Raw genomic sequence first — 55,585 nt, forward strand, 5'->3', positions numbered from 1 at the left:
CATCTGCGGGAGGTGGTGGATTCGAAAACACGCTCTATGATTCGCGAAACCTCTCTACCGAACTTGAGTCAAACGAGGAGATTTCCAATGCCATTCCATTGGCCTTTGATACCGTGTATGTTAGATCCAATCAAAGTGGCAGTTTTAATACATTCATTGCAACGGGAACCCCACAGGGCGGCCCAGCGGTTCACGTGACGGATGGCGACCAGATACAAGGAGATCCCCACTATGCTAACGGAACATATGATGGGGAGATGACGAATGAAGTTCTAATCGATGAAGAAACGGCACGAGAACTAAACGTTAGTGTTGGTGACTCGATTAATATCGGTGGCTCACTGGCTGCCGCGCGGGAACATGAATTTACAATTGTCGGAATGACTCCAACGTTCGAACAGATGCTCGGTACACCAACAGTGACGATGCCACTGAGCGAACTACATGAGGTTACAGGAACGACACAAACTGAGCCGGCAACGTTCATTACAATAACTGTCGAAGACGGCACAACTGTTGAGGCGGTACAGCGAGACTTGCAGGAGACGTATCCCGAATATAAAATCCGAACAAACCAGGAGCAACTTTCGGCTATATTACAAGAACAGGTACTGTTACTTGCAGCTGCAGGAGTACTCGTCTTTCTAGCACTCAGCGCTGGTATTGCACTCACCCTCTCACTTCTATCACTGGTCATTCACCAACAGCGACAAACATTTGGAGCACTTACCGCGCAGGGGATCTCGTCATCGTTTCTTATTGCAACAGTGATCGGACAAGGTCTGATCATCGGAACTTTGGGTGGTGGTATCGGAGTCCTACTCACTCCGCTTGCTGTTACTGTACTCAACCATCTCGCAGCAGTCATCGTTGGATTTGATGGCCTCGTTCAAACTGCACCGTGGATTTATGTGGGATCTCTTGGCATTGCTATCGTCATTGGAACGGTTGCTGCAGCCATTGCTGGGTGGAAGATTAGTCGTACACCTCCCCTCGAGTTGCTCCAGTGATACTTCTCGTGGGTACGACAGTGTTAGTTAGGCCGATTTGAGAAGCGGATCGATATCGAAGCACTCGAGCAACTCGTGAACTGGACCGAGCCACACGCTGGGCTCGAGATCCGATTCGCAGTTGGCGAGTTCCGGCTCTGCGTGACGCAGTCCGATGTGTGGATTCTCGCTTCGGGGTGAGAACAGTTACTGAGATAGAGCGGGGATTGGAGTGAACTGTGGCTACCAATGCGGCTATCGCTCAGTGAGTCATTGCTTCCCCGAGAGGTTGATAATGCGGAAGCATCGGATGGGGCAGATGGATACCGATCGCCATCAATCCATGTGCCAACAGGACATATCCGAGTATAATGAAGACGATTCCGAGAAGACGGTGGAGTCGTTGGCGATGGATAGCGTCAACGGACTCAATGAGTGTGCCATAAGCGAAGACGGCTGGAATCGTTCCGATTCCAAGCGTCCCTAACGCGAGAAATCCGGAAACGGCAGAGCCGGTCGCGAACGCGAAGAGGTATGCTGGATATAGAATGGGGCAGGGCAACAATCCGTGCAGCGCACCGAGGCCGATGATTCCGGGACTGTTCACGTATCGGTCGACGCGAACACCAATCCAGTTCGTCACCCGCTGCACACCCGGAATTCTACTTCCGGACACATCACCGAGAAGGTATTTTACACCTGCTGTGATGATAAACACGCCGATCAGAACGCCAACGCTCCCGCGAACGAGGTCCACGATCGTTGTCAACTGATCCGTCGTGACGAACACGAAACCACCAAACGCGCCGAACGCCCCGCCAATAAGCGCGTAACTGAGCGTCCGCCCCAGGTTGAACAGGGCATGTTGGCGAACCTCATACGGCGTCAGATGCCCACGCTGACTTAGAGAATCTGCCGTCGCTGCCCCACCATCCGGACGTGGAGTCATCCGCTCGGCATACATCGTCACTAACGGTCCACACATTCCAATACAGTGTGCTCCACCAAGCACTCCGATGGCAAGAAAAAGGATCATGTCCACACGTAGGAGTGACTCGAGCATAACAGGGTGTTTGTCCGTTCAGGACGCTTCCTCTTGCTAATTCTGGTCCAGTTACCGAAAGCAAACCGAGCAGGTGGCTATATCATTGTTTTTGATGGACTGGACTCACTAACACATGTGTCTCATGTGATGGGACGCAGAGAATAGATGGAATCGGAGACCACACTCGTAAAAAGCCGACTCGATCACTTCTGTTCGGACAGCAGGGATCGGGTTGAATTCGTGACGACTAGCAGACTGCTTCCGGCCATCGCGAGTGCTGCAAAAAGTGGATTCAGGAGATTCATAATGGCCAGTGGGATCGCGATTGCGTTGTAGCAAAACGCCCACGCGATATTGCCCTTCACCCGTCGGTTCGTCGCTTGAGCGAGTTCGAAGACCGTATCGACGGATGCGAGGTCGTCATCGACAAGGGCGACGTCCGCGGCATCAGCGGCCATCGCAGTACCACCACCCAGAGCGATTCCAAGATCAGCAGCAGCCAACGCCGGTGCATCGTTGGTTCCATCCCCGACCATCACTGTTCGTCCCGTTTTATTGAACCGCTTGACAGTCTCCGCTTTTCCCTCTGGAGGAACACCCGCAAACACGTCATCGACAGCGGCGTGTTCTCGAAACTGCTGTGCCGCTCGAGCGTCGTCCCCAGTCAGCACGACGACATCCTTTCCGTCGTCCGAAATCGATGCTACTGTCTCATCCCAGGCCGTTCGCAACTCATCACCGACGACGATAACGCCTTCTGCGGTCCCGTTGCGACCGACAGCGACCGGAATTCGTCCTGTTTCACGGCTATCAGTAATTCGATTGGTGATGTCCGCAGGGACTTCCCAGCCCTGATCGCGAAACAGGTCCGGATGGCCGACAATGATCTCATCCCCGTCGACGATACCCATTACTCCGTTCCGGTGACTGTCAAAAGAGTCAATGCGACTGTCCTTGGCATTGGTGTCCGATACTGACTCGGTCGCGCCATCGTCGGAGACCGATCGTTCAGCGGCGATGGCTTTACCGACCGGATGCGACGAGCGCTCCTCGAGGAGTGACGCTTTCTCGAACAACTCCGTCTCAAGGTCACTCTCAGTAACAGTCATTTCACCCGTCGTCAGCGTGCCCGTCTTGTCAAAGATAACCGTATCCGCATCACGGAGTCGCTCGAAGATGCTATCATCGAAGATGACGATCGAACGCTCTAATGCGTCGCGGATCCCTGCAGCGACTGCAAGCGGCGTCGCCAACCCGAGTGCACAAGGACAAGAGACAATCAACACCGTGAGTCCGATGAGAAGGGAAGAAACACCATTCCCGAGTAAGAGATTCACACCTGTAACAACGACTGCGAGAGCAAGAACAACCGGCACGAAGATCGTCGCCAGTTTGTCCGCGAGTTTCTGAATGCCGTGGGAGTCGCTTTGGAGATCCCAGACGAGTTCGGAAATTCGATCAAGGCTACTCATCGCGTCGTCTCCAACGCGGACAGTCACAGCACCGTCCGTCACCATCGAACAGCCGACGACGGCATCGCCCGCTGTCTTCCGGACGGGAAGCGACTCACCGGTGACAACTGCTTCGTCAACGGCTGCGTCACCGTCCACGATCTGTCCGTCGACAGGAATCCGTTCTCCAGACCGGACTAACACATGATCCCCGGCTTCGAGATCGTCGACTGTGATGTCTTCGTACTCCCCATCCTCACGGACCCGACGGGCCTCGTTGACTTGGATCGACGTCAGGTCGGAGAGGCGCTCGGTCGCCTCTTGTTTGATCGATGATTCATAATAGTTCCCAACCGTGACGATAACGATGATCGCGACGGTCACGTCGTAGTAGATGTGCTTGTCACCGAATACGATCGAGAGCGTACTGTAAAGATATGCGCTCACGGCCGCAATTGCGACGAGCAGATCCATATTCGGAGACCGTGTCCGAATGCTGACGTACGCACCCTGTAAGATCGGCTTTCCAGTCACGGCTAGGATAATCGTCGTAAGCGCCGCAATAACGACGTAGAACGGAGTGGCGACAGAACTCGCAAGTGCGCTTTCGAAAAACTCTGTGACCCGCTCACCGTAAAACAGGCCGCCAAAATACGTCGGGTAGATAATAACGAGGTACTGTAGCATTACAGACATACCCATGAGGACGCCAACCGCAACTCGTCCCATCTCCCAATTGTTCGCCCTCCGGCGGCTAAACGTATCGTCACGGGAATAGGCACTATAGCCGAGTCGGCTGATCTCGTCCTGGAGAGTCGCCGTCGAGACACGATCCGGATCGTGATCGATTCGAACCGTGTCGGTCACATAACTCGAGTTGGCAGCACTGACGCCGTTGATCGCCGTCGCGGCCGATTCAATAAACGCTTCACAGGTCGCACAGTGCATCCCGTCGACTTCGAGAAACGTTGTTTCATGCTCCTGCGGGACCGCTTGATCAGTCCGTGACTTATCCTGTGCTCGGCGAACGTCTTCGGTGTCGATATCGTCGATATCACCAAGGGAATTATAGACATCCCGACAGCCGGGACAGCAAAACTGATTTCCGTTCTCTACGATCGTGCTCCCGCTAACGGGGAGATCACAGAGCGTGCAGCCGGGTTCTGATGTAGTACGATCAGACATTCACTGACTATTGATGGGAGTCGCTGTGATTTACTGTGTGTCGATGTCACCACGACTTTTAGCCATGATCGCTTGCCGAAGGCTAAGTGGTCTATATTATCGGCAGCCATTTAACACGTTTGTGATATTCCAAAGGCCAGCCGTTCTCCGTTGATGAGCAGAATCAAAAAGCAGTGAGTTAGCCCAGCAGTTCCAAACAGTGGTTGAAATCCAATACTGTCAACAAACACTCGAGGAGGTCATACAAAATCCGCGTAAACGTTCAACTCTGGAATGGCTGCTTCTAATTCGATTATATGGGCTCTGGTGAATCACCGGTCCGCATCGGCTTCCGGTGTGAAATTGCGACTCAAACCGTTGTGGTGAAACGCTTCTCAGTATACACTCGAGCGATCCGTGGAACCGGAGCGAATGAGGGCTGTTTGTCCGCTCCCAGGAAGGATGAACCGATGTAGCAACAGCGACAGATGCGGAGACGCCACAGTCTCGGAAGCGAGGGATTGTCGGACGACCGAGCGCAGCGTGTCCCGAACGCCGAACTGTCCAGCACTCGTGAGCAGGCAGGAGACGTTCGCCGGCACTGTCTAGTTGAATCAGTTTGAGAAGTAAGCAGGTCGTTGAGTAACTTGCCGAGAGATGCTCGCAGACCTGGTCAGTGAGAGCTATGACGCGGATTTAGAAGAATCGTGGGAGAACGAGCGGACGGCGACGCCCGTCAGGGCGTTCGCCGTCCGCCTCCATCAGACCGGTTGCTCGCTTCGAGAGACAACAACGATTCTCGCTGAATTAGGCGTTGAACGATCTCATGGGGCCGTCTGGAATTGGGTGCATCGGCTGGTTGACAGCGGCTGCGACCCGCCTGAGGCGCAGCTGAAGCGGGTCGCGGTTGACGAGACCGCTGTCAAGATAAACGGCGAGTGGTCTTGGTTGTACGCTGCAATAGACACCGAGACAAAACTGATTCTTGACATCGCGTTATTTGGTCAGCATGGCACTGATCCGGCGGCTGCATTTCTGCATCGACTCGACGAGAGACACGATCTCTCCGAGGCTGAGTTTCTTGTCGATCAATTCGGCTATCGGATTGTCCTCTCTCGAGTAGGATTGAGTGGTCGGGTCAACTATACCGACCGAACCCTCATCGAAAAGTGGTTTCAGACACTTAAAATGCGGATCGACCGCTTCCATACTTCGTGGGTGGGCAGTCGGTCGAGCGTCCGCGAGTAGCTCGAATAGTTCATGCATTACTACAACCGTCAAAGACCGCATCAAGCTCTCGACGGAAAGATGCCGGTCGAGGAGGTGCTGAACTAGACAGTGCCGGAGGCGGCTATTGTACTCTTCTAGAAGCAGTCTCTTCATCGAACAACCGATTGGCTCGTAATACGGTGTGCTTCCCTCAGAAACACATCGATAGAGGTGTCTAGTTTCTCATCTCGGAACACATCGATAGAGGGGTCTGGCTCAGTTTTGCCTCCCTCTCACATTGAACTCCTCTCTGAATTTACTGGCTCGTTGTCCTTCGGGTTTTGTGGACGGACGCCAAGCCGTCCAATCGACGTTAGTGACAGAATCTCATTCGAAGTTCCGATCGGGTCCGTGTGCTCACTCCGTGGGCATAGCTGCTGATTCTCTGAAGACGGCTAACATGCCGTTTAGGCACGCTCGGTATTCGAGTTCCGGACGGCTCGCCCGATCACTCCGATTCCGAAAACAACTCGCCGACGTACTGGTCTTCCCACTCCCGACGCGCCTCGAGTTCGCGCCGGCCTCGAGCGGTGATCGTGTAGTAGTTCGTCCGCTGGTCGAGTTCGCCTTTCTCGACGAGGCCCTTGTCGACGATTTCGTCGAGGTTCGGGTAGAGTCGTCCGTGGTGGATTTCCTTCTCGTAGTAGTCCTCGAGTTCTTCCTTGATCGCGAGTCCGTGCGGATCGTCCTGTCCCGCGATCGTGTACAGCAGGTCGCGCTGGAAGCCGGTGAGATCGTACATATCGAACTTTCTGGTTACCGGCAGATAAGGATTCCGAGACCAGACGACAGAAAGAATATAGCGGATGGCACTCGCGTTCGGTCACGCATCGGCGTGCGAAGATCAGTCGAAATAGGCCTCGAGCGGGTCTGTAAGCGCTCTCGGGCACGAAGCAGCGATCTGCACACTACCCGAACCGGTAGAGCGGACCGTCTGACGGATTGCTGGCGGTTATGACGGATTCGTGACTGTATTACGGCTCGTGGGCTGCAGTACGGCTCATCGACCACGTCCTGTTGTGATCGCTCGATAGATCAGCCCAGCAACAAATTTGTGATAGCGGTCACAACAGTGAGTCGAAAGGGACGAGAGACGGTTACGGCGAGCCCTCGACGGTGGCCGCGTCCGTGTGGTCGAGGGTTTCGAGATACGCTTCGGCGTCCAACGCCGCCATGCTACCGGTGCCGGCGGCGGTAATCGCCTGTCGATACCGGGGATCGGCTCCGTCTCCGGCGGCGAAGACGCCCGCGACCTGCGTTTCGGTCGTCGCCCGGCCAGCGGCGTCCGATCGAGGACGGAGATATCCGCGCTCATCCCGTTCCACGTCGGTTCCCGCGAGGAACTCGGTGTTCGGCGTGTGGCCGATCGCATAGAACACGCCGCCGACATCGACGGTTTCCCGCACGATATCGTCGTCGGGGTCGGCTTTGTCGCTGGGATGGCCGTCGGGGTGTGAGATGAGGGTCGCGCCGGTGATGCCCTCCTTCCGTGAGCCGTGAAGGGCCTCGAGTTCCGTGTTCCAGCGGAATCCGATGGCGTCGTGGTCGCGGGCTCGAGCGGCCATGATTTCGGACGCACGCAGCGCTTCGCGGCGGTGAACGACCGTTACGTTGTCGGCGAACTTCGCGAGGAAGAGCGCTTCTTCCATCGCGCTGTCGCCGCCGCCGATGACGAGAACGTCGTCGCCGCGGTGGAACGCGCCGTCACAGGTCGCACACGTCGAGAGGCCGTAGCCCATCAGTTCGTCTTCGCCGTCGGCACCGACCCAGCGAGCGCTCGCACCGCTCGCGACGAGCAGCGTCCGCGTTCGCAGGGTCTTCCCGCCGGAGAGTTCGAGCTCGAACGGGCGCTCCGCGAGGGTCGCGTTCTCGACCGTCCCGTGCGTGAATTCGGCTCCGAACCGCTCGGCCTGCTCCTTGCCGTTCCCGATCAACTCCATCCCACTGATACCCTCGGGAAAGCCCAGGTAGTTCTCGATGTCGGTCGTCAGCGTTAGCTGGCCGCCCGGTTCGGGCCCTTCGAGCACCAGCGGCTCGAGGTCGGCCCGTGCGGCGTAGACGGCCGCCGAGAGGCCGGCGATGCCGGAGCCGACGATCACGATATCGTGAACGGTCGCGTCAGGTGGCCCGTTCATTCAGTGTATCCCTCGATCAGGCCGCGGAGTCGGTCCGCCGGCAGCACGCCGGTGTGCTGTTCGACCTGTTCGCCGTCCGCGAAGAGAGCGAGCGTCGGGACGCCGCGAACGCCGAAGGCTCCCGCAAGCTGCTGGTGTTCGTCGACGTCGACTTTCGCGATCACGGCAGCCGTCTCGCCGGCCAGTCCCTCGAGAACCGGCTCGAGCATCTGACAGGGGCCACACCAGTCCGCGTAGAAGTCCACGAGGACGACGTCGTGTGCCGCCGTGATGTCCTCGAGATGGGTCTCGCTCTCGATGGAGACCGGTTCGTCGATCGACTGTCCGGGAGTACCGCTGTGTGCATCGGTTGCCATCACGTCACCGTAGGAGCCATTGCCGTTTAAATGTTTGCGTATGTTGCACAATACAATCATGCGGATCGTAACTGGGTTATCGGCGGATAACGACCGATTTGCGAGATCAGGCGACTCTTATCCGGTATTTCGACTCGACTCGAGTCCCCATCGGCGCAATCTATGGTACCAAATTCGCCATCGGATGTGCACAGTACGCCAACTACTGCTTGCGAGGTCCAGTCGACTATATCGAGCCGTGGACGGCACAGTCACCCGCGCGAAATACCCAGCCCGTTTCAGTACCCGCTCGTGTTCGGCAAGTACCCGCTCTGGTTCCGGCATTTCGCCGTTCCAGTGGCCCTGTCGTCGCGTCCGCAGCCGGCGGTGCTCGCCCATCGGCTGCTGGATATCGATCATGTGTCCCGTCCCCTTTGGCTCGCCAGCCCACTCGATCGCCCCAGTGTCGTACCGGTTCTCGGGCCGAGTCCAGGCAGTGAGGCGGCCATTCGGACGGTGCAAGGAGAGACCATGGTGACCGTCTTTCCTGTGGCGGAGCGACGGTCTGTCCCCGACTCGATCGAACTGGTACGCGGCGCGAACTTGCCGGTGCTGCCCCAACTATCACCCTCCTTCGGAGTGATCGGACGGTATGTCCTATACGCACCAGACGCGTGTCCACGGCGAGTTCGACGACGTCGTTTCGACGACGATCGACGCCCTCGAGGACGAGGGGTTCGGCGTTCTCTGTGACATCGATGTTCGGGAGACGCTACAGCAGAAACTCGACGAGGACTTCCGACAGTACCGGATTCTGGGCGCGTGCAATCCACGGTTGGCCTACCAAGGACTCGAGACCGACCTCGACCTTGGGACCGTACTCCCCTGCAACGTCGTCGTCTACGACGATGCCGACCATGTCGTCGTCAGTGCTGTCGACCCGCAGCGGCTGCTCGAAATCGCTGCCGACGACGCGCTGGATCCGATCGGCGAGGATGCCCTCGAGCGCTTCGAGCGCGTTCTCGAGTCCCTGTAGCACCGCGTTCCGACCAGCGCACAGCAGACCGATCGCCGCTCGTGTCCTTCCGCTTCCCGGTCGTCACTTCCGGATCACGAGGACGGGGATCAGTGATCGGCGAACGACGCTGTTCCGGCGATGACCCTGTGTCCCACTCTCGGCGGCGAGTCAGGCCGCGCAGTTGTTCGGGCCGAGCTCGAGGTCCGTCGCTTCGGACTCGTCTTCGGGCGGCTCCGTTCCCGTGTTGATTTCGATCACGCGCTCGTAGTTCGGCGGTTTGTCGGGGGCGGTCTCGACTAACCGCGCGACGAACTCGTCTTCGTCCAGTCCGAGCAGAGCAAGGTCGTCGCGGAGATCGCCCAGTCGAGCGCCGATCGGATCGCCCGGAGAGCCGACCTCGTATCGGTTGTCCGCCGTGACCGACACGTGTCCCGGGAGGATGTGCGTCTCGTCCGGTAATTCGAGGATCGTCTCGTGGATCGCGTCGTAGAGCAGTTCGGCGCCATTCGCCGCCTCGTCATCGCCGAATTGAAGCTCCGTTCGGCCGACGGATTCGACGAACAGCGTGTCGCCGGTCAGCAGCGCCTCGCCGTCGACGAGGTAGTTGACCATCTCGGTCGTATGTCCCGGGGTATGGAGCGTTTCGATCCCGATATCGCCGAGTTGGATCGTCTCGCCGTCGGCCAGTGGCTCGTAATCGTACTCGACGTCCCGCCCGCTGGCCTTAGCGCCGAGATGGTAGGGGACGTCCAACTCCGCCGCCAGTTTCGGTCCACCCGAGATGTGGTCGGCGTGGACGTGCGTGTCGAGGACGTGTTCGATCGTGAGTCCGGCCTCCTCGGCGACGATTTTGAACTGATCCGTTTGTCTGGTCGGATCGACGACCACCGCCGATGCGGCGCGTTTCGATCCGACGACGTAGCCGAGACAGCCTTTCGCCCGTCGCTGTCGTTGATGAACGATGAGGTCATCGGGTTCGGTCTCGAGGGGAACGACCTCGTAGATCTTGCTCCAGTCTTTCATGCCGCCTTTCACGACGGACACGTCGTCGTAGCCGTGTTGCTCGAGTTCGAAGCTAAACGGCGTCGAGGTAAGTCCCTTGCCGCAGATCGCGACGATCGGCTCGCCGTCCCCGGCCGCCGCAATGTGCTCGAGGTCCGCATCCGCGAACTCATCCCCCGGACCGAACGGGACGTTCTCAGCGCCGTGGATCCGCCAGCCCTCGTAACTGTCCTCGGGGCGCGTATCGATGAGCGTGAACGGCTCGTTCGAGTCGATCATCTCGGCGAGCCGGTCGGGATGGATCTGGTTCACCATTGGAATCACCTTACAATATTAGCTGAGACGAGGGTGCCGATAGTTCTCCTCCCTGCACAGGCACCCCGGCTACCGGTATTGCTTTCGATGCTCTCGAAAAGCCGGTGTTGGCCGTCATGAGTCGTGTGTTGCAGGCTGCGACGACGGACTGGCTAGAGAAAATCGAACCATCGACTGGCGTATCGTACTGATCCGGATTCCCTGCGACACCTCCGGGGCCAGTATCCGTCGTGCCCGCCCGCAATCTATCTTCGACCAGTAAATATGTATTATATACGCGGACCCCCTCTCTAGAACTGGTGAACTGAACCATGCAAAAAACGTCGGCGGATTTGACCGTGGCGCACGGATCGTCGTTGGCCCGCTCCTCGTTCTCATCGGGATCGCGGTTCTCGAAGGGATGCTCTCCCTGACGGCGGGGGCGTTCGGACTCGCTCTTGCAGTGATCGCTTTCGTCAGTGGCGCGGTGCTGACTACCACCGCAGTCACCCGGAAATGCCCCATGAACGCCCGTCTCGGTATCGATACGTCTCGAGGCGGAGTCGACTCCAGTTCTGAGGCCGGGAGGGACGAAAACCGCAGTGCCGGGCGACTGAGCTGAGATCTCGCTTCGCTACGGAACCGGACGAACCGCTCGACACGATCTTTGCAACGGGATTCGGGCGGTGCCTCGGGATCGCGAACGGGAGACCGATCAGCGTCGTTCTCACCCGATTGAACGTCCGGTTCGCTGGTAACGTGGTACTTTTTATCCCGCTATCATCCACGACAGTATGCAGAACTTGCGCTGGCTTCGAATGAGCGAGGATGAGATCAACGAATTCCTCGGCCGAGGCGGAACGGGCGTCATTTCGTTCGCTACGGAACCGGACGAACCGCCCGTCTCGATACCCGTGTCCTACGGATACAGTGCGGAGGTCGAGCGGTTCTATTACCGGCTCTCCTTCCCACAGGATAGCAGAAAAGAGGCACTCGTAGACGGGCACGTCTCCTTCGTCACGCACCGTGAGACCGACGACGGCTGGCGAAGCGTCGTCGCCACTGGACAGCTCTCGTCCGTTTCCGATGCGCCGTACGAATCCGCCGAGATACAGGGAATGTGGTCGATCGAAATCCCGCTCGTCGACATTTTCGAGCGACCGCCGAGGGAAACGACGTTCCGGTATTTCAGCCTCGAGCCTGCGACCATGACGGGACGGAAAGAAACGAAGACCGACCTGTAGCGACGGGATACGGCGTGAAGCCCGCCAGCGTGTGCGGACGACTATGGAGGGATCGCCGACCCTGAGTGTGCGTTTCGGCCGGGTCCAGTTATTCGGTATGCGTGTCCCCGCCGTCGATGACGAGTGACTCTCCGTTTACGTCCCTCGAGAGATCGCTCGCGAGGAACACCGCAGCGCCCGCGATATCCTCGGGGTCTCCGATCCGGCGCGACGGGATCGCTTGCGTGAACGCCTCGAGTTCGCTCGAGGTGGGCCGCGGATTGCGACGGGGACCTATAGTCGCAACTGAAACGATTCACACACTGATCGCAACGCCGTCGGGCGATCTGGTGTGCAGTGATTGTCAGTTGCTACGATAGCCCGTCCTCACGCGGTTAACACTGGCCGATCCGCCGATCGGACGATGCGTTCGGCTGCGCTACCGATCCGTTCGGTCCGCGCGTGGCTCTGTCCCTGATAGCCGATCACGACGAGATCGGCATCGAGTTCGTCAGCGGCCTTGAACGTTTCCTCCCAGGGGCGACCGTGGCAGACGTCCCACGTACACTCGATACCGGCGTTATCCGCGCGGTTGCCCAACTCCTTGAGCATCGCCTGCCCCTGTTCCTCGAGTTGGTTGAGTACGATCGCCGTACTACTCAGTGCTGGCTCCCCGTACCGGTGGGTCTCCACGCAGTACAGCGCGTGTACCCTCGAGTCGTATCGATCTGCGATCGCCAGGGCGTGTTCGACGGCGCGGTTCGCGGGATCGCTCCCGTCGGTCGGAACGAGAATCGTGTCGTACATCGAACCACGCTGACACACACCGGAGCCGGTGATATACCTTTCACCGCGACCGGTGACACGTTCCGATCAGGCCGTGATCACCGGTCGGCCGGTGTTCCGAACGACTCGTTCGGCGATACTACCCAGTTGTTGGTCGGGGCCTGACCCCAGTCCGCGGTTGCCGAGCACGACGAGGTCGGCCGCGATAGCCGCAGCATAGGTGTCGATTTCCTCGTCCGGCCGCCCCCGTCGTATTTCGGATGTGACGTCGATGTCCGATCGCGCGGCGACGTCGTCGAGGATCTCCTCGCCCCGTTGCTCGAGGTCTTCGAGGGCACCGTCGGATCCGGACAGCACCGCTTGCCCGTACCGCGTCGTATCGACGACGTAGATCGCGTGGAAGTCGGCGTCGAACGACGAGGCGAGATCGATCGCGTGGTCGACCGCGCGGTTTGCGGCGTCGCTTCCGTCCGTTGCCGCGAGGATCGTGTCGTACATCGTCGTCAGTCCTTCACACCAGGGCCGAATATATAGCTTACAGCGGTCAGCGACCATACATGTCTCACCCGTCCCGTCCGACGAGTACACCGCGCGGTTCGCTGGCTGACTCGAGTCCGGTCGAGTCGTCGCTGGCGACGGTCCCGTCTCGCCCGCTGGCGAAGAACGAAGACCGTGGGTGTCGAAGGACGGGTATGTACGACCGACTTTTGATCGCCGTCGACGGGAGCGACGAGGCCAAGCGGGCGGCGGAACGCGGGCTCGAGTTCGCCCGTGCCGTCGACGCGACCGTCGACGTCTTGTACGTCGTCGAGCGGAAGTCGCTCCGTCTCTCGCGTTCCGCCGACGAGAAGACGCGGCTTCACGAGCGCGGTAACGCCGCGCTCGAGGAAGTCGAGGCGCTTGCGTCCGCGATCGGCCAACCAGTGACGACGGCACTGAGAGAGGGAACGCCCGCCGATGGGATCACCGACTACGCGGCCGAGCGAGACGCGGACCTGCTCGTCATCGGCAGACAGGGGCTAACGGGGCTCGGAAAGCGACTCCTTGGCGGCGTCACGGAGCGACTGCTCCGCCGAAGCGACGTTCCCGTGTTCGTCGTCCCGACGGGTGCTGCGGATGCGACGACCGACTACTCGGATCTGCTCGTCCCCACTGACGGAAGCGATACCGCAGCGCTCGCTACCGAACACGGTGCCGCGGTCGCACGGCAGTACGGATCGACCGCCCACGTGCTCAACATCGTCGATCTGCAGGCTGCGGGCGGTGCATTCGATGTCGGTGGGCTCGAGCGGGACTTCGTCGATCGACTCGAGGCGGACGGCGAGGCGGTCGTCGAGGACGCGGCGACGGAGATCGGTGCCGTCGCGCCTGCCGTCACGACCGCTGTCGTGCGGACGATGTCGTTCGACGGCGTCGCGGCCGGCATCCGCGAGTACGTCGACGATGCCGGTATCGACCTCATCGTCATGGGGGCTCGCGGGCGATCGAATCTCGGTCGCCGAGTCCTCGGCAGCGTCACCACGACGCTCATTCGGAGCGTCGACGTTCCCATACTGGTCGTAACGCAGTCGTAGTCCCCGATCCGCCGTCCCGTCCGTTGCGATCGCCGGGTCGATGCTCACGAGTCGGCCGCGAGATCGCCGAGAATCCGATCACCGAACGCGAGTACTAGAAGCGCACCGACCAGATCGAAGACGAGGTCGAGGGCGGTGTCTTTCGGCCCGTACGAGACGAGTACCGGCTCGAGTCCGAGACGGTTTCCCGCGGAGTGAACGGCATACTCGAGGAGTTCCCAGAGGAGTCCGAGACAGACGACGACGGCGACGACCCGGGGACCGGGGTCGCGACCGCGGTGCCGACTGAGCGCGAACACGGCACCGGCCAGGATCGACGAGGAGTGGGTATGCGTGAGGTGATCCCACCACCACACGTCGTCGTACGGGCCGAGCATGCCGACGGCGTGGGTGACCATTCCGAGCCGCACGTACAGACGCTGCCACGGACGGAGTTCGATACCGTACGCTCGTTCGGCGAAATCCGGCAGACACGTTCCGATCGCGGCGACGATGGCGTTTACGACCGCACCCGGATCGCGCCGTCGCACGCCGACGACGAACACCGCGAGCAACGTACACCGGAGTCCGCGCTGTGCCGTGCGTTCGGCCGATGCCGTCATCGTTTCAATTCGTAGTGGTTATGCGGCACACATAGGCGTATCGGCCCGGTCCCGACCACGGACGGTCGTGCCGTTTTGCTGCCGGACGGTCGAGGCCGACCACGAACGGTCCTACGTGTCGACCCTCACCCCCTACAGTTAATCAGCGAGCTGGTGAACGAACGGCTATGTCACCGACCTTCGATGCGATCGACTCGATCCTCCTGCCGACGGACGGCAGCGACGGCGCTCTCGCGGGGGCGAAACGCGGCGTCGATCTCGCCGCGATGGCCGATGCGACCGTTCACGTTCTTTCGGTCATCGAGACGTCGGTGATCGATAGCGTCTCGTCCGCGCTCGAGTCCGCGTCGGCTGCCGACGAGCAGCGGGCCGCGCTCGAGGCCGACGCCGAGTCGGCCGTCGAGTCCGTCGCGACGATGGTCCGGAACCGACAACCGGGGCTCGAGGTCACGACGGCCACAGAACGGGGAACGCCGTTTCGGGTTATCGACCGCTACGTCGACGCACGGGACATCGATGCGATCGCGATGGGGACCACGGGCCGCACTGGCCTCACGCGCGTCGTTCTCGGGAGCGTCACCGAAAACGTCCTCCGGAGCGTCGGCGTCCCGGTACTTGTCGTGCCGCCGGCGGCGAGTGAGTCGCGGCTTACCGAGTCCACCGTCGAGAACGTGCTCTTGCCGACCGACGGGAGCGACGGGGCGGCGGTCGCCGTCGACTGGGGGAGCAGGCTCGCGGCGGCCTTCGATGCGATGGTGCACGCGATTTATTCGGTCGAGACGAGTCGCTTCTCGCCGCAGATGGACCCCGGTGAGATGCTGGCCGACCTCGAGCAACCCGGCGAGGAGGCGCTTCAGACGGTTCGGGAACACACGCGAGAGCGCGGCGTCAGCCTCGCGGGAACCATCGCAACGGGGCCGCCGGCGAGGGTCATCCTGGACTACGCCGCCGACAACGAGATCGATCTCATCACGATGGGAACGCATGGCCGTTCCGGGTTCGAACGCCACTTCCTCGGCAGCGTCACGGAAACCGTCGTCCGGAACGCCGAGCGACCGGTGGTTTGCGTTCCGATGAGCGGCGAGTGAGAGACGCCGACCCGGACGCTCGGCCGGCGGTGACTGCTCCTGTCGAAGCGCCTCCAAGGATTCACAGCCGGTCACGGTATTATGTCGCTGGATCGCGTGACGAGACATATGGGTGACCGCCTCCTCGTTCCGTACGATGGGTCCGAACCGGCGACCGACGCGCTCGAGTACGCCCTCGAGAAGTTCCCCGACGCGGATGTCGTCGCCCTGTACGTCGTCCCCGTCCCGGACGGGTACTGGGGAGCGTTCCCGGACTCCGACGCACGGGGTCCCGATATCGACCAGGCCCACGATATCGGGCGCAATATCATCAATGAAGCGTCCCAAGTCGCCGCGGATCACGATCGCGATATCGAGACCGAGATCGCGACCGGGAAACCAGATCACGAGATCGTCGAGTTGGCGGAGACGGGAGCGTACGACACGATCGTCATCGGAAGCCACGGCCGTGAGGGAATTTCGCGTATCCTGCTCGGCAGCGTCGCGGAAAACGTCGTCCGCCGGTCGCCGATCCCCGTCATCGTCGTCCGGTAGCCGTGTTACAGGCAGCAGACCCACCTCCCGCGTTCACACCGACACACTGGTGCTTCGGTTCGACTCGAGATGCCCGGATAGTATTTTGAGACTCCGCGAGGTACGCCAGTTCGATGTCTCGGCACCTACTGGTTCCCGTCGACGGATCGCCGCTGTCCAACCGAGCACTGGAGTTCGCGTTCGAGGAATTCGACGCTGCCGCGGTCGTCGCGCTCCACGTCCTCGATCCCACTGACCCCGGGTACAGTTCTCCGACCGATGTCACCGTCAAAACCGAACCGCCCCGCGGTTCCGACGAGTGGTACGAGCGGGCGACCGAAGAGGAAGAGAAGATCTTCGACGACGCGCGCGAACTGGCGAGCGACTACGGTGGCGAGTTCGAGACCGAAACCGCAGTCGGTGCGCCCGCTCGCGAAATCGTCGACTACGCCGAGGAGAGCGGGATCGATCACATCGTCATGGGCAGCCACGGACGAACGGGCACAACCCGACTGCTGCTCGGCAGCGTGACCGAAATGGTCGTCCGCAGATCGCCGGTCTCCGTTACCGTCGTCCGCGACTGAACTGGTCGGCCGTCGTCACCCGCCCAGGGATCGGTTTCTACGCCGCTCACGAGTTGCCGGCGATCGATGCCGACACTCTCCGACCTCGGGTGTCAGGCATCAACCGGGCACAAACAGGTTCAGAACCGCGACGACGAGTCCCGCAAGCCCCATCCTGACGCCGGCGATGATCCAGTTCTGTTTCGATATCGAGCCGAGGTACGCACCGAACGTAAAGAGCACGGCGACGCCGACGCCGATAGCGAGCAGCGTCGCCTCGAGCATGGAGATGACGCCCTGACCGAGAAACGGTCCCAGCGGCAGGAGGATACCGATGAGCGGGCCGATCCCGCTCGCGATCGCGTTGATCTTGCGCGCGCCCGCTCGTCGCCGCTGGACCGTCGTGTCCTCGAGCTCGGTCAGCATCGCTCGCTCGAGTTCGAGTAGTTCGGCCTGTTTCTCGGCGCGTTCGATCTCCCAGACGCTCCAGACGCCCGACGTACACAGCCCGACAGCCGCGCCGAGGCCGATCGTGATCACGGTGAGACCGTCGGTCACGCCCGACAGATACGCGCCGACGACGACGCCGATGCTCGTCAGCGTCCCGTCGAACCCGTTGGAAATGAAGTACCGCCGCGAGATCGATCTGACCTCCTCGTCCGCGAGAAGACCGTGGATGGCATCGAGGCGGTCGCGGAGCGACGGCACGTCGCTCACCGATCCTGGGGCGTTCCGCGCTGTTCGACGAGACGCTCGCCGCAGACGACCTGGTCGACCGAGTGCACCGTCCCGCCGAGGTCGGTGATGGCCCCCTCGAGCTCGGCCGCGTCGATAGCGTCGCCTTCGATCGTGAGTTTGAGGTTTTGGACCTCGCGGTCGGTCTCGACCAGGACGGCGTTGACGCCGGCAACACCCGCGCAGTCGGCCGCTGCGTCGGCGAACTCGAGGATGTCCGGCTCCTGTGGCTTCATGACATCCAGGACGAGGCGTTTGATCGCGGTGGTCATGGTGTGGTCGGTCGACTTCGACGGCCTTAGTGGCAGGGGGCGGGTCCCGGATCGGATCACGACGTGCGCCAACACTGGCTCCCAAGCGGGTTCGCGTCCGGTCGCTCGAGCCTCGAGCGTTTCGACCCGGGAAATCGGCTCCGACCGTCCGGCACTCCGGTCGGGAGTTCGCGGACGGATCGCGACGGGGTGCCCGCGGTCACCGAGCACCTGCCGGTTCGGCGGCTATCGCTGGTGCTGAATGACAGGCGAGCCGATAGACGAATTATATCCCGCGGTGCTGTAGTCCGGCATACGGATGACGATCGATGAACTCGGCGGCTACGGCATGGAACAGATGGACGAGGAAGCGGTAACGAAATTCCTCACGATTCAAAGCCAGGGCGTTCTCGGACTCCCCACGGAGAACGGGCCGTACCTCCTTCCGATGTCGTATGGCTTTGACGGGGACTCGCGACTCTACTTTTGGTACGTCGTCGGGTCCCAGAGCCGGAAAGCGGCCCTCTCCGACCAGGCGACGACCGCCAGTTTTCTCGTGTACCGGGCCGAGATGTTTCACTGGCAAAGCGTCCTCCTGACGGGGACGATCCGACGCCTTCCCGAAGCGAAACGGGAAACGCTCCCGGAATCTCGGACCCCAGCCTGGCAGCCGGAAGTGATCGAGACGGCGAGCGAGACGGAGGCAACTCGCTTGTACGAGTTCCGGATCGACGAACGGACGGGCGTGAGACACGACCTGCAGGCACCGTCGTTCGACCAGCGATCGAGCAGGGACGAGTAACGGTGGTTGGGGCTCCGCTGTGCGATCGCCGCGGAATCGCCCGCACCGCTTTTTACGGCCGCGACGGGATCACCGATCCATCCGCCGGACGAGCACGCCGACCGCGACGTACGCTGGGAGACACAGGGCGAGGACGATGCCGATGAGTCCCCAGTCCGCCACCTCGAGCGGGACGGTCCCGAAGTACCGAGTGAGCGGCGTGTATAGCACGCCGAGTTGGAGGGCGATCGAACTCGCGACGGCGGCTGCGAGCCACGGGTTCGACAGCGTCGGCGTTTCGCGCAGCCAACGAACGACGTAGAGTTTCACGAACTCGAGGCAGACGAACGCCGTAAAGACCATCGTCAGTGCGTACGCCGTCACCGTGGGAGCGCCAGCGAGCGTGTAGAACATCAGCGCGAGGACGACGACCGTGGTGACGGCTCCGGTGCCGCCGATCAGCCCGAGCATCGGCCGATCGATGATGCTCCGATCGGGATCGCGCGGCGGTCGATCCATCACGTCGTCGCTGACCGGATCGGCACCCAGCGCCAGCGCCGGCAACCCGTCGGTCAGGAGGTTGATCCACAGCAACTGCACGGCCGGCAGGATGAGGTAGCCGGACAGCGAGGCGAGGAAGACGATCGCAACCTCGGCGACGTTCGCACTCAGGAGGTAGGCGACGAACTTCCAGATGTTGTCGAAAATCCCTCGTCCGCGTTCGACGGCGCGTTCGATCGTCGCGTAGTCGTCGTCCAACAGGACGATGTCCGACGCCTGTCTGGCGACCTCCGTCCCGCGAATCCCCATCGCCACACCGACATCGGCGTTTTTCAGCGCCGGCGCGTCGTTGACGCCGTCGCCCGTCATCGCGACGTCGTTTCCCCGCTTCTGTAACGCCTGGAGGATGCGCACCTTGTGCTCCGGCGTCGTTCGCGCGAACACGTCGACGGAGTCGACCCGATCCCGGAGCGTTTCGTCGTCCAGTCGTTCGATCTCGTCGCCCTCGAGCACGGCGGTCCCGATCCCCAGCGAGTCGGCGATCGCCCGTGCAGTCCGGACGTTGTCGCCGGTTACCATCTTCACGCCGATCCCCGCGTGCGTCGTCCGGGCGATCGCGTCGGCGACCTCCTCACGGGGCGGATCGATCATCCCGGTCAGCCCCACGAACGTCAGCCCGTCGGCGAGGTCGTCGGCATCTGTGACCGGTTCGCGGTAGGCCATCGCCAGCACCCGGAGCGCGTCGTCGCCGAACGCCCGAACCGTCGTCTCGACGCGCTCGCGGCGCTCGTCAGTCAGTGGTTTCGGCCCAGCAGCTGTCAGAATCCGATCGCAGTGCTCGATGACGACTTCCGGCGCGCCCTTGACGTAGCCGATGTCGTCGTGGACGGTTCCCATCCACTTCCGGTCCGAGGAGAACGGCACCTCGTCGGTCCGCGGGTTCGATTCCCGACGCCCGTCGACGTCGAGTCCGCGGCGGTCCGCGGCCGCGAGCAGCGCCTGCTCGGTCGGATCGCCGTCCTCGAGCGTCGAGTCGTTACAGAGCGCGCCGATCTCGAGGAGGAGGTCCTCGCGGTCGCCGACGCCATCCCCACCGATCTCGTCCCCGTCGGTCTCCCCCGAGTCGAGGTCGACGACCGCATCGTTGACCCAGAGCCTGCTGACGGTCATCCGCCCCTGGGTGAGCGTGCCCGTCTTGTCGGTACAGACGACGTCGACGGCACCCAGCGCTTCGACCGCGGGGAGCCGCCGGACGAGCGCGTTCTCCGCGGACATCTTCCGGACGCCGAGCGCGAGCGTGAGCGTGACCACGGCCGGCAACCCCTCCGGAATCGCCGCGACGGCCAGTGAGACCGCGGTCAGTGCGGCCTGGATCGCGGCCGTTCCGCGGAGGAACAACAGCGGCGCGACCAGCGCCGCGAGGACGATGACACCGAGTCCGAGGGTCCGACCCAGTTCGTCGAGTTCGTCCTGCAACGGCGTCCGCGTCGCCTCGGTCGTGGCGAGTTCCCGAGCGATTCCGCCGACTTCGGTTTCCATTCCCGTCCCGGTAACGACCGCGACACCCTTCCCGCGGGTGACGCTCGTCCCCTTGTAGACCATACTGGCCCGCTCCGCGAGCGGGGTCCCCGACTCGACCGGCGACGGCGACTTCGAAACCGGAACGCTCTCACCCGTCAACGACGCCTCGTCGACCTCGAGATCGGACGTCTCGAGGAGCCGCCCGTCCGCGGGGACGACATCGCCACCGCGCAGGACGACGATATCGCCCGGGACGAGCCCCGTCGCATCGATCGGTCGCACCTCGCCGTCGCGTCGAACCGTCGCCGTCGGTGCGGCCAACTCCCGCAGCGACTCGAGGCTCCGCTCGGCCCGGTAGTCCTGGACGAAGCCGAAGACCCCGTTCGCCACGACGATGATCGTGATCAGGATCGCGTCGACGGCGTGCCCGGCCCAGACCGAGAGGCCGGCCGCGGCCAGCAACACCCAGATCAGGGCGCTGTTGAACTGCGCGACAAAGATGTCGACCGGCGATCGGCCGCCGCCCCGAACGATGTCGTTCTCGCCGTGCGCCTCGCGTCGCCGCCGTACCTCGTCGCCGGTCAGTCCGTCGGTTCGGGACTCGAGGGAGGAGACGACGCGCTCGGCCGGGAGTTCGTGTGGCTTTTCGGACACTACCGGGGAGTTCATTCCGGACCCATATAGCTGTACACGCCGGGCCGAGCCACTGAGACGCGGGAGGCCCGCGGCGACGACGGTGGTGGCCGCAGTTCCATCCCGGTGGGACGTAACAGCGTTTTTATACGACCCGCCGGCGAACCGTCGATCGAATGGAACCGCTCGAAATCGGAGTCCGGTTGGTCGCCGGCATTGGACTCATCCTGGCGAACGCCTTCTTCGTCGCGATCGAGTTCGCGCTCACCCGGGTCCGTCAGTATTCCGAGTCAGCCTTCGACGAACCGGGACTGCGACGGGCGTGGGAGATGACCAACGACCTCGAGATCTACCTGACCAGCTGTCAGGTGGGAATCAGCGGGACGAGCATCGCCGTCGGCATCGTCGCCGAACCGGCCCTCGCGACGCTCGTCCGTCCCGTCTTCGAGAACACCGCACTCGCCTCCGCGGGTGCAGGTGCCATCCTCGCGTTCGTCATCATCAACCTTCTCCACCTCACCCACGGCGAACAGACGCCGACCTACCTCGGCGTCGAGCGAACGAAGTTCGTCGCCAGGTACGGTGCCACGCCGCTGTACTGGTTCGCACAACTCCTCTCGCCCGTGATCTGGTTCGGAGACGCCGTCGCGAAGTGGACGCTGCGTCGGTTCGGGGTCGAGATGACCGGTGCGTGGCTCGAGACCGAAACCAAAATCATCGAGACGCGGGCCGAACTCCGGCATCGACTCGCGTCGGTCCTCGAACGGGGCGATGTCCCCGCCGACCGCCGGGAGGAGATCATCAACGCGTTGACCGTCGGTGACCGGCCGGTCACGGACGAGATGACCCCCGTCGAGGATGTCACGTTTCTCTCGACGACCGCGTCGGTCGAGGAGAACGTCGACCGGATCGGCTCGAGTTCCCATACCCGGTTTCCGCTGATCGAGGGGACGCTCGCGACGTTCGTCGGGATCGTCTACGCGCCGACTGTCGTCGACCGGATCGACGACCTGCGGACCGGCGACGTGTCGTTCGCGGACATCGCGACCCCGCCGATGACGATTCCGGCCGACATGCACGTCAGCGACGCGATCGACGAACTGCAGGCGGCACAGCAGGAACTCGCGCTCGTCGAAGCCGACGGCGACGTCGTCGGTCTGCTGACGGCGACCGACGCCCTCGAGGCGCTGGTCGGCGATTTCGACGATCCGCTCGACGGGACCGACATCCTGTCGGAGGGACGACAGTGACGCCGACACAGTCAGCGGCCTCGTCCGGCGGACGCACCGAGCGCTGCTCGGCTCACGGTCGCGTCCGACGGGTCACCGCCATATTTGTGGCCGGTGTTCGAAGGCGGGGTATGGACGAGCAATTGATCTCGTATCGAGTCGCCGATACATGACGGGCTACTATCGCCGCTACCTGCAGGTTCTCCTTCGGTTCCTTCCCGTCGCGATCGCGTTTCTCAGGGATCGGCGACGGTTCCTGCTGTTCGGGCCGCCCCGACACGTGCCGGCCGATGTCCACCGCGACCGTGCCGACCGGCTCACCGAGACGATGCTCGAGCTCGGCCCCGCGTTCATCAAAGTCGGGCAGGTGCTGTCGACGCGGCCCGATATCGTGCCCCCGACGTACGTCGAGGCGTTCGCCACGTTACAGGACGAGGTCCCGGAGGACGCGGGCGGGAATCCGCTGACGGTCGTCGAATCGGAACTCGGCGATGACCTCGATCTCGACACCCTCGAGCCGGTCGCCGGCGGCTCGCTCGCGTTCGTCTACACCGTCGACTACGAGGGCGAGCGGATCGCCCTGAAAGTCCAGCGTCCCGGTCTCGCCGCAGTGATCGAGCGCGATCTGCGGGTTATCAGGGGACTCGTGCCGTTGCTCGTGACGTTCGCCGACGAACGCCAGCGGTATTCGATCGAGAACGTTGCCGACGACTTCGAGGAGATCATTCTCGAGGAACTGGACTTCGAGCGCGAGGCATCGATCATGGCGACGATCGAGGACAACTTCGCGGACGACGAGCGGGTCGTCGTCCCCACGACGTACCCCGAACTCTGCTCGGAGCGCATCGTCGCGATGGAGCATGTCGACGGCGAGAAGATCACCGACGAGGACGTGCTCGCCGACGTCGGTATCGAACCGACCGAGATGGCGACGCTGATCGCCCGCACGTACCTGCAGATGGGCCTCGTCGACGGCGTCTTCCACGCGGACCCACACCCCGGCAACCTCGCGGTGACCGACGACGGCCGACTCGTCATCTACGATTACGGGATGAGCCAGCGGCTCACGCAGCAGGAACAGGACGATATCACGAGTCTCTATCGGACCCTCGTCCGCCGCGATGTCGACGGCCTGTTGAACACGCTGATCGCACTCGACGTGCTCGATCGGTCGGTCGATCGGGTCGCCGTCCGGCGGGTCCTCGAGTTGGTCATCGAGAACCTCGAAGGAAAGGCGGACGTCTCCTGGCGGGAGATCATCACCGAACTCTTCGCGACGCTCCACGAGTTTCCGTTTCGGATTCCGCCGAACGTCATGTTGCTCGTGCGAGTCGGGACAGTCGGCGAAGGCGTCTGCCGAACCCTCGATCCGGAGTTCGATTTTATCGCCGTCACGCGATCGTTCCTCGTCGAACAGGGCGTCATCGAGAGCGAAGTCGAAGCGCTGCTCGAGGACGTCCGGACCGACCTGCAAGACTCAGCGCCCGCGTTGGCACGTGCCCCGGCACGGTTCGATACCGTCTTCGGCCAACTCGAGCGGGGTGAACTCGTCGTCAGAACCGACCCCATCGAGCCGACGAACGGTGGGGTCGCCGCGGCTGGGGACGCGATCATCGCCAGTGCGCTGATCGTCGCCACCGCCGTCCTGACGTTTCACGAACAGCCACTCGAGGTCGCGAGCGCGGTGCTGGCGGTCGCGTTTCTCGGGCGATACGTCCACCGGTAGCGGCGCGACGGTCGTTCGTCCGCTCACCGAACGGCGCTACGGGCTGTCTCCGTTACGACGCGACGACGGCTCCGCAACTCCCGTCGCGCGTTCCCCGAGTCCGATGGCTCGAAGGATGGACGGTAACAGCGTCCCCTGGACGAGCGCACCGATGATCGCGACGCCGAAGACGACCGCCTGAACGAACTCGCGGTGGGGAACCCACGGCGGGAGCCCGAGCGCCAGCGCGATCGGGACTACGGTGTGTAACCCGCCCGAGACGAGGACGTGCTGGTAGCTGCGGGGCAGCGGCCTCGAGACGATTTCGTTGACCGCCCCGACGAGGACGTAGACGACTACGGCCCGGACGAGCAACACGAACACGGCGACGAGCAGCGCCGCCGGCAAGTAAACGGTGAGTGTGTCGATCGGAACCTGGACCCCGATAAGTACGTAGACGACCGTCGACAGCAGGAACGCGCCGCCCGACCAGATATCGCGCACGAACTCGACCGCGTCGGGGCCGATACCGTCGTCGGCGTCCAGTTTCACGAACAGTCCCGCTCCGACCGTCGCGAGGATACCGCTCACGCCGCCGCTCTCGGCGAGGACGTAGCTTCCGTACGCGACTAATACCGTGACCAGCAGGATCGCCATTCGCTCGGGGAGCCGGTGGATGAACCGCGTAGCTCCGTATCCGAGGCCGCACCCGAGGAGGAACCCGCCGAGGCTGACGACGAGGAGGTCCGTGATAACGAACTCGGCGATCTCGAGCCCCGACATCGGCTCCGTCCCCGCGGCAAGGAGCGCGAGTATCACGTCGACGATGACGATCGCGACGCCGTCGTTGAACAAACTCTCACTGTCGATGACGATCGTCAACCGCTCGGGGACATCCAACTCCTCGAACACGGAGAGGACGGCGACCGGATCGGTCGGGACGAGGATCGCAGCGAGCAACAGCGACACCCCGATCGACAGCCCGAACGCGAGGTCGATGATCGGTCCCAGGAGCACGACCGCCAGCGGAATTCCGAGGACGACCAGCGTGAGCGGCACCGCGACGTTCTCGCGCAGCGCCGTTCGGTCCAGTTCGACGACCCCATCGAACAGAATTATCGGCAGGACGAACCCAATGATGACGTCCGTCGAGAGCCGGAGGCCGATATCGATACGAAGCAGCGAGATCACGACCCCGACCAGAACGAGGAGCACCGCGTACGGCACGTCGAGCCAGGCGTCGACGACGACTCTGACCGCCAGTGCGATCGCGAGCAGGCCACACACCTGGACGAGGGTCTCGAGAACGGCAGTCATGGATTCGAACTCGAAAAACGGACCGGTAACCGCTGACGCGGCGCGGAGCGGGTCGCGGCGCTGTCTCTTCGGCTCGGTGCCAGTCGCCGTCTCACGGTCGCATCTCGGCTACTCACGCTGTACTGCGAACTGTCGCCCCGGCCACACATTGTTTTATCTCCGTCTCCTGTACCGTGCCCCGATGGAGCTGAGTTCAAGTCGAGTATCGTTTCGATCGGTTCGCTTCGCGGTTCTGGGTTGCGTCGCGGTGGTCTCGTTTTTCCTCGCCATCCAGTTGTTGAGCGCGTCGCTGCAGACGCTCTCGTCGGTCGTCCGCCCCGTTCTAACCCGGCAAATGGACCCGCTTTCGTACGTCGGGATGAGCTGGCTCTCCGCGTACGTGCTGTTGAACGGCTCGATCGTCGCAGCGATCGCACTTTCGCTGTTCTCGGCCGATCTGATTACCGTCCTCGAGCTGTTTCTGCTCGTTTCGGGTTCCCGCCTCGGCGCTCCGGGGATCATCCTGCTGATCGGCGCACTGGAGTTCCTCCGCGCACCGTCGTATTCGCTCCCCGAAGCGATGCGGCTCGGGACATTGACGTTCCTCGTCAATGTGACGATCTACGCCCCGGCGACGGTGATCGGGACGGCCGTGATCCGGGTGACCGAGCGGAGTGCGTGGGCACGCGATGTGCCCATCGACGGTCGCGCGGGCGGCGTCGGTCTTTTCGAACCGCTCACAACCGCGATGATCGACCAGTTGGGCGCGGCCCCCAGCGCCCTGGTGGCGATGCTCGTTCTCGTTGGGAGCTTTCACCTGTTAGATACCCTGTTAAACCGTGTCTCCGTCGATTGGCTCAGAGAGCAGGTGTTCGTCTTCCTCCAGCACCGCTGGCTGTCGCTCGGTCTCGGATTTGCCGTCACCGCCGTAACGACGAGCGTGGCGTTCTCGATGGGCGTCATCGTCCCGATCTACAATCGGGGGTACATCCGTCGAGACGAGATCGTCCCGTACGTCATGGGTGCCAGTCTCGGAACGCTCACCGATACCCTGTTGGTCGCTCTCATCCTCGAGTCCGGTGCGGGGATCGCGATCGTCCTGCTCCTCTTCGGCGCGGCGGCCGTCAGTACGATCGCAGCACTCTCGGTCTACGACGCCTACTACGCGTTTCTCGAGGAGGTTCAGAACGCCCTCCTCGAAAACAATCGCACGTTTGCGGTGTTCGTCGCGATGCTCGTCGCCGTTCCGTTCGCGTTGGTGGTCGTCCCCGGTTGAGACGAACGCGACTACGAGTCCGCCGCCGTCGATTCGCGAACCGTCAGGACGGGAACCGGAGCCGTTCGAACGAGGTGTTCGGTGATGCTGCCGAGTACGTACCGATCGAAGCCCGTCCGGCCATGTGTCCCGACGACTACGAGGTCGATGTCGTGAGCCTCGATCTGTGATCGGATCTCCTCGGTGACCGACGACCCATACGCGACCGTTTCGGCGGCCGGTTCGACGCCGTTCGTTTCGGCGATCGACAATGCCTCGTCGAGGATCTCGTCCGCGGCCGCTTCCAGCATCGCCGTCTTGATCTCCGAGCGGACGTCAACACCGACGCTGACGGCGTCGACGACGGTAAGAAGGTGCAACGCTGCGCCAGTCGTGCCCGCGATGTCGACGCTCATCTCGACCGCGTCCTTCGCACACTCGCTGCCGTCGGTCGGAGCCAGCACGCGTCGGTACGGGTACGTGACCGCGGTCTCAGCGTCCGGCCGGATCGTCAGCACGGGGCCGTCCGCGCGTCTGACGACTCGCTCGGTGGTACTCCCCAGCAGGAACCGCTCGAGTCCGCGCCGTCCGTGCGTCGGCATGACAGTGAGATCGATATCGTGTGCCGCTGCGTAGTCAATGATCACCTGATACGGATTTCCGGACTCGACCTCGGTGACCGTCTCGACTCCACGGTCCGCCGCGCGGTCAGCGACATCGCGGACGATCCGATCGCCCTCCTGCTCGAGGGCGTCGACGACGGCACCCTCCCGCTGAAACGGGCTGTACAGCGCCATATCGATCACGGTGAGGACGTGAACCGTCGACCCGTGGTCGGCGGCGATATCGAGGACGTGATCGAGCGCGACGGCCGCACCCTCACTGCCGTCGGTAGGAAAGAGCAGGTGATCGAACGTCGTGTCCGTCCCGGGTGTGGTCATGCTCGGCCGCCCTCCGTCCCGTTCCAGAGGTCGCGTCCGATTCTTGCCCGTCCCGATCGTCCATCGGTCTCACAGCGTTCCATGCGTGTCCGATACGTGGGAGTCCGAAATAAACGGGAGGGGAACCCTCGAAAGCGCGGAACGACCGATGCACGGATACGTTCCGACTCCGCCACGGTCATCGGCGCACTCGGAGCAGCGATGCTGACCGACCTCCGTATCGTGGAGTTCGTCTTCGGCCCTCCACGTTCGCGGTCGGACCGTGACGACCAGGCGTCGGCGTCGAACGGCACCGTATCGAGGTGGCCGGTGTACAGCAGCGTTCGATCGCTCGCACCCGGAAACGTCACGAGGGGGGTGGGCTTCGCCGGATCGACCGCGACCCGCTCCACCCCGACAGGGAACTCGGACAAGTACTCCTCGAGCGGGGCGACGAGTTCGCGCGTGTCGCCGGGCGGGTTCGACGTGTCGACGGTCAGCAAGTCGAGTGTGCGGTCGATCAGGGCCGTGCGGTGATCGACGACGGACGCCTCGAGGACGTAAGGCGACCTCGGCTAAAGTATCTTGTAGAATTCCCAATATTATACAACTATGGTTCTCCCCGTGGACTGTCCCCGTTCGTGACCGATCGGCGATTCCGGCGGGTCCTTCGAGATCCGCGATTCAGCCGTGTTCGATTCCTGTATTTCCCGGTCCGTATAGCGAGACGAACGGACATCGTCCGATCGAAATCGGAACTGTCGCTCGGCAACGACTCGCGTCGCGATACTTACGGCGAGAACGGACGTTCCACTTTTGAGGTCAACGGTAGTACGGACTAGTGTGATATCAATGGGATCGGCAACTGATTCGGACGTGGGGTTCGGAACGCGTCTCGGAAGGGTGATCGTCTCGGTCGTCGTACTGACCGGCGTGACCGTCGTTCTCGGGTACGGCGGCTGGATCGTCTTGACGCTTACTGCCAAAATCGGCGGGTACGATCCGAAAACAGCCGACGGAGAGTTGCTTCGCGAGCGATTACTGGAGTGGCCCGACCGCAACAGAGAGGTCATGCGCTCGGACGGAAGAACCAGCCTGCCGTTGCGACCGTAGCGACTGCACCACGCAACGGCTGCTTGCCCCACGCTGTTCGTGATGCCGATCGGGTCAGCGAATCGCCAGTCAACTGCAGCCCGCGTCGAGGAGGCATCCCTGCGACATCGAGGACCTGACCGTCGCCCGACAACGAACGACACGCCGTTGCCGCGTGCTGGCGACGAAATCCGGAAGTTCTTTTCGTTGCGAGCCCAATACTGTACACGAATGACGTTGCCTATCGACCCCGCTCAGATCGATCCGGACGACATCGGTGCGACACAGACGACCCTCGAGATGGACCACGAGGAGGCGATCGAACACGTCCGCGAGGTGTTCACCGACGCCGGGTTCGGCGTTCCCGTCGAGTTCTCCCCGTCGGAACTGTTGAACGAGAAGGTCGACGCCGACCGCGACCCGTATTACGTCCTCGGCGCGTGTAACCCGGCGGTCGCGGACCGAGCGCTCGCGGCCAGCGACGGGAAACTCGGCGCGCTCTTCCCGTGCAACGTCGTCGTCTGGGAGGAAGAACCCGGCCGCCAGCGCGTCTATCACGTCTCGATCATGCGGATCGCGCGGCTCGTTGGCGTGGCACCGGACGACGAGGAGATGGCGGACATCGTCGCCGAGACGGGCGACCTCGTCGACGCCGCGTTCGAGGAGTTGTAGCATGGGCTACCACACGTTCGACGCCGAGCGAGCGGACAAGCTGGAACGGGCCGGGCAGCGATATTGCTTCGTCTCGGCCGAGGAACTGCTGTGGGCGCTCTCGCTCTCGCCGGCCGACACCGTCGCCGACCTCGGCAGCGGGACCGGCTTTTTCACCGACGATGTCGCGCCCCACGCCGGCGCGGTCTACGCGGTCGACGTTCAGGAGGCGATGCACGAGTACTACCGCGAGAAAGGCGTGCCGGCGAACGTCGAACTCGTGACCAGCGACGTGAGCGACCTGCCGTTCGACGACGGCGCACTCGAGGCCGCGTTCGCGACGATGACCTACCACGAGTTCGCGAGCGACGACGCACTCGCGGAGGTTCGACGGGTCCTCGCGTCCGACGGCCGACTCGTCATCGTCGACTGGGCGGCGACCGGCTCCGGCGCGGACGGACCGCCAGTCGACGAGCGCTACACCGCCGCCGAAGCGGCAGCGGCGCTCTGCGATGCCGGGTTTTCGATCGAACACCAGGCCGTTCGCCCCGAAACCTTCCTGATGATCGCGACCCTCGAGTGAGGGGGCGGCGAGGTCCCCGTCTCGAGTCGCTACGCGTCTCGAGGACCGACGAGCGAGACGCGCTCGCGTCGCCCGTGTCGCTCGAATCGACACACCGATACGTCACGGATAGTACTAGTATTCGAAATTAGCCGGTGCACGGCAGTTTTCCTTCTCGATTGAGGTGGCTGTGGTTGGACAACGGAGTTGTCGAAAGGTGTGACGGGGTGGATTCTGGGTGTCGCCAAGGCGACAGCGCCAAAAAATCACAGCGCGGCACCCTCACCGCCGCACAGCAGAACTCCAGTTGATGCACACGAAATGGAGGTTCTGTTTCCGATACAAATATTATATCTAATACTAATATAATTGATTATGAAAGCTGCAGTACCGGTGCATAGATACTGGAAACTGGATCACTCAACGGACGGACCACGCAACCGAGAGAATGGCCCTTCTGGGAATAACTGAAAGAACACAGCCCGTAACAAGACGAGGACACCAAGTCCCCCTCCAAACAGTAGTGCCCAAATTGAGGGGGAAACACCGCCCGTGTCCGCCAGATAGTGGATGTACAGGCTTGCAACGACCCATAACAAGGTGAACGCGGCAAGGGTTCCGAGCACAATTGAGGCGAGGACCCGAGTGATCGCCGTGTCACCGGGCTGGATTCGATTTCCGGAACCGAGAACTGTCGAACTGAGTCGGATTCCGTGTGCCAGCATACCGACCAGAACGGAAAGGGCAAGAAGACCCGGAACGAGTATCGCTACTGGAAACCAAAGCAGTTCGAGAATAGTGTTGAAAAGAATCACTGATTCGTTGACTATCCCAGTCGCCAAGAAGATCGTAAGGACGGCGAGGACGGGTTCGGCTACTCGTCTCTTAATAGGACTATTGGAGTGGAAGGCGGACATGACGTATAATATAATTCCACACCATTAGTGATAAATCTATTGTGGCCCGAAAGTTGTCGCCTCTATTGAGCGAATCAGGTCAATGTCTGTTAGGAATGTCTATGCTGCACACATGTCCTTAATCCAATATTGGAACTCATCTCTGATTATGCGTTACGATGGAACTGACGCATGTTCTTCTGCAAGTTTGGATATCAAGACAAGGTCTACACACCGTTCCACGCTGGCTCAGCAGGATCAACGAATAACGCTTACTCAGCGTCCGGACAGCACCGGCCATACAGTAGGACTTTATGAACGTCGTTGACATCTAGTTCTCTAACTGGTTTACTGACGTAGGCACTGTCTAGTTCAGCACCTCCTCAACTGGCATCTTTCCGTCGAGAGCTTGATGCGGTCTCTGACGGTTGTAGTAATGCATGAGCTGTTCAAGCCACTCGCGGACGCTCGACCGACTGCCCACCCACGAATTATGGAAGCGGTCGATCCGCATTTTGAGTGTATGAAACCACTTTTCGATGGAGTTTCGGTCGGTATAGTTGACCTGATCACTCAATCCTACTCGAGAGAGGGCAGTCCGATAGCCGAATTGATCGATAAGAAACTCAGCCTCGGAGAGATCGTGTTTCTCGTCGAGTCGATGCAGAAATGCAGTCGCCGGATCAGTGCCATGCCGACCAAATAACGCGACGTCAAGAATCAGTTTTGTCTCGGTGTCCATTGCAGCGTACAACCAAGACCACTCGCCGTTTATCTTGACAGCGGTCTCGTCAACCGCGACCCGCTTTGGCTGCGCCTCAGGCGGGTCGCAGCCGCTGTCAGCCAGACGATTTATCCAATTCCAGACAATTCCATGAGAGCGTTCAACGCCTAATTCAGCGAGAATCGTTGTTGTCTCTCGAAGCGAACAACCGGTCTGATGGAGGCGGACGGCGAACGCCCTGACGGCGTCGCCATCCGCTCGTTCTCCCACGATTCTTCTAAATCCGCGTCATAGCTCTCACTGAGCAGGTCTGCGAGCATCTCTCGGCAAGTTACTCAACGACCTGCTCACTTCTCAAACTGACTCAACTAGACAGTGCCCAAGACTCCAAAATCAGACATAGTAGCGATTGTGGTGCAGGTAGAACTTCTCTCCAGTCTGCTCTTCCTTGCTATCTTTGTACGAGAACTGTGAGCCAATCCATAGTCTTCAATGAGAAAATATCATAGTGCACACTTGCTACCTTCTCATCCTCTTAGAAAAATATCTCAATAAGCCTCCAGAGTCGCAGGAAACAACATATCATTTAAATAGATCTAAAATTTAAAATTTTCTTCTAATGGTAGGATTAGTAAACTTTATATAATTATATCCATAACGAAAAGATGTTATGTCTGGTAATACCAGTAAACGACGAACCGTTCTAAAAAGGATCGGCGCTCTGTCCACCGCGCTGGCGACGCCTGCAATGACGGGCTCCGCACTAGGGATGGCTAAGAATAACTCATCCGCAGCGGAGCGATCCGATAGAATCTCCGAAACGGTAGCACGCCAGATAGCGAAGTCTCGTATTGAACACAACAGCACGCGTGAACAATTTTCAGACCTTAGTCCGGAAGGACTTGCTCAGCCGGAACTATTCTATTCCGTCTCCGAGGCCGGAATGTACAGGCCGGCCGCTTGGGTCTATCCGATTAGAACCGGCAGAGAAGAAGTCGGACACATAGCGATAAGTGCTCAACCGGACTCGCCTGGAATTATCAGGTGCAGCACCGGAATTGCACCGCAGACCCGACTGCAACGCAACGGAACGCTCCAAAGCAAGATTAGACGTGCCGAAGATGGGGCGCGGTTTATATATAATAACCCGATGAGTTTCGGCGTTGAGGTTTCAATGACGAACGTCGCAGACGTCGAGGCTGCAAAAAAGAGAAAAACGATATTTGTCGACCTGAAACATGGATTAACAGCATCGATAAATGACGTTGCGAAGCCGGAATCAGCTACACAGACTAACCGAGCGTCGACTGTTAATCAAACGACTCTAGAAGAGGTTGATGAGACATCGTTTAGTCCGCTCTCTACGGAAAGCATCAGCGGCGTCCCGAATTGGGATGCAAACCTGTGTGGCTCCGATTGGGTTGGCTGTACTCCTGCTGCCTCGTCGATGTGTATTGGATATCATGAAAATACATCTTCCCGAGATTGTGATCTGATGTGGGAACTCAACGATCTTATGGGTACTAACAGCGACGGCGAGACGGTTCCCACAGACTTCGATGACGGTATTGAGGACTACGACTCCTCATATAGTGCCTCGAATACTGTGTGGGGGCGTCGTTCGGAGGTTAAAAATCAGATCGATTCGGGGAACCCCTGTGTGCTAAGCCACTGGTTCAACAGTAGCCTTGACAAAAGCGAGATAGATGACGTAGAAGATCTCAAAAACATAGCGGTCGGCCACTCCGAAACAGCCTACGAGTATGAGGAAGGCGATGACCCTGTGTGGAATCCGACAGAGCCCCCACTGTACGTAACCACTCACGACACGTATGGAGATGTCAACGAGATCACCTTGAAGAGTACAACTGTCCTATTCCTCGTTCAGTCGATCGAACCGTAACGTATACCGAAAACGCATAATAATTTTCAATTCAAAATAGGGTTGTGAATTATAAACCGCCCTCGAGGTTTTGCGAGACAACTGTTTCTCGTCGTGCTTGGCCCGCACATCCAGAAGGTAGCGGTACTTACACTGGATGTACGTGGCGATGACCCTGGAAGAGGGTGTCGTCTCTGGTGGTGACCATTCGAAGAGGTACGGCGTTTTATCTCTCTAAAGATACGCTCGACAGCATTCTGATTTCCGTGTTTTTCGTATCGAAATCGGAGTCCGTGTCGACGGAGTGCTGTCTGGAGATGCCGTGCGCCATCGACGAGAAACACAGCGTCTTCGACATCGTGTTTCTCCGTGAGTTCTTGCAGAAACCGTTCAGTCAATGCGGTCGTAGTCGTCGAGAACAGCCGTATATGGAGAATCCTGTTTGTTTCAGGATCAACTGCAGCGTACAGCCAATACCGGTGATCATCGATTTGAATCACGGTCTCGTCGAGCGCAACGTGATTCGGAGTCGCGTCAGTTGCTGGCTGTAGATCGGCTTTCTGCACCCAATCATGAACGGCCTTTCGCGATCGATCGACACCGAACCTTTCGAGTTCTTGAATAGTATTCGAAAGCGATAGTCCAGCAAGATGGAGTCGAATACCGAGTTCCATTAGCTGACACGGTGTCCGTTCTCGCTCCACAAAACTCAAATCGATCCAGTCGCTACACCCGCTGAGGCGGTGGGTTTTTGGCATGGACACCACAAAATCGTGCCGCCTCACTTTTCACGCTTAACTAAACACGGCCCAATATAGTCTCTCAAACTATATCGCAATTGCGACAGCGTTGAAGGAAATTAATAGGGTAACCGAGGCAAGCAAGGCACTTACCACGATTCGTAGGGGGTATTCACGACGGTACTTCCCTGCGAGACCATAGGGGATACTTAATCCAAGCGTTACCGCAAGGAACATAGCGATATTTCGGATGAGCTCAACTCCGGCACCCGGATAGCCGCCGGGCGTTCCCATCGTCGCCAGGAATCCGATAAAGATTGTAACGGCGATACTAAGTCCGCCCCAAATAGCTAACACGCCAACTTCCCACCAGATAATCGGTTCTGCGAACCGAACATACGAAATCAGCGAAATCACAAGGGGGAGAGCAAAGAGAGTGAATAACTCAAGGTCCCCACTCCGAAGCGGGGAACTGGGTATATTTACGATTAAAAGAGCGATTCCAAGGACGGCCAGTCCTATAATCAAACCGGAAAGTGTACGGGTATCACTCACTTATGGGGAGGAGCCATATATGAATGGGTTTCTGTGAGTTAGTAAATTCTTTGTGTGAATCAGAATTCCGGGTCGGTACACTTGTAGTTCTCATCGGCCGGATATTCCACACAATTGTATGTCTGAACAATAGGGTTTCAACAGAGCCGCTCGTTTATATAAGCCACAGTATACGACGATATTGGTGTGTCCGATTCCTGACTCCGAGACTTTGATGTGCAAGCTCTGTGCAATCGCCGAAACCGTTATCAGACTATGTGCATAACATGCACATAGAATGAGCACGAGCGACGACCCCCGACGGGTTCATTTCCAGTCACCGGAGTATCTCGTCGACCGGCTCGATGCGATCGCCGATCTTTTTGATAAGGATCGGACGGATCTCCTTGTCGAGGCCATCCGGGAGTACATCGAAGACATTGCCGACAACGAGACGTTCCAGGAACTCGTCGCAACGAAATACTACGACGACCAGCTCGAGTTCGAGACGGTCAAGCAGTTGGCTGGCGCTGAGACAGCCCAGCGACTCCGTCTTCTCAAAGCGGACCTCGAAGACGAGCCACTTGATCTCGCTGCCCCCGACGATGTCGACGTCTACGAGGGCGATGTGACCACGGTCGACACCGCGACCGATGACGATCGATGAGCGGTCCACCACTGCGAACGGTCGTCGCCGACACCAGTGCACTCGTCAGTCTCGCTGTGCCCCGTGCCGACGCTACCGTTGACACCGGCGCTCCGGATCCACTCCAATACCTTCTCACCTCCTGTGACGTGTTTGTGCCACCGGAAGTGGTCGAAGAACTCCGCGACATCACACAGTATCAGGATATCCACGCCGTGGCTGCGAGCAACGTCCTCGCGGCCCGTACCCACTACACGGTCGAGAATCCCTACGAACGCGACGATACCCCGGACTCCCGGCCGACGTTCGGCCTCGATGACGGCGAAACTGATGGTATCGTCCTCGCGAACGCGCTCGCCGTCGACGGGTTTCTCACCGACGAGTTCGGCGGCACGAACTTTCCACTCATCCACGCCGTGCTTCAGGGGCTGCGGATCGTCCCGACGCCGCGGCTCATCTGCGACTACTCCCGGAACGGGCATATGACCAAGGAGGAAGCGAGAATACTGATCACAACGATTAGCCTACACCGGAGCTGGGAGAACAGTCCCTACGTCACGCAATTGCTCCAGCGCCTCGAAGCGTAGTCCGTCCTGCGATCGACACGTTCCGAGTGGTGCGTCAAAAGTGGCCGAGCGAGTGAGGTGGGGGCGAGACTTTCCCTTCACACAGGACCAGTCAACAACCCCACTTCGGAATGGGCTGTGGTTGTAACATGTTGTGTCCCTTGGAAATCGCTGGGGATAGTGAAAAGGACATTTCTGTGGTTCCAGTTGGCCCCGGAATGACGAGGACGCCGACGACTACCACCTGTACATGACGAATTTGGCGAGGAAGGAGTTTTTCCGGCGGATTTAGCGGAAATCTACCGCTGTCGGTGGGAAGTTGAGTTGTTGTTCCGGGAGCTGAAGACGCAGTACGAACTGGACGAGTTTGGCACGAGTGACGAACTGTCGAATCGCCGCCCGGATCGCTTCGCTTCGATTTGGGAACACGCCCGCATCGACCAGCGACTCGAGGTCGCCGTGACGGTGCCGACGCCGACGAACTCCGCGCGTTCCTGCGTGACGAACTCGCGGCCAATACGGATCTCCGTGAGCGGTTTCTCGCCCGCGTTGGCGAGCCGACGAGCCAGTCGGTCGACGAGCTTCGCACCGCGATCGACCGGCGGTTCCAAGAGACGAACCCCGAGTACCACGTCGTCTTCGAGCCGATCGACTTCACGCAGTGGTTCGATCTCGCGAACGAGTACCGCCAGCAGGGACGATACGCATCGGCAGCGACCGTCTACCGGGCACTCGTCGAGTCGATCGACGACAATATGGAGCGCGTCGACGGTGCGTACGACCACTTCTCGCGTGCATTCAGCCGGGCACTCGATGGATACGTCGGCTGTGTCGCGACCGCGGAACGCGATGTTAATGCGGTCACTGATGCCGTCGCATTCCTTGAAGAGCGGGTGACATCAGGAACGCCGTTCCTCGCGGAACATTTTGAGAGGGCAGCAGTCGAGCTTCGAGAGAAGCTGGGCGAGCAGTCCAACGAATAGCTGTGTCGCCCTATGACGCCCGCAAGTTCGACGATCGCGAAAATTAGTTTGTGTCGAGGTTAGCCATATCGATCATCTGTTCGCGAGCGGCTTCGACGTTCGAGTAGAGTGCCAACGCGTGCTTGATGAGTCGGCGGTCTTCTTGGCTCCCCTCCCAACGCCCAATAACGTCGCGACGATCGCGGAGTTCGTCACTTGCGAGGTCGCCATCGGCGAGCGACTGTTCGAACTCCTCCCACGTCTCGACATCGTAGGTCGCCTGCTACTCCTCGATCTCATCGGTGATCGCGACTAATTCGTTGCGCAGCTCTTCGCGCGTGTTCTCTTCGATGAGCGTGCGGATTTCCTCGAAGAGCAGTCGCGTGTAGTCCGGCTGGTAGCGCGTCGTCTCGCCAGCCTTCACGCGACGCAGTTGCCCCTGCTCGACGAGCGCCTGGAGTTCCTCATTGGTCGTACTCCAGGCGGCGTCGGCCTGCTTGCTGATCCAGTTGACCGATCGGGGTTCACGAAGCGTCTCGGCGACCGCCCGAATTCGTTCACGGGCGCTCATTGACCCGCCCCACGAATGGACCCCATCTCGTGAGGAAGCGGACATACTGGGCACCTCTAGCAACAGCGTTCACGCTGTACTCCCATATGTTTGTACCCTCTCGCATAATCGAGAGTGTAGTACGAGCATAGTCATCTGGACATTAAAATACGAAACCGACAGAAGCTATGTGACAACCGATGTACGACCGATGTTCTGATTTTGAGGAACTGCGGCCGACCGGCGAGGCGTCCCACATTCCGGACACGAGGCTGGACGGCGGGTACGAAGGTGACCCCCAGCGGCAACGTGTTGCGACGAGCGCTGGCGGCTACCCCGATGCGCCGACGACCACCGACGGCGAGTGCCGGTCCTGTGGGGCGTCAATCCCGGACGGCCAGACGAAATGCCGGTTCTGTCTCACCAACCATCCCGGAAGTGACGCGACTTGCACGGACGAGTCAGCGTCGACGTCGTTCCTCGGCATCGTCCACCTGGTCGTCGAGTCGACCACGTTCTACGGCGCCGTCGCGAAGGGCGGCGCCGCGGCGCATCTCCTCTCTGCCAACGAGGCAAAGCCGGCCGTCGACGACTACACACTCGTCTACGACCTCGACGAGGCGCCGGCGCGCCAGGTGGCCGAGCAATGGCCCTCGCTCCCCGACGCGGTACAGGTGTCGTCAGCGGATGGCGAGCAGCTTCTCAGAGCCGCCCGTGACCGGACAGGGTGGCACGGGCAGGAAGCGTCGGAACGTCAGGAGCAGGCCGCGACGCGGCTCTACGACCAGCGAGGGAACGGCATCCACGACGAGGCACACCTCGGAACGGTCCTCGACGACGCCGACGACGCGGTATGGCTGGTTCCAGCGATCGCGCTGACCGAATCTCCTGCCGAGGCTGTGGCTGATCGACAGGTGTCGTCGGTGCCGACGACGCAGAAGTACCTCTCGCGTCGGTTTATCGCTCCCGAAAGGGGTGCGGGGGCGACCCTGTGAAGTCCAAACATGGCGACACTGCAAGCTACGACGACGTCGACTGGCGCGATCGTATCGGATCCGCAGGCAGTCCGCGAGCTCTGTGAGAGCCATGCTTCGGGACGCTCGACTGGGAGGTTACCGAAGACGGAGAGCTCACCATCTGGGGGTATGACGATTTCGAGGTGTACGAGGCGCGGGAGAACGGCCTCCTGGACTACGAGGGCGGCATCGTGACCCACGAAGAACTCGATATCCAGACAGCGGGGTTCACCAAGTGCCGCTTCCCCGTGCTGGCGAAGCGGTACGTCGTTCGCGACGGCGAAGTCCTCCACGCGGACCTCAGTTCCCCTGACCCGATCGACGAGTAGCGTTGTTCTCCCCGTGAAGAGATGCGAGGTGGCACCGCACTTGTCAGCTACGGGGACACTCAACGAATGCGTTCAGGAGAATTGCCTCGAATTATCGGTAACCACACGCCACTATATTCCACTCAGCGCCCGCCACTTTGCGGCGACGAACCCCGCCAAGATGAACGCGAACCCGGCGACAGTTGCGGGCGTCACTTCCTGCCCAAGCACGAGCAAGCCTGCCAGCGCCGCGAACACGGGAATCACGTACTCAATGAAGCTCATCTCGATGGGACCGAGGTCGTCCAGCAACGTGAAGTACAGCAGGAAGCCACCGACGCCGGCGACCGCGGAGAGGTACGCGATGGCGGCGAGCGCGGACGGCGTCCATGTGGCGGTCGCGAACGACTGGCCGGGGAGCGCGAGCACGGCGGCGTGGAGGACGACCGCACCGATGGCCATCATCCACGCCTGTGTGGAGAGGAACGGCATCGACGGCGATCGGCTGTGCGTGACGACCGCGGCGACGGCGAACGCGAGCGCGGACGCAAGCACGAGCGACACACCGAAGACGCTGTCCGCGATATTCGTGGGATCGGGGTCGGCGATGACGACGACGCCGACGAATCCGAGCGCGACACCGAGCGCGGTGGCGGCGGTGAACTCCTCATCGGTGGAGACGAGCCGCGTGAGCGCAGGCGTCACCACGGGGACGAGACCTAACAGAACAGCGGCAACACCACCTGTGACGTACCGCTGGCCGGCGAAGAGGAACGCGTGGTGGGCGCCGATAATGAGCGCGCCGCCGACGAGCACGTAGATGTAGTCGTCCCGAGTCCGGGGGCGGACATCTGCGCCGGAGGCGAAAACGGCGGCGAACAACAGCGCGGCAGCGACGTCGAAGCGCACGGCCGCGAACGGCACCGCAGGGAGATCGACCAAGCCGACGTCCGTCGCCATGAACGCTGTTCCCCAGACAGCACACAGTAGCAAGAACCGGCCGGCCGTCCCGTAGCGACTCATTCACGAGGAGGTCGCCGCCCGACGGGGAAATGTGCATCGAACCGCCCCGACTCTCCGAGCGTCCGGACACACTTGGAGACCGCGTCACCTACGCGGTGTGGTGTAGCTATAAGTACCTCAACGCCGGCCTGAACGCCATCAGAGGGTTCTCCGTCTGTGATAAGCACTTCGACCACCCGATCGCGATAGCGGGGGCATAGAGGAAAGCCAACGCCACCCAGCTCGACCTCGAACTCGAGGTCGAACCGGCGCGCAGCGCAGCCACGGTCCAGACGGGATGGTTGCTCGTGTTCGGTGGCGCCGCTGTTCGGCCCGCTAGACATCATCGAGTGTCCGTATCTATCTCGAATGAAAAATGCCACTGGAAACTACTGGTAGGGTTGTTCGTCCTCCGGAGGGATACGGGGCGATCCAGTCGCGGTCGCCCCGTGAGGTGATTGCTCAATGGGGCACCGCGCACTCGTTACGCACAGACGGACAGTACTCGCTCCACTACAGTCAGTGGGGCGCAGCGAACCCGGAGTTCAAACATCGAATCTCGGCTGAGTCGCCGTTCGGTGGCGAAGACACCAACTCCAAGTGGGCGAAACAGTTCCTTGCAGAGTTGGCCGATGGCCTCGAGGCAGAAGCGGTCGAGGGCTACCCGGCCGGCGAGGATCGACCGTCGACGGTCGTCGAGCCGAATCCCCGTGCCACAGACCTCTCACTCGACGAGATCGTCGCTGACCATCTCGACTCCCTCCACCACGAGGCGTTCTTCGTGGTGTCGACGACGTTCGAAGTGACTGCATACCGGATGCTGTGGTTCGGCCTGCAGTACGACTCGGAGATAGTCGAACAGGGCAAGACGGTCGGGAACGGCGCGTTCGCGTGAATCGACAAATCGATGCGTTGCAGATAGCAGTAACAATATCTGGAAGACGGCGGTGTACAGCAGTTGTCGTTCTCGGTTGCGGCGGCTGTGGGTGGGTCGCGGGGTGTCCCCAAGGGGACTGAACCAAAAAATTACAGCGCCCGGTGCTCACCTCCGCACGCAAATATCCAGTTGAAGCACACGAAACGTAGGTTGTCAATCGGTTCCGTGCAATCACTCAAAAGGTGTGTCAATGGAACTCACTATTATACGGATATATCCCAGATCGTATTATTAGTGTTATTCTACAGTTTCTTCAATTTCCTGTTCTACAGTTTCTTTAACTTCCCGTTCTACAGTTTCCCTAATTTGTTTTTTATCTACGATATCCCCCTCTTTTGTTTTCTCGTTTAGGTCCACGACTGTGTTTTCTACAATTTTCTCCACATTAACATTCACTTCTTTACTATATATTGTCACATTGGGGATTTCTATATTAGCATCTACACTTTTTCTACCTATATACCAGATTGTTATAGCCTTCACTAATTCAATTACCTGCTCATGGTTCTCAATTAAGAATTCGAAGACATCAGTTTCAGATAGTGCTTTTTCTATTTTGAATCGATATTTCAAATCATGTGCTTCTATTATACTGTGAAAGCTTTTCTTTTCATCAACAGGGACCCCTACAAGAGCATCTGGTTCCCTTTCACCCCATTCTTTTTTAGGAATGTTTGGATACGAATAACCACCAATACTTAACGCATTTTTCTCGCCATTTTTCATCTCTCTCACAACATTCTCGTTTCCTTCAAATATTCCAAATTCACCTTTTAGATAATAGACTTCTCCCTCTTCGCCCCATTCTGTCCAAACATCTATAATCTCGCCAATCACCTCATCTTTATTGTGTTCATTAAGAACCTTTCGTTTTTCAGGGTTAGACTTTATTTGATCTTTCAGATTGTCTAATTCTTCTGGTGGGATTTGGTCTCCTGCGCGATCTACCTGAGATGATGAAAACGTCCCTTCTATTATCTCGCAAAAACCATCATCGCTTCCTCTCTCCATATCTCAGATTATGTTTTTGAGTGATATTTATCTTTAGGGTTGAAATAGGCGTGATCCCCTGGGGTTGCACGCTGACAAAATCAGTTTTCCGAATATACACACGAATGCTGACTGCTCGTGTGTATAACCGAGATCCACCGTAGAGACTTCCATAGTATTGCCGTGTTCTATCTTTCTCAAAGGCTATAACTCAAAATCATTGCTCGACAGCCCGAGATCTAAAGATCGTGTTCACAATAGAGTAACCGCGTCCTGAGTAGGGAACTCAAACAGAGGTCGTTACTCGGTGTCTTCGACTGGCTCAAGTTCGCTCGCATCGAGTTCTTCGTCGAGGAAGGCGCGCCCGCTCTCGTTGAGTCGATAAAGCCCCTGTGCAATTCGATCGACTAACCCGTATTCGTTGAGCTTAGAAAGACGGACGCTGGCATGGCTACGAGAACAGACACCGAAGTTGTCCACAGCCTGCGGGGTGAGATTTCCTTCGTCACGCATCGTCTCCATGATGCGCTCATCGACTGGACGCATCCAGTCTGCGCGTTGTCGGACCACATCTACAGTGGTTCGATTAGTAGTCATAGGTCTACCGATACGTCCGATAACGGTTCTCTACCGTTTTAATCTGTGACCTATACGTTAGAAATTGATTTCGAATCGTTAGGAAGCTATTTATGAAATGGGATTCTATGCCCAGTCGACCCGCCCTTTCGGATCAAAAGGTCCGACGTGTCCCTAGCACGCCGGGGTCGGGTCATCCTCTGCACGAGGCTCCGACCATGCGAACCGAACGCTCGAGGGGCAATGAATATTGCTCCACAGACGACGGTATCGTCGGCCAGTCGACTGGCCGCGAGAACACCCCCGCTTCCACCGGTCCCGCCGACCGCACCGCGATCGGCGTCGATCTCGGGGAGCACAACCTCTACACCGCGTGTCCGTCGCCCATGCCGGACTGGAAGGGTGCCTACGCGATCCCCGGCGACGACCTCTGCAATCGCCTCGACGCGCTTCGCGACCGCGTCGCTGCATTGCTCGCCGGCGACGCCGATCGAGAGACGATCGTCGCACACGTCCGACACCGTCGGGCGGCCCTGCTCGCGGCCCTCGACGACGCGGCGCGGGAGATCTGCGACTACGCGAGCGCGTACGACCACGCCGTGCTGGTCACCGAGGACAGCCACTACGAGCCGGACCTGTGGGCGTGGCTGACCGATCCGAACGCCCACCGCGGCACGGCGTGGCTGCTCCCGACGGCCCATCTGCGCCTGCGCGCGGTCGCCGCCGAGTACGGCATCGAGGTCGCGACGGTGCCCGTCGCCTACTCCTCCCAGGAGTGTCACGGCTGCGGGACCATCGGCGACCGACGGCTCCACCAGACGTTCCGCTGTACCAACCCGGACTGTCGCGTCGAAACGGTCTACGCCGATTACAACGCCGCGAAGGTCCTCGCACAGCGGTACTACCCCAACCAGCGATGTGCGTACCGCCCCCCGCGCTCGCTCGCGACGGACGAACGGCCGGCGCTCGTCGCCCCCCGTTCGGACTCCGTGGACCGCTGACCGCATCGGCTTGCCAACCACTCGATCTCACCCACAGCCGCCACCGACATGAGCACGAACGCCGACCACTCCGAACCGACCGCATCGACCGTCCAGACGCTCGCAACCGAACTCGAGTCGCTTCGCGAACGGGTTGACGCGCTCGAAGCCAGCCTCGCGCGGAAGACCGACCACCTCGACCGCCTCGAGTCCGCACTCGAACGGGAGCGGGCGGCAAACGAGCGTCTCGACGCCCGGGTCGAAGAACTCGAGCGAACGCGACCGCCGCTCGAAGCGCGGCTCGACGCCCACGAAAGGAAACTGAACGCGAACAAGAACCGCATCAGCGAACTCCAGGCCCGCGAACTCGAGAAGGGGGCCCACCTGCTCGCGGCGAACGTCGACGAGAGCGAACTCGACGTCGCCGGCGGTCGCCTCGAACGGGTCAGCAAAGACGACGGCGGGCAGTACTTCCGACTGCCCGACAGCGACGACCCGCTCGATCGCGGCGGCGATGTCGCGTTAGCACACGGCGACCTCCTGCCGATTCAGCAACTCGCGACGATGGACGACGACGGCCTCCGTGCAACCACGTCCTCGCTCCCCTCGCGGCTCGCTGCGAAACTCTGGAAGGCTCGCACCGATCCGGCCGTCGGAGACAACCCGTGGAAGAACGGGTGCAAACCCGTCCGGGAGTACGTTACGGCGAGCGATATGAAACACTGGATTCGCCGTCAGGAGACGGGGATCAGCGACGGCTACGCGAAGAAACTCGTCTCGAGGACGATCGACGCGTTGCTCGAACTCTCGAAGAACCGACTGGCGATCGAACGGCACCGGCAGCGCAAGAACGGCCTCGAGTACACCGAGCGCCGCGTCCTGCTGATGGCGGATGCGGACGTTCCCGGTGACCGACCGAGTGCAACTGAGCGGGACAGTCCGGAGACAGGTGACGTCGACGGCTGACGCTGTCCCCGGGTCGCCCACCCCGCCCTGAGAGGGGAGTCACTCTCCACGACTACCGGATTACCCCCCACGATTGCGGTCGTGAACGCGTCCGCGTACTCGTTCGTCCGTCCCTCGATCGGTCGTCGACGGTCGATGCCCACCGACTGCTCGAGCCGGGTCACCGAAGACGTCAGCTGTCTCCGGAACGAGTGGTGGGCCACCCGTGATCGCGGTCCCGGATCGATTCGGCAGTAGTCCGGCGACGTGGAATTCGGCCCCACATCTCGGCCTCGGGACCGAGCGCCTCGAGCGTGCGGAGTAGTCTCCGTGAGCGCTGGCCAGAGCGACCCACACGGTCTCGCGATCGAAGCTGTTCGTCCAGCCGTTCCTCGAGCATCGAGGCGAAGCGAGCCGCTGTCTCATCCTCGTCGAGACGCCGCGCGGAAAGTAGTATTGCTCAATAGACGGGCGCTGATCGAACCGAAGGACGGAGGTCGTGTGTGGCAAACGAGGGCGAGCCGAGACGATTCCTTAGCTCTGAGCGGGGATTTCGGTGTCGGCCTCGGCGTGTTCGTACTTGTCTTCGAACTCCTGGATGAGTTGTCCCATCTTCGCGTACCAGTCGTTTAGCATCCGCTGCATGTCGTTCGCGATCTGGGTCGGGTCCGTCGGGTAGTAGACGTGGTAGTAGCCGCCCTGATCGTAGTTGATCTGCTCTTTCTGGATGAACCCGCTCTGGAGCAGTCGCTGAATCGATCGGTACGCGGTCGAACGCTCGCGGTCGACCCGCTCGGCGACTTCGTCGATCGTCAGTGCGTCCTCGCTTTCGACCAGTACACGGAAACACTCCTTGTCGAGTTGCTTGAGCCCGTGGATACACTCTAGAAGCCCCTCGCATTCCATGTCCTGTTGCAGTTGTTCCGCCATCGAGTTGGCCATGTTACTGTCTCGAGGTAGGAACCGCGGCGGTATAAGGGTTGTGTGAATATTGTACAATGTCGGTGAGCCGAGGCCGGAACGGAGCGAGCGGCGTCGCCGGTGTCAGTCGGCGGCCGTTGCGGACGCGTTCGACCGCGCTCGCATCGTCGTGATCGTGTTGTAGATCACGGCCCCGCTGACCATGAACGCTGAGAGCATGATCAGGACGAACCCGATCGTGTCGAGGACGGGCATGCCGAGATAGCCGGCCGACTGCTGGAAGGCGACGGCGACCGAGCCACCCAGGAGCATCAGCCCGAAGTAGATCTTGATGTCGTCCTCGTTGACGACGCTGGTCGCTGCCGAGCCGATACGGGCACCGAGTGCGCTCCCGGCCAGCAGCGGGACGACGATCGAGAGATCGACGCCGCCGTTGAGTCCGTAGGTGTACGCACCGAACCCCCCCGAGATGACGATCTCGAACAGGTCGGTCCCGACCGCGATCGGCACCGGGACGCCGATCAGGTAGAACAGGGCGGGCATGCGGATGAAGCCACCGCCGACGCCGAGAAAGCCCGAGAGGAGTCCCGTGGCGAACGCGACGCCGAGGATCATCCACAGTGATACTTCGAGTCCGCCCGAGAGGGCCATCATCGGCGGGACGTTGTAGGACTGAATCCGCTTTGCGATGTCCGGAATATCGTCCGGGTCGATGTCCCGGTTCGCGGCCTCGTGGTGGCCGCCGCCGCTGTCGCCGGCTCCGTCGGACCGCAACGCGTTGTAGCTGACGAACACCCCGATACCGCCCAGCAGGAAGACGTACGTGACACCGATGACGCCGCCTGCGAGTCCGAGTTCTTCGAGGGAGTACACGAGGTGACTACCGACTTCGATACCCGCGGTCGTTCCGACGACCATCAGGCCGCCGAGTTTGTAGTCGACCTGCCCGAGGTCGCGGTGTTTCAGCGTCGCGATCACGGCCGTCCCGAAGACGAAGGCCATCCCGCTCCCGACGGCGACGCGGGTGGGGTACCCCATCACGAGTAACGCGGGCGTGACGAGGAACGACCCACCCATGCCGAAGAAGCCGAACAACACCCCGACCATGAAGCCGAAACTCACGAACAACGCGAGCATCGTCAGCGCGATTCCGAAGAGGGCCATCTATGTGTGCGTGATCCGTTCGACGAGTGGTTTCGCGACCTGTTCTACGGTGCCGTACCCCACGTAGAGGGCGACCGCCTCGAGGAGGACGGTGCCGACGAGTGCGCCTGCCTGTACCGCCGGTGAATACGCTGCGAGGTCGATCATCGGGCTCGACCTCCGCCGTGCAGTTGTGTTCGAGTCATGGATTTCTGCTCAGTATCGTCTATTCGGAGAATGGCTATAACGCTTTTGGGAATGTTGAACAATATTACTGCCATCCATCTCACGGCTATCCAACGGGAATATTCGGATACGTTATACCGATACTGAGGAGGCCCGGCTATCGTGCGCTGCCGCTGGCGCGCGGTTGGAACGAATAGACGACGCTCTTGTTACGAGATAACAGGAACGGTATGACTACCGCACCGACCGTCGTCCTCGTTGAACGGCTCACCCGCAACCGATGGTTCGGCAATGGTCTTGACTTACCCAAACAACATTATACTGTCGCGTCCTCCGACCGGTATGAAAGCGATCTGTGCGACCGATCTCTCCGCCGCCAGCGAGGCGACGATCGAGAACGAGACGTGTCTCGAGTGTCTCGATCGAATCGGCGTCGAGGAGATCCACCTCGTGACCGTGATCCCGTCGAACGTACACGCCGGGATGCCCGGCATCGACTTCGAGGACCGTCGCAAGCAGGCGCTCACTCGCTACCGACGCGTTATCGAAAACGCCGGCTTCGACGCCAAAGCACACGTCGTCCGCGGCACGCCCCATCGACGAATCAACGGTATCGCCGACGCGATCGGTGCCAGCCTCACGGTCATCGGCTCGCGCGGGAAGAGTCCGCTCGAGAACCGCGTCATCGGATCGACCGCGCGCAATCTCGCGCGGACGACGGTCGTGCCGCTCCTCGTCAATCGGATCGAGCGCGGGGCCGACGAGCCGGACGTTCTCCGCGAGCACCTGTTCCGGCGGATGCTGTACGCAACGGATTTCTCCGAGAACGCCGAGCGGGCGTTCGAGACGTTCTCGTACTTGCGCCACGCGACACGGGAGGTGACGCTGGTCCACGTCGAGACGCCGAAGGACCCGTCGCTCCCGGAGGACGCCAACCCCGAAGCGCGGCTGTCGGAGCTGGCGACCGAACTCGAAAACTGGGGGATAGAGACGCGAACCGCGGTCCGGCACGGTGATCCCGCCGACGAGATCCTCGCTGCCGAGGACGAGTACGAGCCGACGACGATCCTCGTCGGATCGCGCGGTCACAGCCGGCTCCGCCGGCTGTTGCTCGGGAGCGTCTCCGAAGACATCGTCGCGCGGGCAAACGGGAACGTCATGCTCGTTCCGCCGTCGCGAACCGCGTGAACGCCCGGGCGCGCATTTACCGCTGAACGGTTCCCAGCCCCGGAATCACCACCTCGATTCCGAACGGACCCGGCGATCGCCGTCTCGACTCCGTGCCACGTCGGTCCCGAACTCCGCCGGACCGTATGCGGCCAGGAGTCGGACATAGCCGCTGGAGACCGCTTTCGAGTGGTGGACCAGAGGCGCTTTTTCTTCCACGTTCGAACTGCACCTGTGTACTGGCCATCCCGAGAGGTCGTCCTGATCACCGTGATGCTCACCGCCGCACTCGGCACCGGCGGCCTGTTCGTCGGCGACGCCGATCCGGCGCCGCCGGATCCGGTCCCGTTCGACGAAACCGTCTCCGTCGGACTCACGCTCGAGGCGGAACAGAGCCTCGACGAGAACGTCACTCTGCCCCGGACACAGGTGTTTTATTCGCAGTACCAGTACGTCGTCGGCTACTACGGCGTCGAGACGTTCGTCGACGCCAAACGCCAGGCGGGACACGATCAGCGGTTCGGCTATCCGCTCGCAGTGTACGTCACCGACTACGGCGACGCAACGGTCGAGCTACAGGACGACGGGTATCCGGTCACCGACCGACCGCTGTCGTGGATCGATGCGACGGACGCCTGGTTCGTCGTCGGCAGCGACGCGCGGACGCCGTCGGGCGAGACCGTCGTTCCGTTCGCCGACCGAGCGGACGCCGCGGCGTTCACTGAAGCCCACGGCGGCGAGGTGTACACCTGGGAGCAAACCCTTGAGGAGTCGTTCGACACCGACGACGCGACGGTCGTCCGCGACCGCGTCGACGAGCAGGACCGCCGCGTCGACGCGGTCGTGAAGTCGACAGTCGCGCAGGCCGACCGACCGGTATCGATCGTTGTCGGGGAGGACGTCGACACCGTCCAAGAGGGCATCGACGAAGCGCCCGCGAACACCACGGTCCTCGTCCCCGACGGCACGTACGAAGAGACGGTCCGGATCGATCGCCCGATCACGCTCGCCGGGGAGGACGGGGCGACGATCCACGGCGACGGGAACGGGTCGGTCGTGACGGTGACCGAACCCCGAGTCGGGATCCGGAACCTCGAGATCACCGGCGTCGGGCCGATGGCCTCCGGAGCCGAGGAGGTCCCCGGAGAGTCGATCGACGATGACGCCTGGGACGAGAAGTTCCTGACCTACTACACCGGCGCAGACGCCGCCATCTCCGCCCACGTCGCCGCCGAGCTGTCGATCGAAAACGTGACCATCGAGACGCCCTCGAACGGGATTATACTCCGCGAAAGCCCCGATACTGTCGTTCGCAACGCGACCGTTCGGGGCAACGAGCGCTGGGAGGACGGCTTCGCCGGTATCATGGCGTTCCAGTCGCCGGGCGTGATCGAGGAGACGACGATCGTCGACGGGCGGGACGCGATTTACGCGTACCGATCGGAAGGGATCGTGGTTCGGGAGAACGAGATCGAGGGAAGCCTGTTGGGGGTCCACCTGATGCACACCAACGGCGCACTGCTCGCCGACAACCGCCTGACCGACGTCATCGATACGGGGATTTACGTCATGACCGGGCCGGAGCGGAACGCGATCGTCGGCAACGAGGTCAGGGGCTCGGTGACCGGGTCCTACGTCGGCGGCACCGACACGTACGTCGCCGAGAACGTCTTCGAAGCCAACGATGTCGGGCTGGAGCTGGCGGCGGCCGCGTCGATCTACGAGCGAAACGTCTTCGCGGGGAACCAACTGGGCGTCAACGATCGGGTGATACTCCCGACGAACCGTGTCGTCGAGAACGACTTCGTCGCCAACGACGACCACGCCACTGCCGGTTCCGGACCGCTACGCATCTGGTCCCACGACGGACGCGGTAACTACTGGCAGGGCGGGACCAGCATCGCGGACGGCGATCCGCCGTCCCGATCGTACTCGCCGACCGACCCCGTCGACCGACGGCTGCACCGTACTGACGGCGCGGCGACGCTCGCCCGGGCACCAGCGCTCGACGCGCTCTCCGAGTTCGAGGAGTCGGTGTCCGGAATGCGAACCGGCAGCATCACCGACGTGGCTCCCGCGTGCGAGCCGAACAATCCGGAACTGCTCGAACGGACCGATCAGGCCGATCGCGCCTGGACCTGCGACGGAACACTCACTACCAACCCATGACTGCAGAGACACCCCTACTCGAGGCATCGAACGTCGACTTCGCGTACGGAGACGTGACCATCCTGCGGGACGTTTCCGTTCCGATTCGATCGGCGGCTGTGACGGCGTTGATCGGCCCGAACGGGACCGGAAAGACGACGCTGCTCCGAACGCTCGCCGGGCTTCAGGAACCCACCGGGGGCACGATCGCGTATCACGGGCCGGCGGCCGTACGCGAGATCGGCTACCTCCCCCAGCGGCCCGAGTTTCGGCCCGGGTTCACCGTCCTCGAAACGCTCGAGTTCTACGCGTCGCTCGTCGGCGGCGAGCGCGACGAAGCGATGACGCAACTCGAGCGCATCGGACTCGCGGATGCCGCGGACCGTCCGGTCGAGGCGCTCTCCGGCGGCATGACGCGACTCGTCGGGATCGCACAGGCGACGATCGGCGACCCGCCGCTGATCGTCCTCGACGAACCCGCGTCCGGACTCGATCCGGGAATGAGCAAGCACGTGTTCGCGGTCGCCGACGAACTCGCCGCCACCGGGACCGCGGTGGTGTTGAGCTCGCACGATCTCGAACTCGTCGAGCGAACGGCCGACGAGGTGGTCGTCCTCGACGGCGGCACCGTCGTCGAGCACGGAAACCCCGCGGCGCTGTGCGACCGGCTCGAGGCGGGCTCGCTGGAGACCGTCTACGAGGAGTCGATCGTCGGCGACCTCCACAGCGTTCGAGTTCAGGGTGAGACCGCGTGACCAGCACGTCGAACCCGGTGAGCGAAGACGTCGCGTCGACGGACGTCGAGGGCGATGTACCAGCGACGAAATCGACCGCGGCGACCGATCCACCGGATTCCGTCGGCCGAATCGAACGCGTCGTCGGCCGCGAACTCAGGACCGTCTCCCGAACCCGGACCTTCGTCGTCCTCGGGGCGGCGCTCGCCGCCGTCCTGGTCGGAACCGCGTGGGTCGGCGGCGGCGTCAGGGCCGGTTTCGTGCCGACCGTCGTCGACCTCCTGACGCCGCTCGAGCTCCTCGTGCCGATCGTGGCCGTCGCGTTCGGCTACCGGGCGATCCTCGGCGATCGGCGTCGGGGCGAACTCGACGTCCTCGATACGTATCCGATCGACCCTCGCGAACTCGTCCTCGGCGTCTACGTGGGCAGGGCCGTCGGCCTTCTCGTGACGATCGTCGTCCCGCTGGTGCTCGTCGGCGGAGCGGTCTTCGTCGGCCGCGAAGAGCCGTTCGGCCGGTACGCCTCACACGCCGCTACCGACTCCCCCGTCCTGTTCGCGCGGTTCGTCGTGCTGACGGCCCTGTTCGCGCTGTCGATCCTCGCCGTCGCGCTCGCCATCTCGGCGCTCGTGAGCGGGACGCGAAGCGCCCTCGCGCTGTCTGTCGTCGCGCTGGTCGTCCTGCTGGTCGGACTCGATCTCGCGCTCGTCTACGGGTTCGCCAACGGCTATCTCGGCGATTCATCGCTCATCCACGCGCTCGCGGTGAGCCCTCTCAGCGCGTATCGCGGGCTCGTCTTCGAGAGCGCCGTCGTCACGGCGCCGGGGACCGGGCCGCGAACGGCATCGCCAGTGGCCAGCCTGCTGGGGCTTGCGATCTGGACCGGCGTCTCGCTCGCCGTCGCGACCTGGGCGATAAAACGGTAGTTTTCGTTCGCGAATTCGATTCCGTCGAGCCGCTCGCGATCACATCAGCGACATCAGTAGTTCCTGCGTCACGTCCTCGTGCTCGTAGCGATCGCCGCCGTGCTCGTCCTGAAACGCGGTCGCGTCGTCGGAATCGGAAAACCCGATCATCGATGCGCCCATCGCGCCCTCGACCTCGCTGTCGACGACGTACGTGAGGTCGGCTGCCGGCGCGAAGTGCTCCGCTTCGACGTGGCTGCTGATCTCGGACGCGTCGTCGCCGGTGTCGATCTCGTAGTCGACGCTCGAGTAGTCGGTCACGTACGTCGCGATCGGTTCGGAGTCGTCCTCGTGGTCGAACGTGAACGCGTACGTACAGCGGCTACTGCAGAACTGTGCCGGACGGTCGTCCCCGAGCAGCTCCTCGGCGTCGTCGTAGAACGACTCCCCGACCGGGCCGGGATAGTCGACGATCGCCATCGTACAGTTGTCGCAGCTTGTCCCGGCCTCGATCGTGATCGGGTCGGGGGCTTCCGCGTCCGCGTTTTCGTCCCCGCCGAGGCACCCGCCCAGTGCGGTCAATCCGGTAAGAGTCGACCCGACGAGAACCGTTCGCCGGGACACGCTTCGATCGGCACCGTTGTTGGAAGGGAACTCATCCATATGCACAATTGGGAGCAGGCCGATAAGGCTAATCTGGTCCAATCGCCGAAATAGCGGCTGCTGGGCGAATATCGTGATTCGTCCGCACCGACGCGACGCCTGCCGTCGGCGACCCGGCCGACACTCGCCGTCGGATGGCGTCGACGGCTCACGCGCGGGTGAACGAAAGGGGAAATCGTACTCACTGCTCGTACGAGGCGTGGCCGTGTTCCTCGGCGAACCAGTGAGCGATCGTGCTCTCCGCGCGGTGCAAGACGTCGCTACAGGTGGACTTGGTCACGCCGAGTGACGATGCGACGTCCGTCAGCGTCGCTTCACGAGGGACGTCGTAGTACCCTGCTTCGAGAGCGGCCAGGAAGACCTCGAGTTGCCGATCCGTCACGGGATTCTCCGCGTGCCTCGCGTCGACGGCGTGGACGTACTCGATGCGGTATTCGATCCCGTGTTCATCGAACGTGTCGCCGAGCGTCGATAACCGGTCCGCGCTCGTCGTCAGTTCCCAGGTCACCACGCCGTCTTCGACCGTGAACGGCGTCTCAATCGGAACGCCGGCCTGCTGTATGGGCGCGAGCAGCGACGCGTTCGCCGTCTCGACCTGCAGGAGCGCCGTCTCGTCGTGTTTCCAGAGCAACTCGAGGTCCCGAATATCGCGCCGGTCGTCGATCGCGGCGAGTATCGGGACCGGATTCGGTGCCGCCAGTTCGATGACGCCGATCGCGATGTCCGATCCCGGCAACACCGAACTGACTCGAAACGTGGTGTCGGGATAGGCAGTCGCGATCTCGTGAATCCAGAGCGCTTCGGGGAGGTGAACGGTGAGTTTCGCCCGTGGCATCGGTATCGATGTTGGCGATCGAACACCGTAGCAGGGAGTTCGAACATGTTCGAATCCTCCCCCAATGTTCGCGATAACCGATACACAGCGGCCGAGCGAACGAACGTGTATGGCCGATCCGAATCCACGTGACTCACGTCCGACGGACGCCGAACGGCGATCCGCTCCGACCGACACCGAACGGCAGTCCGCTCGCCGATCGGCGGCCGATCCGCCGCTCTCGATGACGCCGTTTCACGTCGCCGGCATCGGCTTCCTGTTCGTCGGCTTCGCGCTCGCCTGCTATCAGGGCCTCCAGGGGTTCGGACTCGTCCCACAGGTGTCGTGGATCACGTGGACGCACATCCACTTCGTCACGATCGGTGCGTTCACGCAGTTGCTCTTTGGCACACTGCCACAGCTGACGGCGCGGATCCTCGAGCGACCGGGACCGTCGACGCGGGCTTTCGGAACCGTTTTCCTCGGACTGAACGGCGCTTTGCTGCTCGCCTGGTGCGGGCGCGCCGCCGGCGAGCCGCTCTTGTTCGATGTCGGTCTCGGGACGATCTGGCTGCTCACGGGCTGGCTGTTCGCCGTCGTTCTCGTGATGGCGGTCAGAAGCGAGGACGGGCGAGCGCGCGACCCGACCGTCGGCTTCTCCCTCCTCTCGCCGTTCGTCTACCTGATCGGGCTCACGCTCGCCTTCGGCCTGTACAGCCACGGCTGGGACGTCCCCGGCGGCTGGTACGGACTCCGGGAAGCACACGTCCACGCCAACGCGTGGGGATTTCTGGGCCTCGCGGCGATCGGCACGCTGTACGATCTCTTTCCGCGACTCGTGGACGCGACGCTGTACAGCGACCGCCTGAAACGCTACTCGTTTCCGCTGTTCGCGGCCGGTATCGTCCCGCTCGTCGTCGGGCCGGTCCTCGGCATGGGGAAGACGGTGACCGCGATCGGACTGGTCCTGTACGCCGCCGGCTACGTCCTGTACGTCTACACGCTCGCCCGGACCTATCGGGCCGGCACGTCGAACGGGACGGCGCTCTCGGTTCTCGTCGCCCAGCTGTGGCTTCTCGGCCCGGCGAGCTTCGCGCCGTTCATCCTGTTTGGCGTCCCGCTTGGCATCCCCGACCCGTGGATCGAGACCGGCGCGCTGCACTTCTTCTTCCTCGGCTGGGCGCTGCCGGTCGCGCTCGCCGGTTCGTTGCTCGTCGCCCGCTCGCTCGAGTGGGCTCCCGGAGCCGACGGCGGTGACGCAGGCGAGGATCGGGTCGCCGGGCTCGTTCCCACGACGGATCTCCCGTCGGCTCTCGGCCCGCGGTCGGTCCTCGCCTGGAACCTCGCGGTGCTGGCCGTCGGGATCGGCTTCTTCTATCAGGACCAGTCGTGGTCGGTGCTACTGCACGGTCCGGGATACGCCGTTGTGCTCTCGATCTGGGGGTCCTATCTGGTCACAATCGTCGACCGCGGGTGGTCGGCACGTGTGTCAAAGAGTGGTTCGTAGCCGCCAGTCGGTGTCGGCTCGAGCGACGTGGATTCCCTGCGAGTCGGGTCCGCTCCGTCGAACCCGATGTTCGGGAGTGGCTGTCGACGGAACTGACGCGGACGGACGATCGATTCCCGGCGATCGGTATCCCCCACACCGTTCAAGACTCCGGCGATCGAAGGACGACGTATGGCAACTGATGAGTCACTGATTCGGACACTGGTAGTCGTTATCGCCGTGATCCTCCTGCTGCCGGTTCTCGTGATGGCGCTCGCGATGCCTATGATGGGCGTCTGGAGCGGCGGTCACATGTGGAGGGGAGGGATGTGGAGCGCCACCGGAGCCACGTGGATGTGGCTGCTCATGGCGGTCGTGCCGTTACTGGTGTTTCTCGGCCTCGGATACCTCCTGTACCGCGCCGTTCGTGGAGCCGGCGGCCGCCGGACCGACCCCGCCCTCGAGGAACTGCGAAGCGCTTACGCTCGTGGCGACCTCACCGACGAGGAGTTCGAGCAACGGCGTGAACGCCTGCGAGGTGAGGAGAAACGGTAGGCGTGGCTCCACCGCCCGCGAGCACCGTCTTCTCCACTCACTCGATCGCGCTCCCGCTCTGCGAGGCTCGGAGCCATGCTTTGACGAGTTCGTTTACGTTGTGAAAGACGATGCCGACGGTGAGCAGGGTCGTTGCCAGATAGATCACGAACCCGGGCGGGCCGCCGACCGTCGCACCGAGGAGGCCGCCGGTGATGCCGACGATCGTGAGTTCCAGCCACGTCATCAGGATTCGGGAACCCAGCCGCGGCGGCGACGGCTCGATCCACGACCCGTTCGGCGGTCGATCGACGCGATCGTCGTCGGAGCCCATTAGTACGACTCACCTGCCCTGACCGGACCGCTGAACGCGGAGTAGAGGACCACGAAGTAGACGAAAATGAGCGGAAGCAGGATCGCCGCCCCGATCGACATCAGGTTAAGCGG

Annotated in this window: 52 protein-coding genes and 10 pseudogenes (2 of these 62 only partly in view); 32 read left to right on the forward strand and 30 right to left on the reverse strand. The window is 61.4% G+C overall.

Translation table 11 applies throughout. From position 1 onward, the window contains the following. Window positions 1–1,010, forward strand: the 3' portion of a protein-coding gene (locus FGF80_RS17685; protein WP_006187344.1) for an ABC transporter permease. The gene continues 235 nt to the left of window position 1, outside the view; 1,010 of the gene's 1,245 nt are visible here — the last part of the coding sequence; its start codon lies beyond the left edge, outside the window; it ends in the stop codon at window positions 1,008–1,010. A 241-nt stretch (window positions 1,011–1,251) separates the two neighbouring features. Here the strand turns inward: FGF80_RS17685 and FGF80_RS17690 are convergent, their stop codons facing one another. Then, window positions 1,252–2,052, reverse strand: a complete 801-nt coding sequence (locus tag FGF80_RS17690; RefSeq protein ID WP_006187343.1) for a sulfite exporter TauE/SafE family protein — start codon at window positions 2,050–2,052, stop codon at window positions 1,252–1,254. A gap of 185 nt (window positions 2,053–2,237) precedes the next feature. Next, window positions 2,238–4,670, reverse strand: a complete 2,433-nt coding sequence (locus tag FGF80_RS17695; protein WP_138655591.1) for a heavy metal translocating P-type ATPase — start codon at window positions 4,668–4,670, stop codon at window positions 2,238–2,240. Window positions 4,671–5,306: 636 nt separating this feature from the next. On the opposite strand from FGF80_RS17695, the pseudogene FGF80_RS17700 reads away from it, so the two are divergent. Next, window positions 5,307–5,984, forward strand: a pseudogene (locus FGF80_RS17700) (IS6 family transposase). Between the two features lie 382 nt (window positions 5,985–6,366). Here the strand turns inward: FGF80_RS17700 and FGF80_RS17705 are convergent. The 3 genes from FGF80_RS17705 to trxA all read right to left on the reverse strand — a co-directional run bounded on the left by FGF80_RS17705 (window position 6,367) and on the right by trxA (window position 8,409). Continuing rightward, the gene (locus tag FGF80_RS17705; protein ID WP_138655593.1) at window positions 6,367–6,660 is read right to left on the reverse strand and encodes a PadR family transcriptional regulator; all 294 of its coding nucleotides are present in this window, start codon (window positions 6,658–6,660) and stop codon (window positions 6,367–6,369) included. Window positions 6,661–7,015: 355 nt separating this feature from the next. Continuing rightward, on the reverse strand, window positions 7,016–8,053 hold the full coding sequence (locus tag FGF80_RS17710; RefSeq protein ID WP_138655594.1) for an NAD(P)/FAD-dependent oxidoreductase: 1,038 nt from the start codon (window positions 8,051–8,053) through the stop codon (window positions 7,016–7,018). Beyond that, on the reverse strand, window positions 8,050–8,409 hold the full coding sequence (gene trxA, locus FGF80_RS17715) for a thioredoxin (RefSeq protein ID WP_006187313.1): 360 nt from the start codon (window positions 8,407–8,409) through the stop codon (window positions 8,050–8,052). The genes FGF80_RS17710 and trxA overlap by 4 nt, the downstream gene beginning before the upstream one ends. A 631-nt stretch (window positions 8,410–9,040) precedes the next feature. Between trxA and FGF80_RS17720 the strand changes: the two genes are divergently transcribed. Continuing rightward, window positions 9,041–9,424, forward strand: coding sequence for a DUF302 domain-containing protein (locus FGF80_RS17720; RefSeq protein ID WP_138655595.1), 384 nt, complete (start codon window positions 9,041–9,043; stop codon window positions 9,422–9,424). A gap of 150 nt (window positions 9,425–9,574) precedes the next feature. On the opposite strand, the gene FGF80_RS17725 is transcribed toward FGF80_RS17720, so the two are convergent. Further along, window positions 9,575–10,723, reverse strand: coding sequence for an MBL fold metallo-hydrolase (locus FGF80_RS17725; RefSeq protein WP_138655596.1), 1,149 nt, complete (start codon window positions 10,721–10,723; stop codon window positions 9,575–9,577). A 304-nt stretch (window positions 10,724–11,027) separates the two neighbouring features. Between FGF80_RS17725 and FGF80_RS17730 the strand changes: the two genes are divergently transcribed. Both FGF80_RS17730 and FGF80_RS17735 read left to right on the forward strand, forming a co-directional pair. After that, window positions 11,028–11,324: a YgaP family membrane protein gene (locus tag FGF80_RS17730; RefSeq protein WP_138655670.1), complete on the forward strand. Its 297-nt coding sequence runs from the start codon at window positions 11,028–11,030 to the stop codon at window positions 11,322–11,324. A 172-nt stretch (window positions 11,325–11,496) separates the two neighbouring features. Next, window positions 11,497–11,946 (forward strand): pyridoxamine 5'-phosphate oxidase family protein, encoded by a 450-nt coding sequence (locus FGF80_RS17735; protein WP_138655597.1) that lies wholly within the window; start codon window positions 11,497–11,499, stop codon window positions 11,944–11,946. An 88-nt stretch (window positions 11,947–12,034) separates the two neighbouring features. Here FGF80_RS17735 and FGF80_RS17740 read toward each other — a convergent pair. The 3 genes and pseudogenes from FGF80_RS17740 to FGF80_RS17750 form a co-directional block, all read right to left on the reverse strand. After that, window positions 12,035–12,184 (reverse strand): annotated as a pseudogene (locus tag FGF80_RS17740) (SDR family oxidoreductase); the annotation flags it as partial. A gap of 128 nt (window positions 12,185–12,312) precedes the next feature. Beyond that, a complete protein-coding gene (locus FGF80_RS17745; RefSeq protein WP_006187319.1) occupies window positions 12,313–12,732 on the reverse strand; it encodes a universal stress protein in 420 nt (139 codons plus the stop codon). Window positions 12,733–12,798: 66 nt separating this feature from the next. Then, entirely contained in the window at window positions 12,799–13,209 is a 411-nt protein-coding gene (locus tag FGF80_RS17750) for a universal stress protein (protein WP_006187320.1), read from the reverse strand. Between the two features lie 194 nt (window positions 13,210–13,403). Here FGF80_RS17750 and FGF80_RS17755 point away from each other — a divergent pair, with 194 nt between their 5' ends. Next, entirely contained in the window at window positions 13,404–14,285 is an 882-nt protein-coding gene (locus FGF80_RS17755; protein ID WP_138655598.1) for a universal stress protein, read from the forward strand. 44 nt (window positions 14,286–14,329) lie between these two features. On the opposite strand, the gene FGF80_RS17760 is transcribed toward FGF80_RS17755, so the two are convergent. Beyond that, the gene (locus FGF80_RS17760) at window positions 14,330–14,887 is read right to left on the reverse strand and encodes a hypothetical protein (RefSeq protein ID WP_006187323.1); all 558 of its coding nucleotides are present in this window, start codon (window positions 14,885–14,887) and stop codon (window positions 14,330–14,332) included. 167 nt (window positions 14,888–15,054) lie between these two features. Between FGF80_RS17760 and FGF80_RS17765 the strand changes: the two genes are divergently transcribed. The 3 genes from FGF80_RS17765 to FGF80_RS17775 all read left to right on the forward strand — a co-directional run bounded on the left by FGF80_RS17765 (window position 15,055) and on the right by FGF80_RS17775 (window position 17,072). Then, the gene (locus tag FGF80_RS17765) at window positions 15,055–15,975 is read left to right on the forward strand and encodes a universal stress protein (RefSeq protein WP_138655599.1); all 921 of its coding nucleotides are present in this window, start codon (window positions 15,055–15,057) and stop codon (window positions 15,973–15,975) included. A 108-nt stretch (window positions 15,976–16,083) separates the two neighbouring features. Then, the gene (locus FGF80_RS17770; RefSeq protein WP_138655600.1) at window positions 16,084–16,509 is read left to right on the forward strand and encodes a universal stress protein; all 426 of its coding nucleotides are present in this window, start codon (window positions 16,084–16,086) and stop codon (window positions 16,507–16,509) included. Between the two features lie 113 nt (window positions 16,510–16,622). Beyond that, entirely contained in the window at window positions 16,623–17,072 is a 450-nt protein-coding gene (locus FGF80_RS17775; protein ID WP_006187326.1) for a universal stress protein, read from the forward strand. A gap of 99 nt (window positions 17,073–17,171) precedes the next feature. Here FGF80_RS17775 and FGF80_RS17780 read toward each other — a convergent pair whose 3' ends face one another. Beyond that, window positions 17,172–17,768 carry a VIT1/CCC1 transporter family protein gene (locus FGF80_RS17780; RefSeq protein WP_049908269.1) on the reverse strand — a complete coding sequence of 199 codons (597 nt, stop codon included), beginning with the start codon at window positions 17,766–17,768 and terminating at the stop codon, window positions 17,172–17,174. Then, window positions 17,765–18,058, reverse strand: coding sequence for a DUF211 domain-containing protein (locus tag FGF80_RS17785; protein WP_138655601.1), 294 nt, complete (start codon window positions 18,056–18,058; stop codon window positions 17,765–17,767). Before FGF80_RS17785 ends, FGF80_RS17780 begins: the two co-directional genes overlap by 4 nt. 298 nt (window positions 18,059–18,356) lie before the next feature. Between FGF80_RS17785 and FGF80_RS17790 the strand changes: the two genes are divergently transcribed. Then, window positions 18,357–18,839, forward strand: coding sequence for a pyridoxamine 5'-phosphate oxidase family protein (locus FGF80_RS17790; RefSeq protein ID WP_006187329.1), 483 nt, complete (start codon window positions 18,357–18,359; stop codon window positions 18,837–18,839). A gap of 69 nt (window positions 18,840–18,908) precedes the next feature. On the opposite strand, the gene FGF80_RS17795 is transcribed toward FGF80_RS17790, so the two are convergent. Continuing rightward, window positions 18,909–21,494 (reverse strand): calcium-translocating P-type ATPase, PMCA-type, encoded by a 2,586-nt coding sequence (locus FGF80_RS17795; RefSeq protein ID WP_006187330.1) that lies wholly within the window; start codon window positions 21,492–21,494, stop codon window positions 18,909–18,911. 155 nt (window positions 21,495–21,649) lie between these two features. Here FGF80_RS17795 and FGF80_RS17800 point away from each other — a divergent pair, with 155 nt between their 5' ends. After that, complete coding sequence (locus FGF80_RS17800; protein ID WP_006187331.1) at window positions 21,650–22,723, forward strand: CNNM domain-containing protein; 1,074 nt, start codon at window positions 21,650–21,652, stop codon at window positions 22,721–22,723. Window positions 22,724–22,871: 148 nt separating this feature from the next. Then, the gene (locus tag FGF80_RS17805; protein ID WP_006187332.1) at window positions 22,872–24,428 is read left to right on the forward strand and encodes an ABC1 kinase family protein; all 1,557 of its coding nucleotides are present in this window, start codon (window positions 22,872–22,874) and stop codon (window positions 24,426–24,428) included. Between the two features lie 36 nt (window positions 24,429–24,464). On the opposite strand, the gene FGF80_RS17810 is transcribed toward FGF80_RS17805, so the two are convergent. Then, window positions 24,465–25,724 carry a cation:proton antiporter gene (locus FGF80_RS17810; RefSeq protein WP_138655602.1) on the reverse strand — a complete coding sequence of 420 codons (1,260 nt, stop codon included), beginning with the start codon at window positions 25,722–25,724 and terminating at the stop codon, window positions 24,465–24,467. Between the two features lie 181 nt (window positions 25,725–25,905). Here FGF80_RS17810 and FGF80_RS17815 point away from each other — a divergent pair, with 181 nt between their 5' ends. Next, window positions 25,906–26,979 (forward strand): hypothetical protein, encoded by a 1,074-nt coding sequence (locus FGF80_RS17815; RefSeq protein ID WP_006187334.1) that lies wholly within the window; start codon window positions 25,906–25,908, stop codon window positions 26,977–26,979. A gap of 11 nt (window positions 26,980–26,990) precedes the next feature. On the opposite strand, the gene FGF80_RS17820 is transcribed toward FGF80_RS17815, so the two are convergent. Next, window positions 26,991–27,899: a universal stress protein gene (locus FGF80_RS17820; RefSeq protein WP_138655603.1), complete on the reverse strand. Its 909-nt coding sequence runs from the start codon at window positions 27,897–27,899 to the stop codon at window positions 26,991–26,993. A gap of 245 nt (window positions 27,900–28,144) precedes the next feature. Further along, window positions 28,145–28,402: pseudogene (locus tag FGF80_RS19690) on the reverse strand (M20 family metallopeptidase); the annotation flags it as partial. Between the two features lie 328 nt (window positions 28,403–28,730). On the opposite strand from FGF80_RS19690, the gene FGF80_RS17830 reads away from it, so the two are divergent. The 3 genes from FGF80_RS17830 to FGF80_RS17840 all read left to right on the forward strand — a co-directional run bounded on the left by FGF80_RS17830 (window position 28,731) and on the right by FGF80_RS17840 (window position 30,204). Continuing rightward, a complete protein-coding gene (locus FGF80_RS17830; RefSeq protein ID WP_049908271.1) occupies window positions 28,731–28,991 on the forward strand; it encodes a hypothetical protein in 261 nt (86 codons plus the stop codon). 210 nt (window positions 28,992–29,201) lie between these two features. Beyond that, window positions 29,202–29,642, forward strand: a complete 441-nt coding sequence (locus FGF80_RS17835) for a DUF302 domain-containing protein (RefSeq protein ID WP_138655604.1) — start codon at window positions 29,202–29,204, stop codon at window positions 29,640–29,642. A 1-nt stretch (window position 29,643) separates the two neighbouring features. Then, complete coding sequence (locus tag FGF80_RS17840) at window positions 29,644–30,204, forward strand: class I SAM-dependent methyltransferase (protein ID WP_006187339.1); 561 nt, start codon at window positions 29,644–29,646, stop codon at window positions 30,202–30,204. A gap of 395 nt (window positions 30,205–30,599) precedes the next feature. Here the strand turns inward: FGF80_RS17840 and FGF80_RS17845 are convergent, their stop codons facing one another. Beyond that, on the reverse strand, window positions 30,600–31,100 hold the full coding sequence (locus tag FGF80_RS17845) for a hypothetical protein (protein WP_138655605.1): 501 nt from the start codon (window positions 31,098–31,100) through the stop codon (window positions 30,600–30,602). Between the two features lie 346 nt (window positions 31,101–31,446). Beyond that, window positions 31,447–32,123: pseudogene (locus FGF80_RS17850) on the reverse strand (IS6 family transposase). Window positions 32,124–32,473: 350 nt separating this feature from the next. Between FGF80_RS17850 and FGF80_RS17855 the strand changes: the two are divergent. Then, entirely contained in the window at window positions 32,474–33,706 is a 1,233-nt protein-coding gene (locus tag FGF80_RS17855) for a cysteine peptidase family C39 domain-containing protein (protein WP_138655606.1), read from the forward strand. Between the two features lie 188 nt (window positions 33,707–33,894). On the opposite strand, the pseudogene FGF80_RS17860 reads toward FGF80_RS17855, so the two are convergent. Beyond that, window positions 33,895–34,443 (reverse strand): annotated as a pseudogene (locus tag FGF80_RS17860) (IS6 family transposase); the annotation flags it as partial. Between the two features lie 814 nt (window positions 34,444–35,257). Here FGF80_RS17860 and FGF80_RS17870 point away from each other — a divergent pair. From FGF80_RS17870 to FGF80_RS17890, 4 genes and pseudogenes are all read left to right on the forward strand, one after another. Further along, window positions 35,258–35,626: a hypothetical protein gene (locus FGF80_RS17870; protein ID WP_138655607.1), complete on the forward strand. Its 369-nt coding sequence runs from the start codon at window positions 35,258–35,260 to the stop codon at window positions 35,624–35,626. Beyond that, window positions 35,623–36,192 (forward strand): hypothetical protein, encoded by a 570-nt coding sequence (locus FGF80_RS17875; RefSeq protein ID WP_138655608.1) that lies wholly within the window; start codon window positions 35,623–35,625, stop codon window positions 36,190–36,192. The genes FGF80_RS17870 and FGF80_RS17875 overlap by 4 nt, the downstream gene beginning before the upstream one ends. A gap of 199 nt (window positions 36,193–36,391) precedes the next feature. Beyond that, window positions 36,392–36,552, forward strand: a pseudogene (locus FGF80_RS17880) (transposase); the annotation flags it as partial. Window positions 36,553–36,632: 80 nt separating this feature from the next. Next, a pseudogene (locus tag FGF80_RS17890) lies at window positions 36,633–37,154 on the forward strand (SWIM zinc finger domain-containing protein); the annotation flags it as partial. Between the two features lie 43 nt (window positions 37,155–37,197). Here FGF80_RS17890 and FGF80_RS17895 read toward each other — a convergent pair. Continuing rightward, window positions 37,198–37,749 (reverse strand): annotated as a pseudogene (locus FGF80_RS17895) (DUF7342 family protein). A gap of 134 nt (window positions 37,750–37,883) precedes the next feature. Here FGF80_RS17895 and FGF80_RS17900 point away from each other — a divergent pair. Together FGF80_RS17900 and FGF80_RS17905 are read left to right on the forward strand one after the other, a co-directional pair. Continuing rightward, on the forward strand, window positions 37,884–38,678 hold the full coding sequence (locus tag FGF80_RS17900; RefSeq protein ID WP_006187472.1) for a biosurfactant protein 1: 795 nt from the start codon (window positions 37,884–37,886) through the stop codon (window positions 38,676–38,678). A 9-nt stretch (window positions 38,679–38,687) separates the two neighbouring features. Further along, window positions 38,688–39,028 (forward strand): annotated as a pseudogene (locus FGF80_RS17905) (hypothetical protein). A gap of 111 nt (window positions 39,029–39,139) precedes the next feature. Here the strand turns inward: FGF80_RS17905 and FGF80_RS17910 are convergent. Then, window positions 39,140–40,030 carry a DMT family transporter gene (locus FGF80_RS17910; protein WP_006187470.1) on the reverse strand — a complete coding sequence of 297 codons (891 nt, stop codon included), beginning with the start codon at window positions 40,028–40,030 and terminating at the stop codon, window positions 39,140–39,142. Between the two features lie 444 nt (window positions 40,031–40,474). Between FGF80_RS17910 and FGF80_RS17915 the strand changes: the two are divergent. Further along, window positions 40,475–40,901, forward strand: a pseudogene (locus FGF80_RS17915) (DUF6735 family protein); the annotation flags it as partial. Between the two features lie 282 nt (window positions 40,902–41,183). Here the strand turns inward: FGF80_RS17915 and FGF80_RS17925 are convergent. Both FGF80_RS17925 and FGF80_RS17930 read right to left on the reverse strand, forming a co-directional pair. Further along, a complete protein-coding gene (locus FGF80_RS17925; RefSeq protein WP_138655610.1) occupies window positions 41,184–41,957 on the reverse strand; it encodes a hypothetical protein in 774 nt (257 codons plus the stop codon). Window positions 41,958–42,236: 279 nt separating this feature from the next. Further along, window positions 42,237–42,482 (reverse strand): ArsR family transcriptional regulator, encoded by a 246-nt coding sequence (locus tag FGF80_RS17930; protein WP_138655674.1) that lies wholly within the window; start codon window positions 42,480–42,482, stop codon window positions 42,237–42,239. A 248-nt stretch (window positions 42,483–42,730) separates the two neighbouring features. Between FGF80_RS17930 and FGF80_RS17935 the strand changes: the two genes are divergently transcribed. Beyond that, the gene (locus FGF80_RS17935; protein ID WP_138655611.1) at window positions 42,731–43,513 is read left to right on the forward strand and encodes a zinc ribbon domain-containing protein; all 783 of its coding nucleotides are present in this window, start codon (window positions 42,731–42,733) and stop codon (window positions 43,511–43,513) included. 48 nt (window positions 43,514–43,561) lie between these two features. Then, window positions 43,562–44,458 carry a hypothetical protein gene (locus FGF80_RS17940; RefSeq protein ID WP_138655612.1) on the forward strand — a complete coding sequence of 299 codons (897 nt, stop codon included), beginning with the start codon at window positions 43,562–43,564 and terminating at the stop codon, window positions 44,456–44,458. A 513-nt stretch (window positions 44,459–44,971) separates the two neighbouring features. Here FGF80_RS17940 and FGF80_RS17945 read toward each other — a convergent pair. From FGF80_RS17945 to FGF80_RS19375, 3 genes are all read right to left on the reverse strand, one after another. After that, window positions 44,972–45,379 carry a helix-turn-helix domain-containing protein gene (locus tag FGF80_RS17945; RefSeq protein ID WP_138655613.1) on the reverse strand — a complete coding sequence of 136 codons (408 nt, stop codon included), beginning with the start codon at window positions 45,377–45,379 and terminating at the stop codon, window positions 44,972–44,974. A 102-nt stretch (window positions 45,380–45,481) separates the two neighbouring features. Further along, window positions 45,482–46,522, reverse strand: a complete 1,041-nt coding sequence (locus tag FGF80_RS17950; RefSeq protein ID WP_138655614.1) for a sulfite exporter TauE/SafE family protein — start codon at window positions 46,520–46,522, stop codon at window positions 45,482–45,484. After that, window positions 46,523–46,669, reverse strand: coding sequence for a DUF7512 family protein (locus tag FGF80_RS19375; RefSeq protein ID WP_006187462.1), 147 nt, complete (start codon window positions 46,667–46,669; stop codon window positions 46,523–46,525). It lies immediately after the preceding gene. Between the two features lie 360 nt (window positions 46,670–47,029). On the opposite strand from FGF80_RS19375, the gene FGF80_RS17955 reads away from it, so the two are divergent. The 4 genes from FGF80_RS17955 to FGF80_RS17970 all read left to right on the forward strand — a co-directional run bounded on the left by FGF80_RS17955 (window position 47,030) and on the right by FGF80_RS17970 (window position 51,662). Continuing rightward, window positions 47,030–47,875: a universal stress protein gene (locus FGF80_RS17955; protein WP_138655615.1), complete on the forward strand. Its 846-nt coding sequence runs from the start codon at window positions 47,030–47,032 to the stop codon at window positions 47,873–47,875. A 213-nt stretch (window positions 47,876–48,088) separates the two neighbouring features. Then, the gene (locus FGF80_RS17960) at window positions 48,089–50,023 is read left to right on the forward strand and encodes a NosD domain-containing protein (RefSeq protein ID WP_138655616.1); all 1,935 of its coding nucleotides are present in this window, start codon (window positions 48,089–48,091) and stop codon (window positions 50,021–50,023) included. After that, window positions 50,020–50,757 (forward strand): ABC transporter ATP-binding protein, encoded by a 738-nt coding sequence (locus FGF80_RS17965; RefSeq protein ID WP_006187459.1) that lies wholly within the window; start codon window positions 50,020–50,022, stop codon window positions 50,755–50,757. The genes FGF80_RS17960 and FGF80_RS17965 overlap by 4 nt, the downstream gene beginning before the upstream one ends. After that, complete coding sequence (locus FGF80_RS17970) at window positions 50,754–51,662, forward strand: ABC transporter permease (protein ID WP_138655617.1); 909 nt, start codon at window positions 50,754–50,756, stop codon at window positions 51,660–51,662. The genes FGF80_RS17965 and FGF80_RS17970 overlap by 4 nt, the downstream gene beginning before the upstream one ends. 39 nt (window positions 51,663–51,701) lie before the next feature. Here FGF80_RS17970 and FGF80_RS17975 read toward each other — a convergent pair whose 3' ends face one another. Both FGF80_RS17975 and FGF80_RS17980 read right to left on the reverse strand, forming a co-directional pair. Continuing rightward, window positions 51,702–52,304 carry a nitrous oxide reductase accessory protein NosL gene (locus FGF80_RS17975; RefSeq protein WP_006187457.1) on the reverse strand — a complete coding sequence of 201 codons (603 nt, stop codon included), beginning with the start codon at window positions 52,302–52,304 and terminating at the stop codon, window positions 51,702–51,704. A gap of 181 nt (window positions 52,305–52,485) precedes the next feature. Next, window positions 52,486–53,139, reverse strand: a complete 654-nt coding sequence (locus FGF80_RS17980; protein ID WP_138655618.1) for a helix-turn-helix domain-containing protein — start codon at window positions 53,137–53,139, stop codon at window positions 52,486–52,488. A gap of 109 nt (window positions 53,140–53,248) precedes the next feature. Here FGF80_RS17980 and FGF80_RS17985 point away from each other — a divergent pair, with 109 nt between their 5' ends. Further along, window positions 53,249–54,625 carry a hypothetical protein gene (locus FGF80_RS17985; RefSeq protein ID WP_238705377.1) on the forward strand — a complete coding sequence of 459 codons (1,377 nt, stop codon included), beginning with the start codon at window positions 53,249–53,251 and terminating at the stop codon, window positions 54,623–54,625. 171 nt (window positions 54,626–54,796) lie between these two features. Beyond that, window positions 54,797–55,159: an SHOCT domain-containing protein gene (locus FGF80_RS17990; protein ID WP_006187453.1), complete on the forward strand. Its 363-nt coding sequence runs from the start codon at window positions 54,797–54,799 to the stop codon at window positions 55,157–55,159. 37 nt (window positions 55,160–55,196) lie between these two features. On the opposite strand, the gene FGF80_RS17995 is transcribed toward FGF80_RS17990, so the two are convergent. Then, window positions 55,197–55,472 (reverse strand): hypothetical protein, encoded by a 276-nt coding sequence (locus FGF80_RS17995; protein ID WP_138655620.1) that lies wholly within the window; start codon window positions 55,470–55,472, stop codon window positions 55,197–55,199. Then, window positions 55,472–55,585 carry the final stretch of a cytochrome d ubiquinol oxidase subunit II gene (gene cydB / locus FGF80_RS18000; RefSeq protein ID WP_138655621.1) on the reverse strand. Its footprint extends 888 nt past the window's final position, so 114 of the gene's 1,002 nt are visible here — the last part of the coding sequence; its start codon lies off the right edge, out of view; it ends in the stop codon at window positions 55,472–55,474. The genes FGF80_RS17995 and cydB overlap by 1 nt, the downstream gene beginning before the upstream one ends.

Source organism: Natrinema pallidum, assembly GCF_005890195.1.
In the GTDB taxonomy this organism is placed as follows: Archaea; Halobacteriota; Halobacteria; order Halobacteriales; family Natrialbaceae; genus Natrinema; species Natrinema pallidum.

Excerpts from the sequence above, each read along its gene's own strand:
- FGF80_RS17690 (WP_006187343.1), bottom strand. The coding sequence starts at position 2,052 with ATGCTCGAGTCACTCCTACGTGTGGACATGATCCTTTTTCTTGCCATC.
- FGF80_RS17695 (WP_138655591.1), bottom strand. The coding sequence starts at position 4,670 with ATGTCTGATCGTACTACATCAGAACCCGGCTGCACGCTCTGTGATCTC.
- FGF80_RS17705 (WP_138655593.1), bottom strand. The coding sequence starts at position 6,660 with ATGTACGATCTCACCGGCTTCCAGCGCGACCTGCTGTACACGATCGCG.
- FGF80_RS17710 (WP_138655594.1), bottom strand. The coding sequence starts at position 8,053 with ATGAACGGGCCACCTGACGCGACCGTTCACGATATCGTGATCGTCGGC.
- trxA (WP_006187313.1), bottom strand. The coding sequence starts at position 8,409 with ATGGCAACCGATGCACACAGCGGTACTCCCGGACAGTCGATCGACGAA.
- FGF80_RS17720 (WP_138655595.1), top strand. The coding sequence starts at position 9,041 with ATGTCCTATACGCACCAGACGCGTGTCCACGGCGAGTTCGACGACGTC.
- FGF80_RS17725 (WP_138655596.1), bottom strand. The coding sequence starts at position 10,723 with ATGGTGAACCAGATCCATCCCGACCGGCTCGCCGAGATGATCGACTCG.
- FGF80_RS17735 (WP_138655597.1), top strand. The coding sequence starts at position 11,497 with ATGCAGAACTTGCGCTGGCTTCGAATGAGCGAGGATGAGATCAACGAA.
- FGF80_RS17745 (WP_006187319.1), bottom strand. The coding sequence starts at position 12,732 with ATGTACGACACGATTCTCGTTCCGACCGACGGGAGCGATCCCGCGAAC.
- FGF80_RS17750 (WP_006187320.1), bottom strand. The coding sequence starts at position 13,209 with ATGTACGACACGATCCTCGCGGCAACGGACGGAAGCGACGCCGCAAAC.
- FGF80_RS17755 (WP_138655598.1), top strand. The coding sequence starts at position 13,404 with ATGTACGACCGACTTTTGATCGCCGTCGACGGGAGCGACGAGGCCAAG.
- FGF80_RS17760 (WP_006187323.1), bottom strand. The coding sequence starts at position 14,887 with ATGACGGCATCGGCCGAACGCACGGCACAGCGCGGACTCCGGTGTACG.
- FGF80_RS17765 (WP_138655599.1), top strand. The coding sequence starts at position 15,055 with ATGTCACCGACCTTCGATGCGATCGACTCGATCCTCCTGCCGACGGAC.
- FGF80_RS17770 (WP_138655600.1), top strand. The coding sequence starts at position 16,084 with ATGGGTGACCGCCTCCTCGTTCCGTACGATGGGTCCGAACCGGCGACC.
- FGF80_RS17775 (WP_006187326.1), top strand. The coding sequence starts at position 16,623 with ATGTCTCGGCACCTACTGGTTCCCGTCGACGGATCGCCGCTGTCCAAC.
- FGF80_RS17785 (WP_138655601.1), bottom strand. The coding sequence starts at position 18,058 with ATGACCACCGCGATCAAACGCCTCGTCCTGGATGTCATGAAGCCACAG.
- FGF80_RS17790 (WP_006187329.1), top strand. The coding sequence starts at position 18,357 with ATGACGATCGATGAACTCGGCGGCTACGGCATGGAACAGATGGACGAG.
- FGF80_RS17800 (WP_006187331.1), top strand. The coding sequence starts at position 21,650 with ATGGAACCGCTCGAAATCGGAGTCCGGTTGGTCGCCGGCATTGGACTC.
- FGF80_RS17805 (WP_006187332.1), top strand. The coding sequence starts at position 22,872 with ATGACGGGCTACTATCGCCGCTACCTGCAGGTTCTCCTTCGGTTCCTT.
- FGF80_RS17810 (WP_138655602.1), bottom strand. The coding sequence starts at position 25,724 with ATGACTGCCGTTCTCGAGACCCTCGTCCAGGTGTGTGGCCTGCTCGCG.
- FGF80_RS17815 (WP_006187334.1), top strand. The coding sequence starts at position 25,906 with ATGGAGCTGAGTTCAAGTCGAGTATCGTTTCGATCGGTTCGCTTCGCG.
- FGF80_RS17820 (WP_138655603.1), bottom strand. The coding sequence starts at position 27,899 with ATGACCACACCCGGGACGGACACGACGTTCGATCACCTGCTCTTTCCT.
- FGF80_RS17830 (WP_049908271.1), top strand. The coding sequence starts at position 28,731 with ATGGGATCGGCAACTGATTCGGACGTGGGGTTCGGAACGCGTCTCGGA.
- FGF80_RS17835 (WP_138655604.1), top strand. The coding sequence starts at position 29,202 with ATGACGTTGCCTATCGACCCCGCTCAGATCGATCCGGACGACATCGGT.
- FGF80_RS17840 (WP_006187339.1), top strand. The coding sequence starts at position 29,644 with ATGGGCTACCACACGTTCGACGCCGAGCGAGCGGACAAGCTGGAACGG.
- FGF80_RS17845 (WP_138655605.1), bottom strand. The coding sequence starts at position 31,100 with ATGTCCGCCTTCCACTCCAATAGTCCTATTAAGAGACGAGTAGCCGAA.
- FGF80_RS17855 (WP_138655606.1), top strand. The coding sequence starts at position 32,474 with ATGTCTGGTAATACCAGTAAACGACGAACCGTTCTAAAAAGGATCGGC.
- FGF80_RS17870 (WP_138655607.1), top strand. The coding sequence starts at position 35,258 with ATGAGCACGAGCGACGACCCCCGACGGGTTCATTTCCAGTCACCGGAG.
- FGF80_RS17875 (WP_138655608.1), top strand. The coding sequence starts at position 35,623 with ATGAGCGGTCCACCACTGCGAACGGTCGTCGCCGACACCAGTGCACTC.
- FGF80_RS17900 (WP_006187472.1), top strand. The coding sequence starts at position 37,884 with ATGTACGACCGATGTTCTGATTTTGAGGAACTGCGGCCGACCGGCGAG.
- FGF80_RS17910 (WP_006187470.1), bottom strand. The coding sequence starts at position 40,030 with ATGAGTCGCTACGGGACGGCCGGCCGGTTCTTGCTACTGTGTGCTGTC.
- FGF80_RS17925 (WP_138655610.1), bottom strand. The coding sequence starts at position 41,957 with ATGGAGAGAGGAAGCGATGATGGTTTTTGCGAGATAATAGAAGGGACG.
- FGF80_RS17930 (WP_138655674.1), bottom strand. The coding sequence starts at position 42,482 with ATGCGTCCAGTCGATGAGCGCATCATGGAGACGATGCGTGACGAAGGA.
- FGF80_RS17935 (WP_138655611.1), top strand. The coding sequence starts at position 42,731 with ATGCGAACCGAACGCTCGAGGGGCAATGAATATTGCTCCACAGACGAC.
- FGF80_RS17940 (WP_138655612.1), top strand. The coding sequence starts at position 43,562 with ATGAGCACGAACGCCGACCACTCCGAACCGACCGCATCGACCGTCCAG.
- FGF80_RS17945 (WP_138655613.1), bottom strand. The coding sequence starts at position 45,379 with ATGGCCAACTCGATGGCGGAACAACTGCAACAGGACATGGAATGCGAG.
- FGF80_RS17950 (WP_138655614.1), bottom strand. The coding sequence starts at position 46,522 with ATGGCCCTCTTCGGAATCGCGCTGACGATGCTCGCGTTGTTCGTGAGT.
- FGF80_RS19375 (WP_006187462.1), bottom strand. The coding sequence starts at position 46,669 with ATGATCGACCTCGCAGCGTATTCACCGGCGGTACAGGCAGGCGCACTC.
- FGF80_RS17955 (WP_138655615.1), top strand. The coding sequence starts at position 47,030 with ATGAAAGCGATCTGTGCGACCGATCTCTCCGCCGCCAGCGAGGCGACG.
- FGF80_RS17965 (WP_006187459.1), top strand. The coding sequence starts at position 50,020 with ATGACTGCAGAGACACCCCTACTCGAGGCATCGAACGTCGACTTCGCG.
- FGF80_RS17975 (WP_006187457.1), bottom strand. The coding sequence starts at position 52,304 with ATGGATGAGTTCCCTTCCAACAACGGTGCCGATCGAAGCGTGTCCCGG.
- FGF80_RS17980 (WP_138655618.1), bottom strand. The coding sequence starts at position 53,139 with ATGCCACGGGCGAAACTCACCGTTCACCTCCCCGAAGCGCTCTGGATT.
- FGF80_RS17985 (WP_238705377.1), top strand. The coding sequence starts at position 53,249 with ATGGCCGATCCGAATCCACGTGACTCACGTCCGACGGACGCCGAACGG.
- FGF80_RS17990 (WP_006187453.1), top strand. The coding sequence starts at position 54,797 with ATGGCAACTGATGAGTCACTGATTCGGACACTGGTAGTCGTTATCGCC.
- FGF80_RS17995 (WP_138655620.1), bottom strand. The coding sequence starts at position 55,472 with ATGGGCTCCGACGACGATCGCGTCGATCGACCGCCGAACGGGTCGTGG.